Here is a 57671-nt window from a genome sequence, read left to right on the forward strand (position 1 = left end):
ATCTGCCACCGCCACCTCGCAAGATCATTCTGAAACGACTTCTTAACCATCGTCTCAGATTCGCTCAGTACGAAGTAGGCGTCAGACAAGCGATCCAACACGTAGGTAGGAGGCCAGTGATGGCAGGTAACGCAGCGCCGCCCGGGGAAGCGCCGCCCGGTCGGTTGGCAAACCGGTGGGTGCCGTGGTTGGTGATTGGCTTGTGGGTGGTGCTGGCGGTGGTCATGGTGCCGCTGAGCGGAAAGTTGAGTTCGGTCACCACGGACAGCGCCGCGGACACCCTGCCGGCCAGCGCCGAGTCCACAAAGGTCGCGGTGCTAGAGGACAGTCTCCCCGGCGGGGACGACAACACGTTCGTCTTCGTGTACCACCGCTACGGCGGCATGACCGACGCCGACCGCGCGACAGTCGAACGCCACTACAACACCCTTGCCAAGCGGTACCCGCCGAAGGTGGCGGCTCCGGCCGGTGAGGACGACGAGGGCCCACCGACGAGCCCCTCCACCGACGGCAAGGCGATGATGTTCACCCTCGATGTGAGCACGACCCACGGCGCACCGGAGGCCATCGTCGGCCCGTTGCGTGACGCCACCAAGGACCGCCCCGCCGGCCTGGAACTCGACGTGACCGGCCCCGCCGCGATCGACGGCGACATGGACGCCGTCTTCGAGGGCATCGACCTGCAGGTCTTCCTCATCACCGTCATCGTCGTCACGCTCCTGCTCATCTTCACCTACCGCAGCCCGGTGCTGTGGTTCATCCCGCTCGTGGCCGTGGGTGCGGCCGCGCTGACCGCTATGGCGACCGTCTACCTGCTCGTCAAGGGCTTCGGCATCGTGGTCAACGACCAGAACTCGGCGCTGCTGACGATCCTGGTGTTCGGCGTCGGCACGGACTACGCGCTGTTGCTCATCGCTCGATATCGGGAGACACTGCACCACCACGAGAACGTCCGGGTCGCGATGGTGCACGCGCTACGCAGCGCGGCACCGGCCATCGCCGCGTCCGCGGCCACCGTGGTCGCCGGCCTGCTCTGCCTGCTCGTCGCGGACCTGAACAGCACCAGCGGGTTGGGACCGATCGGTGCGGCCGGCATCCTGTGCGCGCTGGTGGCAATGCTGACGCTGTTCCCGGCGATGCTCGTGGTGCTCGGCAGGCGGATCTTCTGGCCGGCCATCCCGCGGTTGCGCACGGCCGTAAAGGAGAAGCCGGGGCTGTGGGGACGGCTCGGCGCCGCCATCAGCCGCCGCCGGTGGGTGGCGACGCTCGCCTCGCTCGGAGTCCTCGGCGTGCTCGCCATCGGGCTGGCGGGCAACACCGGCGCCCTACGTGAGCAGGACCAGTTCCTGGACGCGCCGGAGTCGGTCACCGGCTTCACCGTTCTCCGCCAGCACTTCCCGGAGCTCGGCGGGCAGCCGATGGCGATCTTCACGCGACCGGCCTACCAGGAGCGGGTGCTCGACGTCGTCAAGGACACTCCCGGAGTGGCCCTGGCCATCCCGGGGCAGACCAGCGGTGGCTGGGCCGACATCTCCGTGTTCCCGACGGACGCGCCGGACACCGCCGCGGAGTACGACACGATCAAGCGGGTGCGCACCGCCGTGCACGCGGTGAGCGGGGCGGAGGCGATCGTCGGCGGGCCGAGTGCGGAGAACCTCGACACCGAGGTGACCACCAGCCGCGACGAGAAGCTGGTGATCCCATTGGTGCTCGCCGTCGTCCTGATCGTCCTCGGGCTGCTGCTGCGCGCGATCGTGGCCCCGCTGGTCCTGATGGCGACCGTGATCGTCTCATTCGCCGCGGCCTTCGGCGGCAGCGTGTTCGTCTTCGACGCGATCCTCGGGTTCACGGGCATCGACTATTCAGTGCCGCTGCTGGCGTTCCTGTTCCTGGTGGCGCTCGGCGTCGACTACAACATCTTCCTGGCCAGCCGGGCCCGCGAGGAGACCGTGCGTCTCGGCACCAGAGAGGGCATGCTCAAAGCCCTCTCCGCCACCGGTGGCGTCATCACCTCGGCAGGCCTGGTCCTGGCGGCCACGTTCGCGGTCCTCACCACGCTTCCGCTGGTGATGCTGATCGAGGTCGGGTTCCTGGTGGCCTTCGGCGTGCTGCTCGACGCCCTGCTGGTGCGGTCGGTCCTGGTGCCCGCCCTCACCCTGCTGATCGGCCGGCGGATGTGGTGGCCGAGCCGGCTGTCCCGACCGGCGGAGCTGCCGGACGGTCAACGGCCGCTCGTGGACGATGAGGAGCCCGCGCTGCAACGGTGAGCGCGCCGGCTCGAACGAGATCCGGGACAGAGGCCCAGGCCCGTCCCGGATCTTTCCATGGATCACCCCTTCCGGGGCTGGGGTCAACGCACCGCCGTGTCCTCCCCGGCGGCGAGCCGCGCGATCGGGGCGGCCGGAAGGTCGACCTGAAGCAGCGCGCCACCGCGCGCGGAGCGGGCGATGGTGGCCCGGCCGCCGTGGGCGTCGACGACCCGCTGCACGATCGACAGCCCCAGACCGGATCCCGGCAACGCCCGGGCGCTGTCGGCACGGTAGAACCGGTCGAACACCCGCGGTACGTCGGCGGCGTCGATGCCCGGCCCGGCGTCGTCGACCTCGAGGACCGCCAACGCGCCCTCGGCATGGAGCCGGACCTGGACTGGCTGGTCCGTGGGGGACCATTTGCTGGCGTTGTCGATGAGGTTGAGCACCGCCCGTTGGAGCGCGGCGGGACGCCCGCTCACCCACACGGAGGTCACGTCGAGCGCGATCTCGATGTCGGGCCCCCGGGAACGCGCCCGGGCCGCGGCGGCCACCACCACGTCGGCGAGGTCGAGCAGTTCGGTGCACTCGTCGCTGACGTCACCGCGCGCCAGGTCGGTCAGCTCGGCGGCAAGGGTGCTCAACTCGGCCACCTGGGCGCCGAGGTCGTTGAGCAGCCGGGTCCGGCTCTCCGCCGGCAGTGCACTGTCCAGGGTGCCGCGCCGATCGAGCCGGATCAGCAGCTCGACGTTGAGGCGCAGGCTGGTGAGCGGGGTCTTGAGCTCGTGGGCGGCGTCCTCGGCGAGCAGCCGCTGGGCCTGCCGGGAGTCCCGGAGCGCGGCGAGCATGTGGTTGATCGACTGGATCAGCCGCCGGATCTCCCCACCGCCCTCATCCGGGATGTCGGCGTCGAGATCCCGGGTGTGCGCGACACGTACCGCGGCGGCCGTCAGCCGGTCGATCGGTGCCAGCCCGGTCCGCGCCACGGTCCGCCCGACAAGGGTGCCGCAGACCACGCAGAGCAGCCCGATCAGCAGCATGCCCAACCCGAACCGGTTGATCGGGCTGTCGTCGGCGACGCGGGCCACCTGGACCGCGCCGTCGCCCGCCCGGAGCGTGTAGATGAGGAAGCCGTCCTCGTCGCTGTCGTTCGACTCCATCAGGTCGGCCGACGCGCCCTGCGCCACGCGCCCGGCGCTCTCGCTGACGGGGGGCAGCGCGGGTTGACCGGCCGGCGTCCGGGTCGAGCCGTCGGGCAGGATGACCCGCACCAGCTGGCCGGATCCGGGATACGGCGGTAGCTGGACCTGCGCCAGACCGGCGCGCTCCGCGTTCGCCGCCAGGACGTGGGAGTCGGCGCGTAGCTGATTCTCGGCGGTGTTCTTCAGCTCCCAGTCCAGTAGCTCGCTGGCCACCTGGAAGGCCAGGAACACGCTGACCGCGATGGCCGTCGCCGCGATCACCGTCAGCCTGGTCCGCAGGGACCGCCGGCGCCACCATCGGGTCAACCGGCGCGGTTCCCGGCCGGTGGACGTGCTCACGGAGGAGTCTCCCGCAACGTGTACCCCAGGCCGCGCCGGGTGTAGATCAGTCGCGGCTCGCCCTCGGCCTCCATCTTGCGGCGCAGGTAGCTCACGTATACCTGGAGGTTGTTGGCGGTGGTGCTCATGTCGAAGCCCCAGATCGCCTCGAACAGCACGGCGCGGCTCAGGACCCGGGTCGCGTTGCGCATGAGGACCTGGAGCAGGGAGAACTCGGTCCGGGTCAGGTGCAGCGGCCGCCCGCCCCGCCACGCCTCGAACCTGTCAGGATCGAGCCGGAGGTCGGCGAACGTCAGGATCTGCGACTCGTCGCCGCCCGGCGCGCGGCGGCGCAGCAGGGCCCGGACCCGGGCCAGCAACTCCTCGGTGGCGAACGGCTTGGGCAGATAGTCGTCGGCGCCCGCGTCCAGCCCCGCGACCCGGTCGGAGACCTGATCCCGGGCGGTCAGCATCAGCACCGGCAGATCCCGACCCGCTGCCCGCAACCGCCGGCAGGTCTCCAACCCGCCGAGGCGGGGCATCATCACGTCGAGGATCAGCAGATCCGGCGGGTCGCCGCCGACTCCGTCGAGCACGGCGAGCCCGTTGGCGACGGTGCTGGTGTCGTAACCCTCGACCTGGAGCACCCGCTCCAGCGACTCACGGATGGCCGCCTCGTCATCCGCGATCATGATCCGCACGCAGGCCCGTCCCCTCCAGTCGACGCTTTGCCGCTCATTGTCCCCGGTCAACCTGAGGCCAGGGTTAGAACTGCAACGGCACTGGTGTGAGTCGTAGCGGATCACGGGGGGCGCTGCGCGAGGATCACCTGTTGGAGCCGTTGAACGGGTGGATGGGGCGACTGAGCGTGATCGAAAGAGCGGAGCCTTCTACCGCCTGTTCGTGTGCAATCGGGGCCGGGCCGGCTCAGCTTGTCGACACGACAACGCCGCAGAACGATGACATTCCTGGAGCGGAGGCCGTCAAAGGTCAGTTCTCACCAGCGGTGCGTCCCATGGCCTGGCTGATCAGGTCGTAAGCCCGATCCACCATGCTGGTGTAGGGGCCGATGAGGAGGTTGGCGGTGGCCGACTCCATACCGGGGTGGGGGTGGGTCGGGGCCAGCGCTTCGGCGGCTTTGACCGCCTTCGCCATCGCCTTCAGCCGGGAGTCGCTGTGGGCCGAACGGAGGTGCGGGAACTCCTCCTGCTCCTCGTGCTTGGCGTGGTCCTCCACCATGATCCGCAGCTCTTCCAGCTTGGGCAGGAAGTCGTCCGACTCTGTGCCCAGGTTTTCCAGCTCCACGAGGAGTTGCTTCGCGGCGAGCTCCTCGGCGAGGCAGGCATCCACCACGAGGTCGCCATTGGGGATCAACGCGCGCGCGTCCGGGTGCACGATCAGCTCCTCGGCGGTCTCGTGCACCGCGAGCAGGCGGCGTAACCGGTCGAACGCTTCGGCGCGATCAGCCGACCCAGCGGTTCTCACCTCGACGAACAGCCGGCGAACCTCCTCGTGCTGGTGCAGCAGCAACGCGATCACGTCGTCGTCGGGCGTGCTCTCAGGTCGAGTGCTCATCCCTACCTCCCCACGGTCACACCTACCTACGGAGTTCCCCTTGATCCAACCTACCGGAGAAGTTCCGATCTACGCGCGGCACCACACGGCGCAACCGCCAGTGCCCGGTCACTGGACCAATGTCGGCCCCACCCAGGCACGACCCGACGTTCCTCGCCGACCGCGCCGGCCAGGACGTGGATTCGACGCGGGCCACCATCGCGGGACGATCCCGACGATTCCCTCCACAGCCCTACCAGCGACAACGCGCCGAAGATCCGAAACTGCGGCGATAGCACTGACGGGTATTTGTCCACAACGACCAACAAGGCCGTCGCGCAGAAGATCAGGCTCCCGAAATGATCGATAACCCGATTCGCGCATTGATATCCAACTGTTGACACCGCGGGAGAACTGGCATAGGGTCATTTTCACGCTACGCGTTATTGGGGGGTCAATCATGCGCAGAGTCGCCATCACGTGTGCAGTCATCATCGTCGTTTCTTTCATTTTTCAACCACTCGCGTTAGCCGAGCCGCCGACACGGCCGGATCAAACGTCGTCCGCAACGATCACCAAGCGTGCGAGCACATGGAGCGCGGCGCGGATGGCAGCAGCGACATCTTTCGACAGCATCAAACCGGGCACCGGGTCCGGCCGCGGCACGGAACCGGAGGCGCCCGCGAACCCCGGAAAAATTGAGCCCCGGCTGCCAACCAAGGCGCCCCAAGGCATCGCTCCGCTGGCGAATGCCACGCCCACGACCGGCAAGCTGTTCCTGCACAATCCCAATACCGGAAGCGACGGCTACTGCACGGCGAGCGCGATCAACTCGGGCAATCTGAGCCAGGTCATCACAGCGGCTCACTGCGTGCACACGGGGCCGAACGGCTGCAACGGCAACCCCGGCTCCGCGGCGTGGATGACCGAGGCCGAGTTCGTGCCCCTGTACTGGAGCGGGGACCGCCCATACGGGACATTCCAGGTACGCACGCTCCGCACCTTCGATACCTGGATAGCGGACTGTGACTGGGACTACGACATCGCGATCGTCACCACCTACACCAACGAGAACAACCAACTACTGGTCGAGACGGTCGGTGGAAACGGACTCTCATACAATTACCCGGGATCGTTCGACTCCGTCACCTTCGGCTATCCGGGGAACCGTGACGGCGGCGAGATTCCGTGGACTTGCGAAGGCACGACGAACTACGGATTTCCAGACTACCGACCGACCTTGTACTGCGCCTGGACCGGCGGGTTCAGTGGCGGACCGTGGTTCCGGGAATACTCCAACGACACCCTGCTCGGATATGTCAACGGTGTAGGCAGCACGTGGCCAGGCCCCGATGACGGACCCGAATGGATCGACAGCCCTTACTTCGACGACAAGGTACAGTCGATTTACGATGATGCCGCAGGGGACTGACCGCAAGCGCACCGTCGTGATCGCCGTTGCGGCGGCGATCACGACGGTATTGCTCGTCGTGATCGCCGCCGTCGCGTTGTGGCCTGCGGCGCCTGCGCGCCAGCCAGGACCGAGCGAGCACGACACGTCCGGCACGTCCGTCGAACGACCGAGCACCTCACGATGGCCCGACGAGCGCGCGAGCAGCGCGCAGGGGTGGTGACGATCAGGCCTCAGGTCCTCCGTCAGCGGAGGTCCATGCCGAGGTCGAGGGCGGGGCTGGACCGCGGCAGCCGATAACTTGGCAAGGTCGTTCGGCGCGAACTGCACTCGCCACGTGCCGACAGTGCACCAATCGCAGCGCCTTCCGAGACACCCCCGCTGGTTCACGTAGGTCGACGGCGGTGGGGGAGGGCAGCTCGCCTGCCGCGGCGAGTGGGGGCGGCAGGTGGCGAGCTCGACGACGTCGGCGATCACGTCGCGGACGAGGGTGTGCGGTTGCCGCCGCGGTTCGGTCACCTGGTCATCGCGATGGACTCGCGCGACGAGCTCGGCACCGAGGCCATGCCGGGCGCAGCTCGACACGGCGTCGAGACAGTCTGTCTTGATAAAGACACGCTGTCTTGCAAAACTGGGCTATGGCAGCTTCGAGGCACGGGCCTCCGCACGCACCCGGACATCGGTCCATAGCGCTGATAGTCGTGGTCAAGGTGGTGATCGTCGTCGCGGTTCTCGCGCTCCCCTCCTGGTTCGCGATCTCGTTGGGCGCCGCACACGGCGTCGCGTTGGCACTCGTCGCCCTGGCCGCGGTGGTGTTGCTGGTCGCGAGAGTCGTCCGGCAGAGGGCCAGCCATCCGCGCCGCCATGGGGGAGAGACAACGACGCGGTCCAGTGAGGCCCGCATCGAGACCGCGAACGCGAGTCGCTACCTCGTCCAGCTCTGCACGCACGCCGCCAAGGTCGGTGACCACCTCCAGCACGGCCACCTGCGCGGCGCGCACGCGCGCCCGGAGGTGCGCGGCGTCGAGTACTCCGACACCCACGGGACACTCGACCTGAGCTGGGGACGATGCGTCCTCGACGTGGACCCGGACGGCCTCACCATCCGCGTCGACGCCGACACCGAGGATCACCTGCGCGGAATCCAGGACATCATCGCGGCGGACCTTCAACGGTTCGGTCACCGCGACAGCGTGGCGGTGACCTGGCAGCCGCCCCGCGTTCAGCACGACGAAGAGGCCTGACGATCGACAACAGCGGCGTGGCGAACAGTTCCCCGACTGTTGAAGAAATCCCCAGCGCCGATCCGGATGTTCTTTAGGTCTACGTTGCTTTCGCTGGCCTCCGTGCCGCACGAAGGCGGCCGCTCCGGCCGGGCCGTTCGCCGCAGTGACGTTGCGCGAACGACCCGGCCGGCACCCTCCCCCTGAGCTGTTCGAGGGCTTCGCTCATCCAGTCGGTGGAGTCCCGGACCCGACGGGAGCACCGGTCGGCGGCACCCGCAGGCGGCGTGCCTGCACCACCCGCTGCGCCGCCGAACGAACGACATCTCGAACTCATCCTGTCATTCCCCTCATTTGCGGAAGGTGGCGGAGATCCAGCGCGAGACTGGATCTTCAGTCTGACGGTTCGCTGTTGGAGATCCGTTGTAGGGGTGTTGAACTGCTGGTGAGGCTAGAATGACGAATGTGGTGTCGTTTCTGGGAAGGCTTTTGGTGTGACAGTCAAGTTCTGCCTGTTGGGGGAGCTCGAGGCCCGGATTGACGGCGTCGCGGTTGATCTCGGTCATGCCATGCAGCGATGTGTCCTGGCCGCGCTGGTGGTCGATGTCGGACGTGGGGTTTCGGTCGAACAGCTTTCCGGACGGGTGTGGGGAGACCGATTTCCCGACCGGGCCGCCCGAACGCTCGCCAGCTACGTGTCGCGTCTGCGGCAGGCCTTCGCCGATGCCGGTGGAGTCGGCATCGAGCGACGATCGGGCGGCTACGTCCTGACGGCCGAACCAGAATCAGTAGATCTGCACAACTTTCGTTCCCTGCTCGACCAGGCCCGCTCGGCCGACGACGACCGGCTGGCTCTGACGCTGTTCGACGAGGCACTCGGCCTCTGGCGGGGAGAGCCGTTCGCCGGTCTGGAAACGCCGTGGATCGCGACGTTCCGGGAGATTCTCGACAAGGAGCGGCTGACCACAGAGCTCGATCGCAACGACGTTCAGCTACGCCTCGGCCAGCACCACGCGATCCTCGCCCGGGTGTCCGGCCAAGCCGCGGCGCACCCGCTGGACGAACGATGCGCCGAACAAGTGATGCTGGCGCTGTACCGCTGCGGTCGCCAGGCCGACGCGCTGGACGCCTACCAGCGGATCCGGCGGCGCCTGGCCGACGAACTCGGCGTCGACCCGAGTCCTGCGCTGCGAGAGCGATACCAGCAGGTCCTGACCGCTCACCCGGCGCTCGGCGTCGAAGCCGCGGAGCCCGCTCAGGTGCCGGTGCCTCGGCAGCTGCCAGCTCCGCCACGGCTGTTCGTCGGCCGCCTCGCCGAGCTCGCCGAGCTCAGCAGGGCGGTGGACGCCGCCGACGGCCACGGCGGCACGGTGATGATCTTCGCGATCGGTGGCGCGGGCGGCATCGGCAAGACCACCCTCGCGCTGCAGTGGGCGCACCAGAACATCGAACGCTTTCCCGACGGGCAGCTCTACGTCGACCTGCGCGGTTTTGCCCCGTCCGGCCCACCGACACCGCCCGAGGCGGCGATACGCGGCTTCCTCCACGCCCTGGGCGTGCCTCTCCCGGCGGTACCGTCCGAACTGGACACGCAGGTCGGCTTGTACCGCAGCCTGGTGGCGGACAAGAGAATGCTCGTACTGCTGGACAACGCACGTGACACGGCCCAGGTGGAGGCCCTGCTGCCCGGCAGCGCGAGCTGTACGGTCGTGGTGACCAGTCGCAACCGCCTGGCCGGCCTGCATGTGCACGGCGCGCACCTGGTCGGCCTGGACGTGCTCGGTCCCGACGAGGCGCACGACCTGCTGGCGCGCCGGCTCCAGGACGACCGGGCGGCCGTCGAACAGGAGGCCGTCGCCGATCTACTGAACTGGTGCGGCGGAGTGCCGCTGGCCATCGGCGTCGTCGCGGCCCGGGCCACCATGCACGCCGACTTTCCTCTCCGTGTCCTCGCCGCCGAACTACGCGACACCTCGACCCGGTTGGACGCGCTCGACACGGGCGAACTGGCTACCAACCTTCGAGCCGTGTTCTCCTGGTCCTACCGCACGTTGTACCCCGAAACGGCCCGCGTGTTCCAGCTGCTCGGACTGGTGCCGGCGCCCGACATCGATCTGGTGGCCGCCGCCAACCTCACCGCGCTGCCTGTTCCGCGGACACGTCAGCTGCTGCGCGACCTGGAGGCTGCGCATCTCGTCGCACAACCTGTGCCGGGTCGCTACCGGATGCACGACCTCACCCGGCTGTACGCAGCGGAGTGCGCCAGATACGACTGCGCCGAACCCGACCGCCACACGGCACTGAGGCGGCTGGCCGACTTCTACCTCCGCACCGCGCACGCTGCGGAGAGACTGCTGAACCGGACCCAGCTGGCCCAGTTCGACCCGCCGGCGTCCGTCGACCACCCCCACGCCCTGGCGGACGCCACGGCCGCCCTGGCCTGGTTCGACGCCGAACACGGCTGCCTGTTGGCCACTCAACAGGCAGCCGCGGAACTCGGCTGGCATCGGGTTGTGTGGCAGCTGGCATCGACCCTGCACGTGTTCCACCGAAGACGGGGATACCACCACGACGAACTCGCCGTCTGGCGAACCGCGCTCACCGCGCACCGCGACGACCGCGTCACCGAAGTCCTCATCCACCGGCAGGTCGGCGACGCCTACATCTCCTTGGGCCAGCACGACGAAGCGCTCGACCACCTCCACAAAGCCCTCACCCTGGCCGAGCACACACAGGACCTCGCCGGCCAGGCCGACACCCACCAAGCTCTGTCGTGGGCCTGGGAGCGGCTCAGAGACGATCGCCGAGCGCTGGAGCACGCCACCCAGGCTCTGCGCCTCTACCAGACCCTCCCCCTCCGCAGACCGGCGAGAGAAGCCGAGGCGCTCAACAACGTGGGCTGGTCCGCCGCCCAGCTGGGCGACTACGACCTGGCCCGATCGCACTGCGAAGACGCGCTGGCACTCAACCGCCGCGACCACCACCGTGAGGGGGAGGCCGCGACCCTGGACAGCCTCGGCTACATCGCCCACCACACCGGCCACCACGCGCAGGCCGTCGACTACTACCGGCAGGCCCTGGCCCTGTTCCGCGACCTGGGCAACGCCTACGAGGAAGCCAACACCCTCGACAACCTCGGCCACCCCTACGCCGCCCTCGGCGAGTACGAGCAAGCCCACGAGGTCTGGCAGAACGCGTTGGACCTCTACCGGTCCCAACGCCGCACGACCGACGCCGCCCGGCTCCAACGCAACCTCGAGTTCGCCTGAGAGCAGCTCCTGCTACCGGAGCCGCGATGGCGCTGAGCGTTCGGTGACTTCGCCCCCTGCACCGGATGGGGCTCATCGCGTGCCACTACCGCGCCGCCGAGTGGGGCCACAAGGACGTCGAACTCGCGGCACACGACCTGCTGCAGTACCTCGACAACGCCCGGCGCTGACTCGGTGTGCGGACCCCGGCGCGGACGTAGCAGCCCGGACCACCGCTGACGGCCACCTCCGATGCGTCAACGTGGAGAAGCGTCGCGGTCCGCGGCCTCCGGCGACGGGATCACGACGAAGTCGCGGATGGACGCGGCCAGTTCGGCGGGCTGGTCCAGCGGGACCAGCGTGTAGCTGTCGGCAATCTCCACGAGCCGGCTCTCGGGCAGGAGCGCGGCGAGGCGCCGCCCGTGCTCCGGCGGCATGACCCTGTCCTCCTCGGCCCAGACCACGAGCGTCGGACGGTCGAAGGCGCGGAGTCCGTCCTCGATGTCGACCAGCAGTGTGCGGTTGGCCGCGATACCGCGCAGCACCCGCACCGTGTCCGGGCGGATCCCGGGCCGGGTCTGGAGCGGGTGCAGCCACCGGGCGGTCACGGCGTCACCGCGTTTGGTGAGCCAGCCGAAGGTGAACGGCATCCGGCGGAGCACCTTGAGCCGCAGCTGCCACATCATCGCGCCGAACACCGAGGGCGGGAGCTTTCCGGTGAATACCACCGTCTTTCCGCTCAGGCCGGGTGGGAAGTTGTCGAACGCGTCGCAGGACACCAGGACCGCCTTGCCGATCCGCGGGTTCCGGTCGGCCATGAGCAGCTGCACGACGACGCCGCCGGTGTCGTTGCCGACGACGGTGACATCGTGCAGGTCGAGTCGCTCCATGAGGTCCGCGACGATGGCGGTGATGCCGCGCATCGTGAGGTCGGCACCAGGCCCCAGCGGCCGGACGTGCGCCCCCAGCGGGAGCAACGGTGCCACACACCGGTAGCCCGCGCCCAGCTCATCGATCACGCCGGACCAGAGTGTCGGGTCCATCAGGAGCCCGTGCAGCAGCAGGACCACCGGGCCGTCACCGCCGGTGTCCACGTAGTCGATGGTGCCTGCCCCGAGGTCCACCTTCTTCATCTCCATGCGGTCACCGACCTCCGGTCCGCGAGTTCGGGTTCGCCGCGGTCACCGGTTCGAACAGCTCCGCGCGCGACGTGTCCCGTGCCGGGGTCGCGACCTTGTCGGCCTTCTGGCGCATCGCCGCAGCCAGCGGGTCGCGCCCCTTCCACAGCCCCTGGGTCTCGTAGGGCCGCAGCCGGAGGAACACCGTCTCGTGGTGGAACACCTTGTCGTCGTTCTTCTTCATCGCGTCGCGGTGGCCACCGGGATACGTCCCGACGGTGTACTGCCGCATCTCGCGTGCGGTGCGCCACAGGCTGAAGGTGCTGATCAGGTTGGGCGGGTGCATCAGCGACGAGCCTTCGAGGAATGCCGGGTGCCGCAACGCCTCCCGCTCCGCGGCACCTGCCGCCGCGGCGAACGCCCTCGTCTTGCCGAGCCGCATCCTGGCCATGGTGAGCACCCCGACCGGCTCGTCCCCGGTCGGCTTCTCCGACCGGGGGAGGTCGGCCAGCCCCGGCCACGCGCCGACCGTGCGGACCGGCTCGAACCGCGCCCGCCAACCGGGCTCGTAGAGCTTGGCGAGCGGGTGGAAGAGGAACTTGTCCAACGACTCGTCGTCGTCCCACACGGCGATCAGGGCGATACCGTCGATCCTGGTCGACGGCAGCAGCCCGGTGCGCAGCGGGTTCATCAGCCAGGTCTCCGACCAGCGGAGTCCCTGGATCGCCTCCGGGCCGGGTTTCGCCCGCAACCCGGCCAGCGCCCTGGGGGGACTGACATTCACGATGTGGGCGGACACGATCATGGTACTGCTCCTACGGGTCTCATGCGATGACAGCGGTCGTCGAGCTCTTGGTGGACATCTGCCCGGCGATCTCGGCGGCGACCCGGCGGCCGGAGTAGATCGCCCCGCCCATCGCCCCGTACTCGACGGGGACGGTCTCCGCCCCCGCCCAGTGGATGCGGCCGATCGGTTCCTTGAGCGCCGGGCCATACTCGGTGTAGAAGCCGGGCGGGCAGTACCCGTGGTAGCAGCCCTGGGTGAACGGTTCCGCCATCCAGTTCTGCTCGATGATCTCCTGCGGTTTCTCCGCCCGGGCACCGAAGTAGCGCCCGAGCTGGCGCCGCAACAGCTCACGGCGCCGGGACGGCTCCATCGCGGCGATGTGGTGGGCGGCGGGACCGGTGACGAACACCGTCAGCACACCGGGGGAACCGTCGGCTGGGCTGCCGTCCAGTACCGCCCGGAACGGGCTGCGGAAGCTGATCGCCATGCCGCTCATGCCGTCCCTGCGCCAGAACGGTTCGTCGTAGAGCACCAGGTACTTGATCGCCGCGCCCATCGTCATCCGCTGGGTGAGCCGGGTACGGGTCTCCGGCAGTGACGGAGCGAAGTCGATGCGGCCGACCAGCGGAGTCGGCACGGCGACCACGACCCGCCTGCCCGTCGCCTCGAACCCGGGGCCGGTGACCCGGACCCGGTCGTCGCCCTGCTCGATGCGGCGGACGTGGGCGTTCACGTACGTGTCGGCCGTGACGTTCTCCGCGATCCGCAGCACCAGGTTCTGCGCACCGCCGGCGAACCGGTTCTCCAGCGCGCCGCCGGTGATCGTGGTCATCGCGCGGAAACCGTTGGTGCAGTTCGAGTAGTTCAGCACGTGCAGCACCGACATCTCACTCGGCGCCGCGCCCATGCCGGCCTCGAGCAGCAGCCGCATGAGCAGGCGGCCCTCCCTGGTCCGAATGTTGCGCCGGGTCCAGGACCACATCGTCTCGCTGTCCCACCGCGCGGCGTGCGGCGCGGTCCACGGTGCCTCCTCGGGAACCGCACGCCGCATGCGCTCGATCCGCAGTGCCGCCTGCCCGAAGTCCGCGAGCGCGATCGGGCTGATCCTGGGGATCGAGCCCTTCCACCGGGTGAGCCTGCGTTCGGTCTCGATGAGCTTGTAGCCCTCGTCGTACACCTTCTCCGAGGCGATGCCCAACGCGGCCGCCGTCCTGGCGTTGACCGAGTCCGGCAGGTGGAACTCACACCCGAGCTCGACGATCTTGCCCGCGCCGATGGGGTGGCTGAGCGCACGCCCGCCGAGGCGGTCGCGGGCCTCGAGCAAGGCCACGCTCCTGCCCGACCTCGCCAGCTCGCTCGCCGCCGTGGCGCCGGCGAACCCCGCGCCGACCACGACGACGTCCGCCTCGATCTTCGGGTGCTCCCGAACGTCCCGCATGTCGCTCCTCCTCCCGGTACTCAGGCACCCTCACGCAGGATGACTTCCTGGCGGGCCGGGCCCGAGTTCCCGAGGCGGTGGTTTTTGATCATCTCGGTGATCAGGTACCGCCGGGGCTTGACGGTCGCGGTGTGCAGCAACTGGTCCGGGCCGACCTCGAACGGCTTGCCGAGACCGACGAGACCGGCCGAGGCCGTGTCCCAGCTCTGCTGGTCGAGCTTCTTGCCGTCGCGCATGCAGACCACCGGGGTGGGCACACCCTGTTCGTCCGGGACCACTACGACCTCCTCCGCGTCGGGGAGCCGGCTCATGAGGATGTCCTCGAGCTGCAGGCAGCTCTCCACGCCCTCGATGCGGTCGGCGACCCGGTCGAGGACCTCGAGCTGGCCGGCCTTGCCCCTGCGGCCCCAGTCCCCGGTGTCGAACCACTTCCCGTGCCGCCGTCCCCAGTACTTGTCCGGGGTGCCGACGAAGGAAAGGGCCCTGGCCGGGGTCTTGACCTGGATCATGCCCGGTTCCTTCTGGTCGGCCCGGCGCTCGCCGGTGTCCGGGTCGGCGATCCTGGCCCGCACACCGGGGATGGTCCAGCCGACGCTGCGGGTGTCGCGGTCACCGGCCCGCCGCACCGAGCCCAGCGTGTAGAACCGGACGGTCACCGGCTGGGTCTCGGTCATGCCGTAGCACTGGTACCAGGCCGGGTACGCCCGCCGTGAGGACTCCAGCAGCCGCCGGATGGTGCGCGGGTGGATGGCGTCGAAGGTGTTCAGGAACAGCCGCAGGCTCGCGAACGGCGTCGAGGGGTGGTCGATGAGCTTCTCCCAGCCGACGTACGCGTTCGGGTGACTCTCCACAATGGTCGGGCGGTACCTGCTGAACATGTCGAGGATCGTCGCGTCGTCGTGGTTCCCGATGCCGAGCAGGGGAGTGCCCCTGGAGAAGGACGCGTGCTGCGTGACCGCCCCCCGGACGTGCACGTGGGAGATCACGCTCGCGAACAGGTCGTCCGGTGAGTGCAGGAACGGGACGACGGACTCGATGAGGGACGAGAACGACACACCGGTCGCCGACGCCTCCGCGAGCTTGGACACGCCGGTCGTGCTCGACGTGTGGGTGATGATCATCGGCTCGTCGTCACGGCCGGGGTTCGGTGGCGGCACCGGACCGCCCCACAGGTCCGCCACCGGGATGCCGCCATCGATGGCGGCGATGGCCGTGCAGTTCAGGGCCTTGAGCCTGGCGGCGTCGAGCCCGACGCGGGCCGCGACCGCCTCGTCGGTGATGATGAACCGGGCACCGATCCGCTCGAGCAGGATGTTGATGATGTCCGGGTCCAGCCGGGCGGACAGCAGCGCGGGAACGGCGCCGATCCTGGCCGCGGCCCACGCGAGGGACTGGATGTCGTAGTTCGGCGTCTTGAGGATGACCACCCGGTCCCGTTTGGCCACTCCGGCCTGCTTGAGCACCGCGGAGAACTGCTCGATCAGGGTGGCGCACTCGACGTAGTCCAGCTCGACCCGCTGCTGCGGATCCCAGGTGAAGGGCTGGTCGAGGTAGATGGGGACCCGGCCGTGCCGTTCGGCGGCGAGCTCGGCCATCACCCCGAGGTTGACCGGTTTGACCACCGACACCCGCTTCCTGGCGAACTGGGCGCCGAGCTGCCGGACGAAGGAGGTGCGCCGCTCGGAGAGCGGGTGGGCGGACCTGTGCGTGGCGTCAACTGTGGACATCGTGGCTCACCTGTTCTTCCGGCGTCGGGATGTGGCGGCGGCGCCGCTGTTCGCACCGGCCGCCGCGAACGTGCGGCGCTCGGCTTCGAGGAGTCGTTCGTACTCCCTGGGGTCCACGAGCAGGTGCCCGGACGAGTCGTGGAACCGTTTGTCCTGACGGCGCCTCGAGTCGCGGATCGCCGACCACATGTGTCCGCGTGACGGGAGGGTGACCGCTCCGGTGAGCAGGTCGCCGATCCATTCCGACTGGTGCTCGGCGACCGGCATGAGCGAGGTCATCGAGTGGACCAGCCCGACGAAGTACAGGCCGTCGATCTCCGGTGGCACCACCATCTGGTACAGCGGCGGCGCGTCGTCCCCGTCGCCGACGATCTCGTCGTCGAGGAACGGGTAGGCGATCCGGTAGCCGGTGCAGTGGATGATCACGTCCGCCTCGACCGCCTGCCCGTCGGCGAAGCGGACCGTGCGGCCCCGGACCGACTCGACCACCGGTTTCGGCGAGATCCGGCCGTGCACGATGGCGGGGAGGAACTCGCTCGTGGAGATCAGCGGTCCCTGTCCCGGCTTGTACGGCGGCGTCGGCAGGCCGTAGGCCGACATGTCGCCGTGCACCAGCTTGATCATCAACGTCAGCAGCGGCCGGCGTTGTTCGACCGAGAGCTTCTTCATGAACGGCGACAGCTTGTCGATCGGCCGTCCCTCGAGGATCTTCGGCACGACGTAGTGACCGGTCCGCGCCGACAGGTGCGTCGCCTTGGCGACCCGCGACACCTCGGTGGCGATGTCGGCGGACGTGGCGCCGAGCCCCAGAACCACGACGGTCTTCCCGGCGAACTCCTCCGGACCGTCGTAGTCGAAGGAGTGCAGCTCCCGGCCGGTGAAGGTGCCGTCGTAGGAGGCGTAGGCGGGAACGCCGTGCCGTCCGCCGGATGCCACCAGCACCGCGCGGTACCAGTCACCGGTGCCGTCGGCCAGGGTCACCCGCCATCTTCCGTCGGCTGCCCGCTCCACCTGGGTGACCTCGGTGCCGAACCGGATGTGCTCCCGCAGGCCGTAGTGGTCGACGTAGTCGTCGAAGTACCGCGCCACCTGCGTGTGGTGCGGGTACTCCGGCATGTCGTCCGGCATGGGGAAGCTCGGGTACTGCATCACCGTCTTGGAGGTGTTCGCGGCGAGCGAGGTATAGGCGCAGCTGCCGCTGCCCGGCGAGTAGCGCCACAGCCCGCCGACCTCCTCGCCGCGCTCGAAGCAGTCGAACGGGATGTCCCGTTGCGCCAGCGCACGGCACATGGCGATGCCGGCTGGTCCTGCGCCGATCACACAGACCCGGCCGTCGGAGTCCCCGTCCGGATCGCCGTCCGGGATGCCGGGGCGTACCTCGCTCGCGATGTCAGTCGTCATCGGAACCGGAGCTCCTTCCGCGGTCCGCGCGCAGGCCCGCGATGCCGAGCAGGGTGGCGAGGAGTGCGGCGCCGGTGTCGACGGTCGCCGACTTGGTCGGCTTCCCTTCGCGGTAGGCGAGCAGTCCGGCGGCGACGTCCAGCGTGTCGCAGGCGATACCCGCCTGGAACCACAGCCGCCGGGCCGTTCCCCGGCTCAGCAGCAGACCGCCGACGAAGGCCAGGTTGCGTGCGGCGAACAGGCGCACCAGGTACCTGCCCTCACCGTCGTCGGGGATACCGAACACCTTCGCGCCGAGGGCGGGCGCGAGGATGGCGCCGCCACCCACGGTGCGCAGCGTGCTCAGCAGCAGGGCGGGAATGTTGTTGCTCATGATGCGAGAACCTCGATGTCGCGCTGATGGGTTGGGGTGGGTTCTGCCGCGAAGCCGGACTGGCGGACGATGACGCCTGCCGCGCGCAGCGTCGCCACGTCCGCACGAGGGTCCGCGGACTGCTCGGGGAACGAGAGACCCGGCGGCAGGTGGTGCCCGGCCAGCCCGAGTACGCGCTCGGCCGCGCAGACGGCGCCGACCGCGCTCAGGTGTGCCTGCCCGGCAGGGTCGAGGACGTCGACGCGCACCGTGCGCCCCGGACCCTCGGCGGTGACCGTGATGCCCGCGAAGTCGCCAGTGCCCGGCCGTTCCAGCAGTGCCGACCGGACGCGGTGCAGCACGGGCCGTGTGAGCGCGCGCAGGACCCCCGTTCGTTTCAGCCCGATCAGGGCGTACAGCGACGCGGGGTCCAGCAGCGCCAGCCGGGTCTCCACCGTCGGCACGCCGAGGGTGCGCGGCAGCGTGATCTGCTCCAGGGTGCCCACCAGCGCGGCCGGACGCTCGTTGCCGTCGGCGCACAGGACCCGTCGCACACCGGTCAGCGGGTGCGCGGCCTGCCGCCTGCCGCGGCGCATCGGGTAGTACGGCCAGGCGAGGCGCTGGCCGAAGCCCTTGGAGTCCGGTCCGACCTCGTCGTCCGACGATGCCAGCGCCGTGATGTCGAGCCGGGACACCTCGCCGTGCTCGCGCACGGCGGCGGCGGCCATCAGCGCGGCCACTCCCGCCATCCAGCTGCCGGAGAGCAGCACGGGTGCCGATGCCGACGCGCAGGTCACGGCGACCGCGGCGTCGAGCACGCTGGCGTGTCCGCCGCGGTTGATATCGGCGATGGGCAGACCCCGTGCCGCCGCGTCGGCGAGGAGGTGGTCGGCCGGATCGCTCGCCGCGGCCAGCACCGCGGTGGGGCGCACGGGAAGGGACGCGAGGGGATGCTCGGCACCGGTGTCGACGGCGGCCGTCGACGCGCCGATCGCCGCCGCGAGGGCGGCTCCCCGCTCCGGCGTGCGACCGCCGAGCACGATGCCGAGGTTCGGGTGGCGCTGCCGGAGCATCCTGGCCACCTGCGTTCCGACCAGCCCGTAGCCGCCGACGATGAGCAGCGTCGGTGTCTTCCTCGTTTTACTGGACATGACCCGTCAACTCCTCTGCCCGGCGCCCGGCCGGTCGCTCGCCCCGCTCGCGTGCGAGCAGCTCGCGCGCCGCCCTGCGCCCGGAGTCGATGGCACCGCCCATGGAGCCCAGCTGGTGGACGCCGGTCTCGGTGCCGGCCCAGTGGATCCGGCCGATCGGCGCACGCAGTGCCGGGCCGTGGGCGGTGAGGGTGCCCGGCGTGGCGTACCCGTGGTAGCAGCCGCGGGTGAACTCCTCGTCCAGCCAGTTCTGCTCGACGAAGTCGACCACCTTCGCCGCCCGGGGTCCGAGACCCTTGGCGAGACCGTCGAGTACGGCGCTGCGGCGCTCGGCAGGCGACAGCAGGGTCAGGGTCCGTGCGGCCCGCCCGGTGACGAAGGCGGACAGCACGCCGGGGCTGCCGTCGGCAGGGGAGGTGTCGAACGCGACCCGGAAGGGGCCGTCGGTGCTGGTCACCTGGCCGCTGCGGCCGTCGGCGCGCCAGAACGGCTCGTCGTAGATCGCGAGGCACTTGATCGCCGAGCCCGCGGGCATCCGCTGCGTCAGCTGGTCGCGGAAGCCGGCCAGCGCCGGCGTGTAGGCGATCCGCCCGGCCAGGGTCACGGGGACGGCGACCACGACGAACCGCGCCCGTGCGGTGAAGCCGGGACCGCTGACGACGACCGAGTCCGAGCGCTGCTCGATCCCGCGCACCACCGCACCGGTTCTGAGCTCGTCCGGCAACCGCGCCGCGAGCTTGTCCGCGACACTGTGCGCGCCGCCGTCGAACCGGTAGCGCTGGATGCCCTTGGTGACCTCCAGCAGGTAGCGGAACCCGCCGGACGCGTTCGCGTAGGTCAGCACGTGCAGCATGGACAGGTCGGCCGGCCCGGCGCAGTAGGCGGCCTCGACCGCCATGGTGAGGAACGCCCGTGCCGGTGCCGTGGCCACGTTGCGCCTGCACCAGGACCAGAACGTCTGGCTGTCCAGCTTCTCGGCGTCGGGAGCCGTCCAGGGCCGGTCCGGCGGGACACGTCGAGCGAGGCGTTCGATCTTCAGCACTGCCCGGCCGAAGTCGGGGAGGGCCACCGGACCGAGCCGCAGCGGGATCAGACCGCCGTAGGTGAACCGCTTCCCGTTGACGAACGCCACCCGCTCGCCGTCGTCGTACGTCGAGAACCGCTCGACGCCGACCGACCGCGCGGTCTCCGCGATGAGGGTGCTCTTGTCGCCGAAGTACTCACCGCCGAGGTCGACGGCCTTGCCGTCGCCGAGTGCGTACCCCTTGAGCCGCCCGCCGACCCGCTCCCTGGCCTCCAGCAACCGCACCGTCCACCCGGCCTGCTTCAGCTCGCGGGTCGCGGTGAGCCCGGCGAGACCGGCGCCGATCACGATGGCGTCCGCCTCCATGCGCGGCTCGTCACTCACGTGACGCGCCTCCACGGCCTGCTCAGCGGCTGCCATTCTGCACCGCCCCGGCTTCGGAAACGCTGCCGTTGACGGTCCCGACGGTCTCCACGGTGCTGCTGGTGTCACCGTCGGACTCTCTGGCATCGCCGGCGGGACCGGCGGGCGCGACGAGGTCCTCCGGCCTGCGCCGGTCCAGCGGCGCGGGTGTGACCTCCGGAGACTTGAGCGAGGGCCTGCGGTTGATCCACCGGCGGCGAGGCTCCCCGGCGAGCAGCGTGATGGCCTCCCGGACGAGCGGCAGCCGCTTGCTCTTCCCGGTCAGCAACCGCTTCCCGGTCGCCAGGCCGAGGTCGCGCAGGGGCAGGACGTCGTAGTAGTCCGTCCGGTGGCTGAACAGGTCGAGGAACCGGTCGAGTTCTCCTCGTGCCTGAAGTCGTTGCACGGCCTCGGGAACCATCGACGGGAAGGCACCCGCCTTGCCGACGTCGGCAGCGAGCCAGTAGTAGCTCTTGAACCTGTCGTCCCGCCAGGCACCCCACCGGCGAAGCTCCTCGTCCAGTTCGTCACCGGAGCCGTCGAGGCCCGTGATGATCGCCGGGGCGAGCGCCTCGACCTGGAGGAAGGCATCGCCGATGCCTCGGCCGATGGCGGGGTCCTTGAAGTGCCCCGAGTCGCCGACCAGCACCCAACCGGGACCGGAGGGCTGGCGGAAGTAGCCGTCGAACTTCCGGATCCCGGAGATCTCCGTTGCGATCCGCGCGTCGGCGAGGGCCTCGGCCGTCGTGTCGCAGCTGCGCATGTGGGCGAGCAGCCCGAGATCGGTGTGGTGGCGGAAGTAGTCCTTCTCGTGTTGCTCGGGGGAGACCCCGACCAGGTAGAGCCCGTTGTCGGCCGGACCGGCCCACACCATCCGGTCGCCCCAGCGGTGGAAGACGAACATGTCGTCCGCCGCCGGGTCGGCGCCCTCGAAGAAGGTGAAGTAGTACGACCGCTCGCTGGGGTTCACGTTGTACTTGCGCGCACCGACCATGTAGCCGACGGTCGAGGACCGGCCGTCCGCGCCGACGACGAGCGGCGCGTGGAGCGTGGTGTCGGTGTTGCCCTTGCGGACGCGGACGCCGGACGCCCTGCCGCGGTCCCACAGCACCTCGACCACCTTGGTGCCCATGCGGACCTCGGCACCGGCCTCGGCGGCCGCGTCGGCGAGGATCGAGTCGAGCAGGTGCCTGCGGAGGAACGCCGCTCCGCCGACGTCGTCGAACCGCAGCGGCCACCTGGTGGTGATCCGCAGCTCGTTGAGTCGCAGGTCCACCTGCCGCATGAACCGCACACCGGTCCTCGCCACCGGGTCGAGCACCCCGAGCCGCTTCAGGAACAGGAGTCCGTCCGCCTCCATCAGGTGCGAGGACAGGGTGGTCTTCGGGAAGGTCGCCTGCTCCACCACGACGACCTTGAGTCCCGCCCTGGACAGCAGCGTCGCGAGCGAGGCCCCGGCGCACCGGCCGCCGACGACAATCACGTCGTAGTCGGTGCTCGCACGCGTCCTCCCGGCCTTTCCGGTTGCCCGGTAACGTGTCGACATCGCCACTCCGCCCTAGGCCTGGACCGGGGTCGAGAAGTCTTCCGTCTCGACGTCCTGGAGCAGTCCGGCGTTGAACCGGCCGTAGGCGCCGAGGTCGAGCAGACCGTGGCCGCTGTAGTTGAAGACGATCGTCGCGTCACGACCGGTGCGCTTGCAGTCGTTGGCGATGTCGATGACCGCCCGGATGGCGTGTGCGCTCTCCGGCGCCGGCAGGTAGCCGTGGAGCTGCGCGAACGTCTTCGCCGCGGCGAAGACCTCCGTCTGCGGGAAGGCGCGGGCGTCGAGCAGGCCCTCGTGCCGGAGCAGACCCACCAGCGGGGCGCAGCCGTGGTAGCGCAGGCCGCCCGCGTGGATCGGCGGCGGCACGAAGTCGTGGCCGAGCGTGTAGGTGTAGGCGGCGGGCGCCTTGCCCTGGGCGTCGGCGAAGTCCAGCCGGTACTCGCCGTGGGTCAGCGTGGCGCACGCTTCCGGTTCGGCCGCGAGGATCGTGATGTCGGCGCCGTTGAGCTTGTCCTCGAGGAACGGGTTCGCGAAGCCGCCGAGGTTGGAGCCGCAGCCGACGGAGGCGACCAGGTAGTCGGGCGTCCGTCCGATGATGGCGAGTTGCTCGCGCAGCTCGAGACCGATCACCGTGTGGTGGAGCAGGCAGTGGTTGGAGAACGCGCCGACCGCGAGCCGGCTGCCCGGGTCGGCGTACACGCTCTCGATGGCCTCGCTGACGGCCGTCGCCTCGCTGCCGGGGTGGTCGGGGTCGGCGGCGAGCAGCCTCTGGCCGAAGTCGGTCGTGGTGCTCGGGCTGGGCCGGACCTCCGCGCCGTAGGTCTCGATCAGGTGGCGGCGGTAGGGCTTCTGGTGGTAGCTGGCCCGAATCATGTAGACGAGCAGGTCAAGGCCCATGAGCTTGCAGGCGAGGGCGAGGGCGCTGCCCCACTGGCCGGCGCCGGTGTCGGTCACCAGGCGGGTGTGACCGTCCCGCTTCGCGTAGTACGCCTGCGCGAGGGCCGAGTTGAGCTTGTGGCTCCCGCTGGGCGAGGTGCCCTCGTACTTGAAGTAGATCTGCGCGGGCGTGTCGAGCTCTCGCTCCAGCGCCAGCGCGCGGATCAAGGGGGTCGGGCGCCAGAGTTGGTACGCGTCCCGAACCGGCTCGGGAATGGAGATCCAGCGCTCGGTGGATCTTTCCTGTGCTGCCATCGCCGGAGTGAGTAATCGGTCCATGAACTCACGGGTGACCGGCTTTCCGGTGGAAGAGTCCACATATTCTTCGGGAAGCCTCGGCAGATCCGGGATGACGTTGTACCAACGGGTCGGAATCCGATCGACCGGGAGGTCGATGCGCTCCGAGATTCCTATGTTCTTCATTATTCCTCCAGAACCCGGTCGACGAGGCTGCCATCGTATGGCCGAGGTCGGGAACCGGGTCGGGATCGGGTTTTTTGGTGATCGAGGTTCGAGGCGTTCTCGAGGAGGTTCTGCTTGCCGTGACGACGGCACTACCGGCCGTCGTCGACCTCAGCGTGTGACGAGCTCGTCGAGCGGTTGTGGGTCGCCGTTCCCCCACGAGATCCCCTGCACGTGGCTGGTGCGGAGGCCGACGAAGTTCATCTCCCCGTAGACGCCGCCGGTCTTCCCGGTGCCGCCGTGGGTGGACAGGTAGGAGGTGAAACCGATGTGCGAGTCGTTGATCTTCAGCATGCCGCCCTTCCGCAGCGAGGCGGCCACCTCGTCGGCGATCTCGCGGGAGCCCGTCCACAACGAGTTACGCAGGCCGTACTCGTTGTCGTCGAGGAACTCGACGACCGCGTCCAGCAGGTCGGCATCGTCGGCCGGATCGCCCTCGCCGGGCACCACGACCGGCAGCAGCGGGAAGAAGGTCTCCTCGCGGACGGCCGACAGGCGTCGCGAGTCGGCGAGCCCATCGACACGGATCACCGTCGGCTGGAGGAACACGCCGTCGGCGGCCTCCTCGCCATGCACGTCGACCCGCCGGCCGCCACACAGCACGGCCGCGCCCGCCGCGCGCGCCTGGGACAGGAAGTCGAAGTACTTGTCCGTCTTCAACACCGGCGACAGCAGGGTCGTCTCGTCCTCGGGGAACCCCGGTCGCAGCGCCTCGACCAGCGGGATCAGGGTTGCCAGGAACTCGTCGGCCACCGCGGGGTGCACCACGGCGTACTTCGGGACCATGCAGATCTGGCTCGATCCGTAGAAGCTCTCGATCAACGCGCGCGCCGCGGCGTCGAGGTCGGCGTCGCGCCACACCACGAACCCGTCGTTGCCCGCCAGCTCGAGGATCGGCTTCTTGCCCCGCCGCACGCACTCCTCGCCGAGCCGCAGGCCGGCGACGCTGTCACCGAAGAAGAACACGTCGTCGACATCGGGATCGTCCAACCAGCCCTCGAGCACCTCGTTGGCGCCGGCGGAGATGACGTTGACGGTGCCCGCTGGGGCGCCGTACTGCTCGAGCACCGGCACGACGATCTCGCGGTAGAACCAGGCCACGCTCAACGGCGACGACCTCGGCGCCTTGACGACGAGCGTGTTCCCGGCGAGCAGCGCGAGGATGCCCAGTCCTCCGTTGGACCCGGCGGCGTTCTGCGGCGGGTTGATGCAGACGACGCCGTCCGGCTTACGGACCAGTTCGACCGTGCGGCCCTGGAAGTCGTAGGTCTGGTGCAGTTGGGTGCCGTACCACTCGATCGTCGCCGGGTCGCAGCCGCGCAGCACCCCGCTGATCTCCCAGCGGGCGAGCCGGCGGGGGTGACCTTCCGCGACCAGCAGCTCCTCGAACTCCTCGACGCGCGAGAGCACCGCGTTGTGGATGTCGTTCAGCATCTTGGCCCGCACGGCGAGCGGGGTGCGCCCGAACTCGCGGCTGGCGGCGCGGGCCGCCCGCACCGCGTCCCTGCCGTGCTCGGCATTGCAGCGGGCGACCCTTCCGACGACGTCATCGGGAATTTCGCCCTCGTGCTTGCCGAGTTCGAGCTGCCGTTTCATCCGGAAGGTTCCTCGACCGTCGCGGAGATACGCCGACGCTTTCACGACGTACGTCCAACCCACCCCCTCGACGTCCTTGCCGTTGATATAGGCCGAGTAACTGAGCACGACAAGCCTCCGATGGGACGAAAAGAAGGGTTTGGTGAGAAGAATTCCCGGTAGCGTACGCTAACATGGACCATGAGTCCAGACACCGATCTACCCGGGGAGCATCATGCCGGAACACGTGCTCGAGCCGTACTCAAGAATTGCTCGCGCTGAATTTACTGGTGGTCAGAAAATTGGTTGTCTGCTCAGTCACGGCTTCACGTCGAGCCCGGCCAGCATGCGGCCGATGGGGGAGGCGCTCGCCGAGCGGGGGTACGCGGTCGAGGTGCCCAGGCTTCCCGGCCACGGCACCACGTGGCAGGAGCTGAACCGGACCACCTGGGCCGACTGGTACGGCGAGGTCAACCGCGCGTTCGACAAGCTCGAGCGCACCTGCGACCACGTGTTCGTCGGCGGTCACTCCTTCGGCGGCGGGATGTCCCTGCAACTGGCCGCGGAACGTCCGGACCGGGTGGCCGGCGTGATCCTGGTGAACCCGTCGGTCATGAACGCGCGCAAGGACGCGATCGCGGTCGCGGTGCTGAAGTACGTCGCCTCGTCGGTTCCCGGCATGGTCAACGACATCAAGAAGCCGGGCGCGGAGGACTGGCTCTACCCCCGGATCCCGTTGCGCGCCACGGCTTCGCTGATGGCCGGGCGGTCGCGGGTGCGGTCCTACCTGCCGAGGGTCACGGCTCCGGTCATCTTCTTCCGGTCCGTCGAGGACCACCTGGTGGACCCGCAGTCGGCCCGCGCCATCCTCACCCTGGTGTCCTCCGAGGAGATCATCGAGCGGCGGCTGGAGAACAGCTACCACTTCGCGACGCTGGACAACGACGCCAAGCAGATCTTCGAGGAGAGCATCGCCTTCGTGGACCGGATCGTGGCCGATCGCGCAACAGCAGGCTCGTGACGCGCTCGCTCCGGCCTCGTCCGGTCCGTCGTTCAGTCGACGGTGAACGAGCCGGAGCCGCGCAGCTTCACGACCACATCGGTCCCGAGCAGCTGCGTCGGCGTGTGGTAGCCGCCGTCGGTGACGGCCGTGTCGAGGAGAGCCGCCACCGCGGCCAGTGCGCCGTCGACGGTGATGCTGTAGATGTTCGCGGTGGTGATGCGCGCGGTCCTGCGTTCGCCGGTGGCCGTGGTGGCCTCGCCCCACACGCGTACCGGGGTGGCCTCGCGCGCGTCGGCTCCCGGCCCGCGCACCGTCCTGGCGACCAGCCACTTGAGCCCCCGCTGGACAGCGGGCCTGGACAGCAGCGGACGGAGAATCCCACCGAGTCGGACGGCCAGCAGCTGTGCCGGCTGGATCCGCACGTACACCTCGATGTTCGGAATCGCGGTGGTGTGGAAGGCGCTGGACACGTCCGCGCCGGGGAAGGTCATGGCGAGCCGCTCCCCGGCGCCGAAGTCGATGCGTCGGGTGCGCCAGGCCTGGGGCACGGGGACGACCCGCCCGTCGACCCGCACGCGACCGCCGCTGGACAGACCCTCGACAATCGTCGTGGACGTGCCGGGTGACAGGCGGAACGGAACGTCGAAGCCGAGGCGCAGGTGCGTGGCGTCGGGAAGGGCCGCGTGCAGGCGCGCCGCGACGCAGTCGGTGGGGATGACGTCGAAACCGACTCCTGGGCACAGGACGACGTTCGTGTTCCGCGCTTCGGCGTGCCGGCTCCGTGCCAGTTCGAACACGTCGATCTCACCGGTGATGTCGAGGTAGTGCGTGCGTGTCCGCAGGCAGGCCTCGATCATCGGCGCGGCGGTGGCGGAGAACGGTCCGGCGCAGTGCAGTACGAAGTCGACACCGGCGAGTTGACGAGCGATCTCGTCCGGGTCGGTGAGGGGAAAGGCGCGGTGTCGCAGCCCGAGTTCGCCGGCGAGGAGCGCGATCTTCTCTTCGTTGCGCCCGGCCAGGATCGGGGTCATACCGCGGTCCGCCGCGGCGCGGGCGATGAGCTCACCGGTGTAGCCGTTGGCGCCGTACAGCAGCCAGGCGGTCGTCGTCATGGCGGCACCTTAGGGGAGGTCAACCGGCCCGCGAGGGGCATTCGAGCCGTCTCCTAGCGATTTCGGAGTGAGCGTCTGTCCGGTCGCTTACGATCACCCTGGAGCCCCTGGTCGCCCCCGCCGCGAGCGCCACGTGTGCCCCGCCCACGACCAGTTCTTTCCTCGTTCAACGTAAAGGTGAGTGTCATGACGTATGTCCGGAGATCCTCCAGAGCTGTCGGAATCCTGTTAGGCGCGGTGCTGACCGCGGGCTCCATAGTGGCCGGAACACCGGCGTCGGCCGAACATCTGGCGGGGGAGGCCAGCGCGCTACCCACCGCGGTCGTCTCGCTCGGCGACAACGGGATCTCCGGGGAGGGTGCGGGTGGTTACGAGCCGGGTACCAACGGTGAGAACGGCAACTGGTGCCACCGTTCGGTCCACGCGATGGTGCACAAGACCACGCTTGCGGCGAAGACGGTCAACCTGGCGTGTTCCGGTGCGAAGTCGGCGCACGTGGGCTTCGGCGGGCCCGTGCACAACACGGAGGGTTCACAGGCCGAGCGCCTGACCACCGTCGCGCGCCAGTACCGGGTTACGACGGTGATCGTCCGCGTCGGGTCGAACGACGACCCGCAGTTCTCCGGCACCGTCGCGGCCTGCATCGGCGCCTACCTCTACCCGGAACGACCCGACTGCTCCTCCTTCCTGCGCACCGAATGGCCCACGCGTCTCGCCGCGATGGCGCCGAAGGTCAAGGCCGCCCTCGTCGACGTGCGGACCGCGATGAGCAACGCCGGGTACGGCAGCTCCTCCTACAAGCTGGTGCTGACCTCCTACGCGTCGCCGATCACCGAGCGCATGGACGCGGCCTCGCAGCAGGCGGGCTGCCCGTTCCGCCTGACCGACGCGCGCTGGGCCAGGACCGAGGCGGTGCCGCAGCTCAACGCGGCGCTGCGCAGCGTCGCGTCCCAGGTGGGCGCCCGGTTCCTGGACCTCTCGAGGGCGACTGAGAACCGCGAGGCGTGCAGCCGCGGGTCGAACCCGGCCGCCGAGTGGCAGACCCGGATCACCGTCGACCCGTGGCGGATGGTGAACGGCCAGCTCACCCCGGAGGAGAAGGTCCGCGCCGGGGAGTCGTTCCACCTCAACGCCACCGCGCACGCACAGGTCGGCAGGTGCATGACGGAGTTCGTCCAGTCGAACGCCTCGTACGCCACCTGCCTGGAGCGCTCGGACGGCAACCTGCACGCCGTCCTCTCGTAGCCGTCAGGCGGCCTGGTCATCGCCGAGTGGGGCACGCTCCCGTTGGCGGACATGGCTCCAGACATCCTGGTGGTCGCCGTAGCCGCAGCCATCCTGCGCCCGAAATTCAGCTTCCGCCACACCACGCAGGATTCGAAAGTGGAAGTGACCCTTGAGGCAGGTGGCGGCCACGGGCCGCGTGCAGTTCTGGAGACCGTCCTTCAGTTCCTGCGACAGGGTTCCTAGAACCGACAGGCAACGCATCGCCGCCGAGGTCCAAGTCGGATCAGCCGCGGTCGGGCGCCGTATGGGTACTTGTTGGTGGATGGTGGGCCGCATCCGAACCCGCGCAAGGCGGTCGAGGGCTACCGGATGCGGCCCCTCGGGCTTGACGAGCCGGCGGCGGAGGTGGTCCGGCGGATCTTCGCCGAGTACCTGTCCGGGCGCGGTGACCGAGCGATCGCCAACGGGCTGAACCGGGACGGTATCCCCTGTCCGTCGGCGCGGCGGCCGGAGCAGAACACGCACCGGTTGGCGGATGGCTGGCAGGGGAGCACGATACCCACGACCAACTCGGCTTGTCCGCGGAGACGGTCCAGGCCGCCACGTTCCGGTTGCGCGCCAGCCCACTGCACGACCTGGTCCATCGCCACCGACCGCGTTGCACGCCGACGCCGACCGGCTGGCGCTGGACCTTGCGGTAGGAGGCGTTGACGATCGCCCACGGCACGGTGTTGTCCTTCTCGCCGGAGACCAGCAGCAGCGGGCCACGTTCCGGGTTGTCGGTGTTGACCCTGACCTCGGTCCACGGGTTGAGGTTGGCCGCGGCGGCTTGGAACAGCGGCTCGCCGGGCGCGGGGACGGCGAACTCCTCGTACAGCCGCCTCGCCTCGTCCTCGCTGACGCCGTTGGCGAAGGAATAGCGGAACTGCTCGTAGGTCAGCGGAACGGCGCGGTGGTAGTTGGCCGGGTTGCCCAGCACGGGCCGCGCCGCCCGCAGGGAGGAGATCGGCAGCGGCAGCACGCCGCGGAAGGGCGCAGGGTCGATGGCCACCGACGCGGCCGACAACCCGCGTCCGGCAATGATCTGCGTGATCAGGCCGCCGAAGGAGTGGCCGACCACCGCGGGCTTGCGGTGCAGGCGGCCGATGAGATCGCAGAAGTGGTCGGCGACCTGGCCGACGCTCTTGCCGGCGAAGACCTCCGGGTGGGCGTTCGCCTCGGCCACGGTCTCCGGGTCATCGGGCCAGCCCGGCGCCACCGGCGCGTACCCTGCCGCCTCGAAGACCGCGGCCCAGCGGTCCCAGCTGCTGGGCAGCAGCCACAGGCCGTGGATGAACACCACGGGCGGTCTGCCACTGGCGTTGACCTCGTCGATGCGAGCGCGGTCGTGCGCTTCGGACATGGCGGCTCCCCCTTTCAGCGGAACTTCAGGACGGTGGACAGGAACGCGATCGCCTGGCGGATGGCGGCTTCGGCGGCGTGGGTTTCGAGGTCGAACAGGTAGGGCGGACTGGCGGTAGCGTCGGCGAACGCCCGCGCTCCGGGTTCCAGCACTGGCTTGGTCATCTGCGTTGCTCCTTCGTGCTGTGGAACACCGCAGACGGTGTCGGCGCCGAACGGGTGACGGGTGAACCAGCAGCGCACGCTTCTGAACCCACAGCGCACCGGACGTTGCAGGACCTGCCCGTACCCGCGTCTCTTCCTTCCCGGAGGGGCAGACCGGTGCCAGGAGCCCTTGGCATCGCGGGTCCACTCGTGTTGGCTCGGAACACACTCTGGATACCGAGTGGAGGAACGGTGGCCATGCGCTCCGGCGAGGACGGCGACGTCGAGCCGTACGAGCCTTTCGCCGGTGATCTCGTCCTTCGGCTGGCTACCGAGGGGTGGTTGGTGATGTCGGCCGAGCAGGCGCAGGGTGCCGTCGACGACCTGGAGTGGACGTTGGCGGAGATCCGTTCCCGGTTGCGCAAGGCCGAGCTGTCCCGCAGGCTCCGCGAGATGTCCGGCGAGAACGTGTCGCCCGACGTGGACTGCCTGGTGATCCGGTCGGCCTTCGCCGGGCAGATCGCGGCTGAGCGGTGGGAGCGGGCGCTCGTCGAGTTACCCAAGTACATCCAGGCCTTCCGCATCGCGGGGAGCCTGTGATGGTCGACCCCCGCGTCGCGGATCTCACCCGTGAGCTCGAAGCAGCGCGGGTGGAGCGGCGTGGTTGCCTGGCGCGGGGGGACAGCGAGACCGCCTTGCTGCTAGCCGCCTGGATCGACGCTCTGCTCGACGAGTGGAACCGACGGGCCGAAGACCGCTGACCTGCCAACAGAAAGACCGTCCGACCCAGGATCTGGGCCGGACGGTCGACGTGGACGGTCAGTTGTCTGAGGGCAGTTCGACCAGTTCGCCGCTGACGTTGAGCACCTGAAAGCAGTTCGGTGCCTGATCACCGCTAATCGGCGTGCCCGGCCGGGCGCAGTCGACGGTCGCGCTGACGGTGGCCCCCGCCGGGACGTCGATCGGTGTCACCCAGTGGTAATCCTGGTTGCGGAACGTTTCCAGCGCGATCGTGGTGACCGTCCGATCGCCGAAATCGATGGTCAGCACGCCTTCGTCGCCCTGGTGGTTGGCCAGCACGATGTCGGTGATCCGGAACACCGCGCCCGCCGGCACGGTGTACGCCTCGACGCCCTGCTCGCCGCTGTCCGTGCGCACCTCGATGGTGCTGGAGCTCTGCTGGGCCTGACCGGATGATCCCGGACCGGACCCCTGATCAGGGCCCTGGCCGGAGGCACCGCCCTGTTGCTCCTGCTGCTCGCCGCCCTCGGCACCGCCTCCTTCCGGCGCGGTCGACGACGGTCCCCCGGCGCCGGCCTGCGCGATCTCCTCGGCCCGGTCGTCGGCGGCCTCACGCGCGGCGCTCTCCACCACCGGGCGCACCAGCAGCAGCCACATCAACACCAGCGCGAACAGAGCGGCGAGCAGCGCCAGCAGCCACCGGGGGAACACCGGGAGCTGGACCAGTTCACCCTCGAGCTCGTGCCGCGTGGCGTCCTGCACCGCGACCGCGGACGCGTCCAGACGCAGCGGCCACGGCACCGCCTTGCCGAACCACAGCACCGTGGCCACGCGCACCCGCAGGTCCAGCTCCACGCGGTCACCGGGCACGACCGTCACCGGGTGCTCGGCGAGCCGGTAAGAGAGCTGGTCGTCGGTCTCCGGCGCGGTCAGCGTCACCGCCACCGGTGTGTTGCCGTCGTTGTGCAGGTCCACGTGGTAGCGGGCGCCGCGCCAGGCGCGACGGCGCTGCGGCACGAGCTCGGCGCGCTGCTCGGCAAACGGCTCGACGAGCACGGTGGTCTCCGACACCGCCACGGAGTCGGGCCGTTCCGTCGGGAGTACGCGCACGCCCAGCGGCACCTCACCGGCCCGCACCGACGGCGAACGCGGTGGTCGCAGTACCACGTCCACCTGCTCGGAGGTGCCGGGGTAGAGCGACAGCCGTTCCGGTTCCACCTCGGTCCACGGGGCGCACTCGCCCACCACTTCGAACCGGTACGCCTCCACGATATCGCTGTCGTTGCGCACGGTCATCGTCGTCCTGGTCTCCTGGCCGGGTGTGACGACCACGGTGGGGAGACCGAATTCCGTCGTTGCGGTCACGCCGGACAACGTTGGCACCCGGATGAGAGCGCAGGCAGGGACAAAGGGGCATCGTATGGGCAATTCACGTGCACTCCGGCGCCACGACGGATGCCCGCGCGGCGCTCGCGAAACATCATTGCCACAACAAGGTTCATCCCGACAGGAGGGCGAGATGACGACGAGAGTTCCGGTGCAGGTCTACGCCGAGGACCCGGTGTTGCGGGCCGGTGTAGTGCACCAGTTGCGGCCGCGACCCGAGGTGGAAGTGCTGTCGGCGCAGGAGGAATCGCGCGCCGCCGTGTCGCTGGTGGTGGTCGACGAGGTCGACGACGCGGCCACCCGCCTGCTGCGCAGACTACAGCGCACGTCGACGACCAGGACCGGGGTCGTCGTCAGCCGACTCGACCGGGAGGCGTTGCAGCTCGCGGTCGAGTCGGACGTGACCGCGGTGATCCGCCGGTTGGAGGCCACTCAGGACCGGCTGGTGGACGCGGTTCTGTCGCTGGCAAGGGGTGAGGCCGTGCTGCCGGGTGACCTGGTGGCCACCCTGCTGGCCCACGTCGGGAAGCTGCAGCACAGCACCCTCGACCCCAACGGCCTCACGCTCTCCACCCTCACCCTGCGCGAGGTGGACATGCTGCGGCTGCTCTCAGAGGGCTTCGGCACCGCCGAGATCGCCTCGAAGATGTCCTATTCGGAGCGAACGGTGAAGAACATCCTGCACGGCGTGACAACCCGGTTGAACCTGCGCAACCGGACCCACGCGGTCGGTTATGTCATGCGGCACGGCCTGATCTGACGCCACTTGCCCGAAACGGTGCCCGCGCGGGCCTCGGCGGGACGGGCGGGTGTGGTGACGATATCGGGGGACGATTCGCGAGGGGGAGGAGTGAGCGTGTTCAGCAGGGCGAGAACCCGGGTGGTCGCCGTGCTCGCCGGGGGCACGGTGTTGTGCGGTGTGATCCTGGTGGGGCGGGGTGCGATGTCGTCTTCCGCTGTGGCACAACCAGATCAGGACACCGTCGGCCGGATCGCCTTCGCCGGCACCGGGCACCGCAGTACCGGTGTGGTGCCCGAGCCGGTACCTGACCAGCTCCCGACGAGCGATCAGCTGATCGCCGCCGGCCCCGCGCACTTCGACGACCAGGTGTCGACGCGGGCGAACCAGGTGGTCTTCACCAGCCTGCGGGACAGTCCTCGGCCACAGGTCTACCTGCGTGCCGAGGACTCCTCGGTACGCAGGCTCACGACCGACCGTGCCGCAGGTCATCCGCGGCTGTCGCCGGACCTGCGGTCGGTCGTGTTCGACTCCGTCGAGGACGGGCAGCACGACCTGTGGCTGGTCGGCGCCGACGGGTCCGGGCTGCGCCGGCTCACCGACACCCCCGAGGACGAGACGTGGCCGACGTTCTCCCCGGACGGCGAGCAGGTCGCGTTCGCCAGGGCCGGCCAGATCCACCGCCAGTCGGTGACCGGCGGCGACTCCGTTCAGGTGACCGACGAAACCGCCGGCGCGGCGGGAGAACCGGACTGGAATCCGCGTGACGGCCGCCTCGCCTACACCCTGGACCAGGACGGTGACGCACCCACGCAGATCCGCGTCCTCGACGGCACCGGCGTCGGCGCCCCGCTGCTGGGCGGGGACCAGGCCGGGTGGGGCGGCCGGTGGCCGGTGTGGTTGCCCGACGGGACCGGCCTGCTGTTCCTCAGTCGGGACCAGGTGTGCGGCTGCGCGGCCGACCCGAACGTCGAGAAGGTCTATCGCGCCGACACCGCCGCGGGGCTGCCCGTGATCACGCCGCCCGACCTGCTGCTCGCCGAGGACCGTCAGGTCTCGTCCCCGGCCTGGCTGACCGGGCCGGACCGGCTGCTGGTGTCCCGCACCACCGCCCTCACCCACAACACCGCGACCTTGCAGGACATCCGGCCCGACGGAGTGGACCCCCGCGATCTCGGGGTGCCGCTGCTGCGTGAGGACCCCGAGAGCGTCGACGACCCGAACCTGCTGTTCCGCCCCCGGGCCGGCTACGACCCGTGGTTCCAGCGCCAGAGCTACTCCCAGGACGGCCGCCGGATCGTGGTGAGCCGGTTCGAGGACGTCGACGGTGTGCGCGCACAGCGGATCTGGCTCGTGGACGCCGACGGCGGCAACCCTCGCCGGCTGCCGGTGGCGGACCGGGCGACGACGGACTGGGAGTTCGACCCGGCATGGTCGCCGGACGGCAGGTTCGTCGCCTTCGCCCGCCGCTCACCCGGTGGCGTGCGGCCGGACGGCGGCCCGAGCCGGATCGTGATCGTCGCGGCGGCGACCGGCGAGATCGTCGGGCGGCTGCTGCCGCCGGAGGAGCTCGCCGACCAGGAGGACACCCAACCCGCGTGGTCGCCCGACGGCGCCACCCTCTCGTTCACCCGGGGGACCGTCACCGACGGCCCCACCGGCGAGATCCGCGACAACCACGTGTGGACGGCCCGAGCCGGCATCCTCGACCAGCAACGCGACGTGTCCAGCGCGGTGTGCGGGTTCGACTGCGAGGTCACCGACGACAGCTCCGCCTTCGGCGCGGACAGCGGCGTGTTGGTGTTCAACCGGGAGAACGACGGCCTGCTGCGGGTCTCGCTGGCCGACGACGGCTGCCGCGTCCTGCTGCCCGCCACACCGACCACCTGCGCCGCCCCCGTGACGGCGGTCGGTGGCCCGTTCCAGCCGCGTGATGCTTCGTTCGCGCCGGACGACAGCCGCTTGGTGGTGTCCACCCGGCGCACGGCGGCCGCCGCGTCGCCGGAGGAGCTGGCCGTGCTGGATCCCGCCACCGGCGAACTGGACCGGATCACCACCGGACTGCCCGGTCGCCAGAAGGAGCCGACCTGGCAGCCGTCGGCGGACCTGGCCGTCACGGCGCCACCCAGGTCGTCGACTGTGGACGTCGGGGACTCCGCGCCGGTCACCGTCGAGGTCGTCAACCGCGGCCCCGGCAGCACGAACGGGTCGCTGACCGTCGCGGTGCCGGGCCAGGTCCGCCTCGGCTCGCTGCGCCCCGAACGCGGGAGCTGCGACGTGCTGGAGCTGCGCTGCGAGCTGGGGGTGCTGAGGACCGGGGAGACCGTCGACATCCTCGTGAACCTCGTGGGCCTGACGCCTGGCGGTCCCCGGGTGACCTGGTCGGTGGCCGGTGACGTGCTGGACCTGCGGCCCTCGGACAACGCGACGGAGACCGAGATCCCCGTGCGCGAGCCACCGGCCCCGCCACCACCACCTCCGCCACCGTCCCCGCCGGTACCCGCCCCACCGGCGCCCGCGCCCCTGGCCGGACCGGGACTCGCCGTCGTCGTTCAGCCGAACCCGTCCTATGTGGGTGGTCGGGCGACCGTGCGCTACACGGTGCGCAACGCGGGCGGCGCACTCGCCGGGGGGCTGCGGCTGGACTTCGCACTCCCCAGGGGGATGCCGGTCTCCGCCGTGCCACCGGGCTGCTCGACCACCGGCTGCGTGCTGCCCGACCTGTCGCCCGGCGCGAGCCAGGTGATCGTCGTGGTGCTGGCACCGAACGTGCCCCTGCGGACCACCGTTGCCGGCACCCTGCGGACCACCGGCACCGACACCGACCGGGCCGACAACGTGGCCACCACGCCCATGGTCGTGCTCCTGCCCCGGATCGTCGCGGTGCCGGCGATCGGCGAGCCCGGCTTCGTCCCCTCGGTCCGGGGCGTGGACTTCCCGCCCGGCACGCCCGTCCGGCTGACCTGGGACCCGGGCATCACCGCGGGCGCGGCGCCGACGATCCCCCGAGCCGACGGCACGTTCGCCGCCCAGCTGCTGATCCTCGCCAAGGACCAGACCGGTCCACGCACGATCACCGCGGCCGGCGCCGGCTTCACCCCGGCCACCACACCGTTCCTGGTCGTGCCCGGCTCGATCGGGCCGCCGGACATGGTCCGACGCAGATGAGCGGAGGTACCCGGTGATACACGAGGTGGACGAGGGCATCCGCCGGCTGCTCGCCGACGGAGACGTGCCCGGCGAGCAGGGCGAGCTGGCGTTCGACGCGCCGACCAGGGAGTGGACGGCACGGCGCAACGCCCCGACCGTCAACGTGTTCCTCTACGACATCCGCGAGGACGTGAGCCGGCGGCAGACCGGTGCGTTCGAGGTGCACGAGGAGGACGGGACGCTGCGTGGCTGGCGTGGCGTCTCCCGCTGGTACCAACTGTCCTATTTGGTCACCGCGTGGACGAACAGGCCGCAGGACGAGCACCGGCTGCTCTCCGTGGCGTTGGGCTGCCTGACCCGAACCGAGCGGCTGGAGCAGCGGTGGCTCACCGGCTCGCTGGCCGAGCTGGGACTGTCGATCGGCCTGCGGGCGGCCGGGCCGCTGTCGGAGGTCGGCGCCGCGTCCGACGTCTGGTCCGCGCTCGGCGGCGAGCTCAAGCCCGCCATCAACCTCGCCGTCATCGCGCCGCTACCGGGGGAGTGGACGCCCGCCGGCCCGCCGGTCACCGAGGGCGTGGTGTTGCGCACGACCACCGATGATCCACGGCGGCTGCGCTACGAAGGTCCGTCCGCGGCCGAGGGCGACGGTTTCGCCACGGAGCGCCCCCGGCCGCGCCGGCGCCAGCGGGGTGCGCCGATCCGATGACGGTCGCCGAGCACGACCTGGTGCACCTGTGGCAGCGGCTCGGCGCCGTCGAGCAGCGGGTCCGCGCGGCGGTGGCCGCCCGGCGCGCCACGGACCCCGCACCCGACGACCCCTACCGCGGCCTCTACCTCACCCCGGAGGCGGTGGAGCTGGTGCTGTCCGCTCCGCGGCAGCGCCTCGCCTTCGAGCCAGGCGAGGAGCCGGACGGCTCCCGGCTGCACGAGCTCGCGCGGCGGTTCGACCTGGCCCCGCTGGACGTGGAGTTCCTCCTCATCGCGCTGGCGCCGGACCTCGACGCCCGGTTCGAGCGGCTCTACGGCTACCTCAACGACGACGTCACCCGCCGCCGCGCGACGGTCGGGCTCGCGCTGGAGCTGTGCGGGCAACCGGCGGCCGGCGAGGGCCGTTTCCGCTTCGCCCCCACCTCGCCGCTGGTGGCCGGCGGCCTGCTGGACGTGCGGGAGCCGGACCGGCCCGCCCTGTCCCGGGTGCTGTGCGTGCCGGACCGGGTCCTCGCCCACCTGCTGGGCGAGGACACCCCCGACCCGGCCGTGACCGAGCTGGCCGAGGTCGTGCCGCTCGCGGCGACCACGGCCGAGGACCTGCCCCACCGCCTCGGCGCCGCACTGCGGGCCGGCGTCAACCCGATCCACCTGAGGGACACCGACGGCGACGGCGGCCGGACCGCGGTGGCCGCGCTGGCGGCCGCGGGTCGAGGTGCCGTCGTGCTCGACGTCGTCGCCCTGGCCGACCTCGACCACCCGCCGGTGGCGGCGCTCGTGCGCGAGGCCCGGCTGCGGGGTGCGGGCATCGTGCTCGGCCCGCTGGAGCCGCTGCTGCCCGACCGGGTCCGGCTGCTCCGCCAGGTCCTCGCCCGCGTCGGTGACGTCCCCCTGCTCATGCACGGCGCACGGCACTGGGAGCCGCGGTGGGCGACGGCGACGTCGGTGCCCGTGCCACCGATGGACCCCGCGCGGCGCGCGAGCCGCTGGGCCCACGCGCTGACCGACGCGACCGGGGTGGCGCCCGCGCCGGACCTGGTGGCGGACCTGGCGGGGTTCCGGCTCGGGGTGGCGGAGGTGGACCGCGCGGTCTCGGTGGCCACGCGGCTGGCCCTGCTGGAGGACCGGCCCGTCGGGCTGAGCCACGTCCGTGCCGGGGTGCGGGCGCAGAACGGCGCGGGGCTGGACCGGCTGGCCCGGCGGATCATCCCCTCGGTCGGCTGGGACGACCTGGTCCTGCCAGGACCGACGCGGCGGCAGCTCGCCGAGCTGGTCGTGCGTGCCCGGCACCGCGAGCGCGTGCTCGGCGAGTGGCGGATGCGCCCCGGCGGCGGGCGGGGCCGTGGCGTGGTGGCGTTGTTCGCCGGCCAGTCGGGCACCGGCAAGACGATGTCCGCCGAGGTGGTCGCGGCCGAGCTGGGCATGGAGCTGTACGTGGTGGACCTGTCCACGGTGGTCGACAAGTACGTCGGGGAGACCGAGAAGAACCTGGAGCGGATCTTCACCGAGGCCGCCGGGGTGCACGGCGTGCTGCTGTTCGACGAGGCCGACGCGGTGTTCGGCAAGCGCTCCGAGGTCAAGGACGCCCACGACAGGTACGCCAACGTCGAGTCGGCATACCTGTTGCAGCGCATGGAGTCGTTCGACGGCATCGCCGTGCTCACCACCAACCTGCGGGCCAACGTGGACGAGGCGTTCACCCGGCGGCTCGACGTGGTCGCGGACTTCCCGATGCCCGACGTCGCGGAGCGGCGCGCGCTGTGGGACAGCTGCCTCGGCACGGCAATGCCCCGCGCGGACGACCTCGACCTGGAGTTCTGCGCGCAGCGCTTCGAACTGGCCGGCGGGTCGATCCGCGCGTGCGCGGTGACCGCGGCCTACCTGGCGGCGGCGGCGGACCGCCCGGTGGCGATGGCCGACATCGTGTCCTCGGTGCGCCAGGAGTACCGCAAGCTCGGCCGGTTGGTGCTGGCCGGCGAGTTCGCTCCGTGGACCGAGCGGAGCTGAGAACCGACGAACGGAGACCCATGCACGCACACGAGAAGCCCGAGCGGGAGAGCGCCGCACGGCCCCCGCGGCCCCGGCCCGACCAGACCACCGGGCACCCGGGTCAAGACCGCCCGACGCCGGACGCGCTGCTCGAGCTGCAACGCGCGGCCGGCAACAGCGCCGTGGCCGCGACGCTCTCCGGCCACCCGGGGGAGGCCGGCCCGGTCCAACGGTCGACGGTGCACGACGTGCTCGGCTCCTCCGGGCGACCGCTCGACGCCTCGACCAGGACCGACATGGAGGCCAGGCTCGGCGCGGACTTCTCCGACGTCCGCGTGCACACCGACGCCGTGGCCCGCCGCTCCGCGGAGGAGATCGGCGCGCGGGCCTACACCTCGGGGCAGCACGTGGTTCTCGGACGGGGCGGCGGCGACCCGCACACGCTCGCCCACGAGCTGACGCACGTCATCCAGCAGCGCGCGGGCGCGGTCAGCGGCACCCAACGGGACGACGGCCTGAGCGTGTCCGACCCGACCGACTCGTTCGAACGCGCGGCCGAAGCCAACGCACGTGAGGTGATGTCGGGCAGGACACCCGCCGTCCAGGCCGTGGGCGGCGACCACGGCGGGCCGACCACCGCGGCCGTGCAGCGGATGCCGCTCGCCCAGTTCCAGCAGCAGGTGAGCACGGATCCGCAGGTGGCCAACGACCCCGACTTCATCACCTACTTCGAGATCCGCCGGGGACGCGAGGATCCCGGCGCCGTCGTCGCGGACGTCCAACCCGGCTCGCAGAACCGGTTGCGGCAGCTCGTCGAGACCGCCGACGTCGACGCGGCACTCGTGACCCAGTACATTCAGGACTACCTCGCTGGTGGCCAGGGGACCCCGGCCCAGCCGGCCACGCTCGCCGACCCGAACGTCGCCGGGCTGGAGGTCGAGCTGGCCGAGGTGGTGCTGACCGTCGCCAGCGGCGCGACCCTGAATAACGGCGATCTGCTGGCCGAGACCGCCGCGACGACCCCGGCCGGCCCTCCACTGTTGCGGCTGGAGGTCGAGGGCCTTGGCCGTGCCAACGCGGCGGCGGGCGGTGCCGCCGCAGGCGCCCGCAGGACGGCCAGCGTCGAACTGGTCTACGGGCCGCTTCCGCCGGGCGACTATGCGAACACCGATCTCATCGCGGCCAGGACCACGCTGCGAAAAGTCCTTTCCGCCCGGACGGAGAGAACCAAGACGCTCCACGATCTGATTAACACGTACAAGAATCAGATGACCGGTCGCAGAGCACGGTACAAGCTGAACCCCACGAACGCGGCCAAACAGCTGACCAAGAACGTGACGAAACTGTCCAACCCCTCCGCGCAGACCAACGTCTCCACGCCCTACGAGAAGGTGGGCACGCAGGCGCCCAGCGCCGGCCAGGACTTCCGCGGGTTCTTCGAGAACGACGGCGACACGAGGATCTTCGACACGGCACGGACCAGGGCCGCCGCCCTCGCGGGTGACATCGACGCCAACTGGACGCAGCAGCACGGCAACGCGGGCAACCTCAGGGTGGGTGCCGGCATGCGGTCGCTCCTGACCCACGTGCTCTTCCAGGAGGCGAAATACCTGCGACACACCACCGACCAGCGCGACAACGAGCCACCGGAGTACAAGCAGCACTTCCACGTGCTGCTGAAGGCCAGCCCCCAGGACGCGGTGATGTCCATGATCGACGACCACGAGGCGCAGCTCCTCCTCGCCTGGCTGGTCGACTGGGGAGGCGTGCCCCTGGCCGACGCCGCGACGGCCGCGTTCCGGGCGACCAACACTTCCAACCAGACGGCAACCGCCGACGCCACCACCATTCGCAACTACCTGGTCGACGTGCTGGTGGCCCGGTTGCTCGCCGGCCGACAGCTGCTGGCGGTGGACGACCGCGAGTCGCAAGTCTTCGGTAACAACCGGGAAGTCGCCACGGTGCGGCACTTCCACCCGCGACCCAGCAACCGGATACCCATCACCGTGCACAACAACCGGTACTACCTGGTCGTGGAGCAACGGTCGTCGCGACACGCGCTCAACAGGGACATCGACACCAGGGCGGGACAACACGCGACCCAGATCGGCAACCTCCAACGGTAGCGGGGTGCCCGTCCGGGCAGCATCGTTGCCCGCGACCGAGGACCGCCGGTCCTGTCGCCGTGCGGCCCTCCCGGGCGAGGATTTCCCTTGTCACAGCGAGAACTTCGAAGGAGAGACCATGCCGCAGTACCTCTCCCCAGGCGTGTACGTGGAGGAGGTCCAGTCCGGGGCACGACCGATCGAGGGGGTCGGCACCGCGGTCGCCGCCTTCGTCGGCTTCGCCGAGCAGGGGCCCTTCCACCAGCCGACCCTGGTGGCCAACTGGAACCAGTACGTGCAGAACTTCGGCGGCTTCACCGACGGTGCCTACCTGCCGCACGCCGTGTACGGGTACTTCACCAACGGCGGAGGCGCGGCGTACGTGGTGCGGGTCGGCGGGGAGTCCCGCGAGGTCACCCCGGTGGCGGGGGAGCCGGTCAGGCTCGGAGGGCTCAAGGTCGCCGCACTGCCGGGTGCCGGCCCCGACGTCTCGGTGGAGGTCACCGACATCGAGGGCGAGAACCCGCCGGAGGACCGCTTCCGCCTGCTCGTCCGCCAGGGCGACAAGGTCGTGGAGAACTACGAGGTCTCGACCAGGAAGAACGTCAAGAACTACGTCGTCACCCAGGTGTCCGAGCGGTCCAAGCTGATCGAGATCACCGAGCAGTCCAGCGGCGCGTTGGCCAAGCCGGACAAGCAGTCGGCCGCCCTGCCCGCGCCCGGACCAGGCACCTCTCCGGCCACAGTAGACGCCCAGGAGTATCTCGGCGACCCGGAGGCGCGGACCGGGTTCGGTGGTCTGGAGAGCATCGACGAGATCACCATGGTGGCCGCGCCCGATCTCATGGGTGCCTTCCAGCGCGGCATGCTCGACCTCGAGGGCGTCAAGACGGTGCAGCTGGCCATGATCTCGCACTGCGAGCAGATGGGCGACCGGGTCGCGGTGCTGGACACCCCGCCGGGCCTGTCCGCGCAGCGGGTGCGGGCCTGGCGGATGGACGAGGCGGGCTACGACTCGCGGTACGCCTCGCTGTACTTCCCGTGGCTCAAGGTGTTCGACCCGTTGAGCGGCCGCAACACCATGGTGCCGCCATCCGGTCACATAGCGGGCGTGTGGGCGCGCAACGACGTCGAGCGCGGTGTCCACAAGGCACCGGCCAACGAGGTCATCCGCGGTGCCGTCGACCTGGACTACGTGTTGAGCAAGAACGAGCAGGACCTGCTCAACCCCATCGGGGTCAACTGTGTACGCGCGTTCCCCGGCCGGGGCATCCGGATCTGGGGCGCTCGCACCCTGTCGTCGGATCCGGCCTGGCGCTACCTCAACGTGCGCAGGCTGTTCAACTTCCTGGAGGAGTCGATCCTCGTCGGCACGCAGTGGGTGGTCTTCGAGCCCAACGACGACCGCCTGTGGTCCAGCATCCGGCGCAACATCGCCGCGTTCCTCACCGAGCAGTGGCGGCAGGGAGCGTTGTTCGGCCGGACGCCCAACGAGGCGTTCTACGTCAAGTGCGACGAGCAGAACAACCCCCAGGAGTCCATCGACCTCGGTCAGGTGGTGTGCGAGATCGGCGTCGCGCCGGTCAAGCCGGCGGAGTTCGTGGTCTTCCGGCTGGCGCAGTTCTCCGACAGCACCAGCCAGGTCAGTGAGTAGACAGCGGGAAAGGTGATTCAGTCATGGCAGAAGGCGACGCACTCGCAACACATGTCTTCGGCGTCCAACTCGGCGGGTTCGAGGTCGAGTCCCTCCAGGAGGTCAGCGGGCTGACCGTCGAGGAGGACGTCGTCGAGGTCTTCCAGGTGACCGCCACCGGACGGCCGTTGATCCGCAAGCAGCCCGGTGCGCAGAAGGGCGGCGAGGTCACCATCACCCGGGGCCTCGACCAGAGCAGCGAGTTCACCAAGTGGCTCACCGAGACCCTGGAGAACGGGGCCGTGAACTCGGCCCGCCAGAACATCACCATCGAGATCAAGGACACCGAGGGCAACTCGGTGCGCCGCATGCAGCTGATGAACGCCTGGGCCAGCAAGTGGGAGGGCCCGTCCCTCAAGGCCGGCGAGTCCAGCGCCGCGACCGAGAAGGTGACGCTGACGTTCGAGGAGATCAAGGTCGAATGAGGGCAGCGTGCGGGGCCGCCCGGGCATCTTCTGGTGAGGAGGAGGCGACATGAGGCGACGGACCATCGGGCTCGACGCACTCGATGAGCTCGTGGAGGAGCCACAGCGAAGCACGACGACGACCGCACCGCGCACCGAGTTCGACTTCGAGTTGCCCCGCGGCTACGTGGACTCGGACGGAGTGCTGCACCGCCATGGACGGATGCGGCTGGCCACCGCCCGGGACGAGCTGCGCCCGCAGATCGACGTGCGGGTCAAGGAGAACCCGGGATACCTCAGCGTGGTGTTGCTCAGCCAGGTCATCACCGAACTGGGCACGGTCGGCGACGTGCACGTCGGCGTGGTGGAGCAGATGTACGCCACCGACATCGCCTTCCTGCAGGACTTCTACCGGCGCATCAACAGCGAGGGGCACACGAGGGCCGGCGTGTCCTGCCCGTCGTGCGGCACCGCCTTCGAGGTGGACCTCGCGGGTGGCCGCCTGGGGGAATCGTGACGTACGCGGCCGAACGGCTGCTCGAGGAGGTCGCGTACGTGGCCTATCACTTCCACTGGCCGCGCGCGGAGATCCTGGACCTGGAACACCACGAGCGCCAACGCTGGGTCCGCGAGATCGCGCGCATCAACACGAGGATGAACGAGGGGCGGTGAGCGGTGTCCTTCCTGGACAGATGGCGCAAACGCGGTCGCGTCCCGGCCGCCGCTACGGCCCCCCGCGCCCCCTGGGACGGCGGCTGGCGCGCCGTGTCGCCGCTCACCGGGGTGATCCAACGGGACCTCGCCGTCGGCGACGGCAACCGGTTCCGTTCGGAACTGGCGTCCTGGCACGATCACCGGTTCGGCACCTCGCTCGGGCATCTGGTCAGCCCCGAAGCACCGGCCGGCGTGATGCACGGTCTGGTCGAGCGGCGGTATCCGGAGCCCGGCGCGGGTGGGGCGCCGGTCGTGTGGCGGCACACCCGCGACACCTCCGACGTCGGTGTCGACACCTCCTCCTCGGCGGTTCACCCGACGTCGGGATCGCCGCGCGCGGCCCGACTTCCGGGTGGCGGATCGGTGGTGGAGCGTTCGTCGGGACCGGAAGCGGTGCAGCGCTCGGCCTCGGGACCGGCGTCGGCAGCGAGGCCGGCGATCACTCAGGTTCCGGAGTGGTCCTCGACGTCGACGAACGGTCCGGCCTCGGAGTCGACGACTGTGCCGGTGCGGCACCCAGTTTCGGGTCCGGCACACGGCTCGGGAACGCCGCGGGTTCGGGAGTCGGACCGGGGTTCGGCGGCCACCTCGGCTGGCGGGTCGGCGCGTGATCCCGTGCCGCCGGTGGCGGCGGCGCCCAAACCGGTGCCGGGGGAGCGCTCGGTCCCGGAGTCCGCGGTGACCTCACCGGCGGTGGTGGCGGAGCGCTCCTCGGGATCGGAGCCGGTGCAACGGTCGGCGCCGGTGTTGGGTACGACGCCGGGCGCCGCGCCCGGACCAGCAGCGGACGGTCCTACGCGGGGTCCCTCGACGCCACCGTTGGTGCAACGGTCGGTCCAGCCGCCGTCGCCGGGCCGGGGCGAAGTCTCCGGGTCCGCTGCCCGTGCGGAGCGGGAGCCGGTGGCCCGCGGGGCCGAGCCGGGCCTGGTGCCGGAGCCATCCGGGTCGGCGCCGGTCCGACCCGAGGCGCCGACGCGGGGCGCGGCGGTAGTGCCAGTGGGAAGGCTCGAGTCGGTGCCGGAACGGACCTCGGCGGTAGTGCCTGTGCTCCGATCCCAGTCGGCGCCGGCGCAGACCGCGGGGGCGGTGCCCGTCCGAGGATCCGAGTCGGTGCCGGAACGAAGCTCGGCCGCGGTGCCCGTGCTCCGATCCCAGTCGGTGCCGGTACAGACCTCGTCGGCCGTACCCGTGCGAGGATCCGAGTCGGAGCCGGCATCGACCTCGGTTGGCGTGCCCGTGGGTGGGTCCGGGTCGCTGCCGGAACGGGCCTCGGCTGTAGTGCCCGTGCTCCGATCCCAGTCGGAGTCGGCACGGGCCTCGGCGTCGGGTTCGGGACCGGTGCCTGAGGCCGGAGCGACATCGCGGGTCGACTCGGTGTCGCGTGCCACGCCGTTGCTCGGCACGACACCGGCGATGAACACCGCACCGCCGCCCGGTCCGGAGCCGGCGGCGATGCGGGGTTCGCAACCGCCGGCACCGGTGTGGCGGCGGCCGTTCTCGTCGCCGGCCACCGCGGAGCGGTCGGTGCAACGGTCGGTCCCGGCCGCCACACCTCCTTCGGGACCGTCGCCGCGCCCCGAGGCGACGCACGTGGTCGAACCGGAGTCGGCGGCCGTGGGACCGTCGCGCCCCGAGGCGGTCGCGTCGACCGCGGCGGTGCCGGTGCGTCCGCTCGGGAGGTTGCTGACCCTCGCTCGCGTCGCTGTTCCCACGGTTCGCCGGCTGCCCCGGGTCGCGGAGAACCGCGTAAGCCAGGCGCCGCCGTCCGAGCCCGGCGCCCCTCGGTCGGCGCCCGTGCTCGGTGCGCCGCTGACCGGGATGCCGGCTACCGCCCTCGCGCCGCTTCGGGAGCCCGCTCCGGCCATACCGCCCGCTCCGTCCGACGTCCCGCGGCGTCGGCCGGCCGGTGGGCTCGGTGCCCCGCTCACGGCGATGCCGGCCACGGCCACACCGGCCGGCGGGCCGCGGCCGGCCCCGGCGCCCGCCGGACAACGCGAAGCCGGCCCTCCCGTGCAACGGAGGTCCGTCACCGCACCCGTCCTCGCGCCGGCTCTCCCCGTGGGGGTCGTGCGACTCCCGGACGTCGCCCCGGTGGTCTCCGGGCCCATGGCGCCGCTCCTCGGCGGTCGCCCGTCGCCGACATCCCTGACTACCGGCGAGTCCCCCACCGGGCCCGCCAGGACCAGGCCCGTCGTGCGGCCGCGCTGGGGTGGCCGACGGCACGCGCAGCGTGTGGTGCGTCCCGCCTCGCCGCGGTCGCTCGATGTCGGAGCCGGCGTCGAGTCCGGCGGGCCGGGCACTCGCGGCCCCGACCTGGTCGGGCCGCCGCCGAGCGCATCGCACGCGGCCGCTCGGGCACGCGGCAGCCCCGGAACAACCGCACCGGCGGCCGTGCAGCGGCGGGCATCGCAGCCGCAGCCACCGGCGCAACCGCAGCCACAGCCACAGGCACCGGTACAGCAACAGGCACCGGTGCCGGCAACCGCGCAGCGCCCCGACCGCCTGGACCGGAGCGACCTCGATGACCTCGCCCGCCGACTGGCCGAACCCGTCGGACGACTGTTGCGAACCGAACTGCGGCACGGCCGGGAACGCGCCGGCCGACTGCACGACCGGCGCCGCTGAACGAACCAGGGAGCAAGCCCGTGACCGACGACGTCTTCGCCAGCAGTGTCTTCTTCCGGCTGTCCGTGGCGGGCAGTGATCTCGGTGCGTTCCACACCTGCGACGGGCTCGGAGCGCAGATGGAGGTCGAGCAGTTCGCCGAAGGCGGCAACAACGGGTTCACCTGGCAGTTGCCCTCCCGGATCACCTGGTCCAACATCACCATGACGCGGCCGGTCACCAGTGACTCCGCCAAGGCTCTCGCCTGGTTCACCGAGGTGATCGAGCGCGCGGAGCGCAAGGACGGCGAGATCGTCGCGCTCGCGCCAGACCTCACGCCGATCGTTCGGTGGCAGGTGCTCGGCATCATCCCGATCCGCTGGCAGGGGCCGAGTTTCGACCCGAGCCAGTCGCAGGTCGCCGTGGAGACGCTCGAGTTCGCACACGAGGGACTACAAGCGTCATGACAGGAAGGACGTCGCAGTGGCACGGAAAGTCGGGACGAGTCTCGTCAAGGCACGACTGGCGATCATGGAACCCCCCGCCGCGGTCGGCGCCAAGCCGGGCGGGAAACTGGCCACGGTCGCGTTCCAGTTCAACCCCGGCACGCTCGCCCTCGCCAAGAGCACCGAGTGGCGGCGCAAGCCGTCCCGGATGGCGGATCAGGCCTCGCTTCCCGAGTTCGTCGGCAGCGGTCCGCGCACCTTGTCCGTGGAGGTGTTCCTCGACGCCACCGCCACGCACGACAACTCGGTCGAGGAAGGGGTGGAGAAACTGATGACCGCCTGTGTGCCGACGCAGAAGAGCATCCAACGCAAGAAGCCCGCCAGCCCCTGGGTCCGGTTCGAATGGGGCACCGCGCGTTCGGTCTCCTTCGACGGAGTGGTGTCCAACCTGTCCGTCGCCTACGCACTGTTCGATGTGGACGGCAAGCCGCTGCGGGCAACGTGTTCGGTGTCGATCGAGGAGGCCGGCGTCGGCAAACCCGGCCAGAATCCGACCTCCGGGTCCCGGGAGGCACGCAGGACCCACCGCGTCGTCGTGGGGGACAGCCTGCCCCAGCTCGCCTGGCGCGAGTACGGCGACGCGACGGCCTGGCGGGTGATCGCCGAAGCAAACGACATCGACGACCCCATGGTGCTCATGCCTGGCGCGGAGCTGCTGGTGCCCGCCATCCAGAGTTCGGAGCCGGTCCGATGAGCAGCGTGCGGTCCTTCGCCGCCAGCGCCGTCGTCGAGGCGGGTGGACTCGGGCAGGCGCCGTGGGTGGAGAAGCTGCGCAGCTGCCTGGTCGACGAGAACGTCAACCTGCCCGACACGGCCGTGCTCGTCTACGAGGACGGCGATCGCGACCTGCTCGCCAAGTCCAAGGTCACGATCGGCACCCCGGTCACGGTGTCCGTGAGCGCGGCCCGCACGCAGGCGCCGGAGCGACTGTTCCACGGCGAGGTCACCGCCGTGGAGATGGACGTCGACGGCACCGGCGCCTTCACCGTCATTCGGGCGATGAGCAAGGCCCATCGGCTGTTCCGCGGCCGCAGGGTGAAGGCGTTCCCCAAGATGACCGCCGCGGGGATCGTGCGTCAGGTCGCCAGGAACGCCGGCCTCACCACCGGCCGAGTCCAGGTGTCCTCGATCACCTACCAGCACCTCAGCCAGCCCGGTGTGTCCGACTGGGACTTCCTGCAGATGCTCGCCCGCGAGCACGGTGCCGTGGTCAGCGTCGACGACCGGGGGCGGTTGGAGTTCACCAAGCTCGCGTCGGCGGCCGGCGCTCCCGCGCCGACGGCGTCGGCGCGCACCAACCCGCACGTGCTCGAGTTCGGCGTCAACCTGCGGGTGCTGCGCGCCGCGTTGAGCAGTGCCGAGCTGTCCGGCGGCGTCGAGGTGCGGAGCTGGGACGTCGCGAGGAAGCAGAAGGTGGTCGGGCTCGGCAACAATGCCCCGAGCAAGACGGTCCAACCGGGACTGCCCGCTGCCACGGCGGTCAAGGCGTTCCGCGCCAAGACCAGGACACTCGTGACGGGCACGCCGTATGCCGCGCAGGCGGAGGCGGCTGCGGCGGCGGCCGCTCTGGACGCGTCGGTCATCGCCGGCTTCGGCGAGTTGGAGGCGGTCGTCGACGGCAACCCGAAGATCCGCGCGGGGGTGCCCATCACGCTGGCGAACGTGGGCTCGGCCTTCAGCGGCCGCTACACCGCGACCGCGGTCTCGCACCTGCTGGAGCCCGACGGCGGCTACCGCACCACGGTCGTGGTCAGCACCTCGGCCGACCGGTCGCTCGCCGGTCTCACGGCTCCGGTCCCCGACCCGCGCATGCCCGGCCTCGCGACCGGGATCGTCACCGACATCAAGGAGGTCGGCGGCGAGCACGGCTGGGTCCGGCTGAGGTTCCCGTGGTTGGACGACGACTACGTGACCGACTGGGTCCGCACCGTCCAACTCGGTGGGACCGGCGTGTTCGGCCCCGACGTCAACGACGAGGTGCTGGTCGGCTTCGAGCAGGGCAGCCTGGACCGGCCCTACGTCCTCGGCCGGCTCTACAACGGAGTCGACGCGCCCGGCCCGCACAACCTGCCGCTGGTCGATCGCACGAGCGGCCGGGTCAACCGGCGGACGCTGGTGTCCAGCAGGGGGAACCGACTCGAGCTGTTGGACGGGACCCGGCAGGCCGGCGTGCGCCTGGCCACCGGCGACCAGCAGCTCGAGGTGCTGCTGGACGAGCGGGCGAACAGCCTGCAGCTCAACCTGCGTGGACTGGGCGGTCGCCTGGTGACCAGCTCGATCACGCTCGACCGCACCGGCATCACCCTCGACGCCAGGACCGGCGTGGTGCGGATCAAGGGCCGAATGGTCCACCTCAACTGATGGACGAAGGAGAGCACACATGCCCCCCGCTGCCCGCCTGGGTGACAAGACGTCCCACGGGGGCGCCATCGGACCGCCGCCGCCCCTGCTCGCGGTCAGGGTGGCGACCGTGTTGATCGAGGGTGCGCCAGCCGCCGTCGTCGGCAGCGTCCACGCGTGCGTCAAGCCGCCGGACCCGTTGCTGGGCCCGAGCAACGTGGTCCTGCCCCGACCCGGCCCGCCCTCCGGGGTGTTCGTCGGCGGGGTGCCGGCCGCGACCATCGGCGACCGCACCGTGTGCCAGGCCACCATCGTGCTCGGCGCCCGGAGCGTGTTCGTCGGAGGTGTGCTGTGAACAGGCAGAAACCCGGGGAGGTGGACCAATGAGTAGACCGGGGGTTGACTTTGTCGGCCGCGGCTGGGGCTTTCCGCTGCGGGTCGGGCCCACCGGTGGCATCGGGATGGTCGAGCGGGAGCAGGAGATCCAGGAAGCGATCCGGCTCGTGTTGGGCACCGCCCCCGGCGAGCGCCCGATGCGGCCGGAGTTCGGCTGCGGCATCCACGAGCTCGTCTTCGCCTCGGCCGACCACGCCACCGCCGGTGACATCGCCCGCGAGGTGCGTACCGCGCTGGACCGGTGGGAGCCGCGCATCGAGACCACCGACGTGGTCGTGGCGTTCGACGCGGTGGAGGTGGCGTGTGTCTACATCGACGTGCACTACACGATCCGGTCGACGAACGACCAGCGCAACCTCGTCTTCCCCTTCTACACCATCCCTTCCGAGGAAGCAGAGGCGAGCTGATGGCCCTGCCCTCGCCCAACCTGGACGACCGGCGCTTCCAGCAGCTGGTGGACGAGGCGAAGCGCTACGTCCAGCAGAGTTGCCCCGAGTGGACCGACCACAACGTGTCCGACCCCGGCGTGACGCTCATCGAGACCTTCGCCCACATGGTGGACCAGCTGGTCTACCGGCTGAACCGGGTGCCGGAGAAGAACTACCTCGCCTTCCTGGACCTGTTGGGGGTGCGGCTGTTTCCGCCGACCGCGGCCCAGACCGACGTCACTTTCTGGCTTTCCGCACCACAGCGGGAAACCGTGCTGGTACCCGCTGGCGCCGAGGTCGCCACCGAGGCCGCCGAGACGGCCGAGCCGGTGGTGTTCGCGACGACCGACGTGTTGCCGATCGTGCCGTCCAGCCTCACCTGGCTGGTCACCAGGACCGCGGGCGGTGAGCACGCCGACCGCACCGCTGACCTCTCCGAGGGCAAGGACGTGCCCTGCTTCCAGGCCGCGCCCGTGCCCGGCGACGCCACGCTGTTCGGCCTGTCCGCGGCGGTGCCGCGGTGCGCGGTCGTGCTGCGTCTGGACAGCAGCGTGGAGGGCGTCGGCGTCGACCCTCGCCAGCCGCCGCTGGTCTGGGAGGCCTGGGACGGCCAGGAGTGGGTCGCCTGTGAGACCGACAGGGACACCACCGGCGGGTTGAACCGTTCCGGCGAGGTGGTGCTGCACGTGCCGGGAGGGCACACCGCCTCCGCTGTCGCCGGACACCGGGCGGGCTGGCTGCGCTGCCGGGTCGTCGAGCCGGCGCCAGGACAGCCGTTCTACTCCGAGTCGCCGACCGTGCGGGAGGCCGAGGTGTTCACGGTGGGTGGCACCACGAGCGTCGAGCACGCCGAGGTCGAGACCGACGTGCCGATCGGCGAGTCCGCCGGCGTGCCCGGCCAGCGGTTCGCGCTGCCGACCGCGCCGGTGCTGATCGACGGCGAGCCCGTGGTCGTGCGAGTGGCCACGGTGGACAGCTGGGAGGACTGGACCGTCGTGCCGGACTTCGGCGCCTCCGGACCGGGTGACCGGCACGTCGTGCTCGACGCCGCGGACGGGGTGCTGATGTTCCCGCCCGCGGTGCGTGAACCGGACGGGACGCTGCGCCGCTACGGGGCCGTGCCGGCGAAAGGTGCCGCGATCCGGATGCCGCGCTACCGCACGGGCGGTGGCCGGGCCGGCAACGTGGCCCGGCACGCGATCTCGGTGCTGCGCAGCTCGGTGCCGTACGTGGCGGAGGTGGTCAACCGCGAGGCCGCGACCGGCGGTGTGGACGCCGAGACGGTGGATGAGGCGAAGACGCGGGTGCCCAACCAACTTCGCGTCCAGGAACGGGCGGTGACCGCTGCCGACCACGAGATGATCGCCCGGCAGGCCGTACCGTCCCTGGCGCGGGTGCGGTGCCTGCCCACGAGCGGCGGGGCACGGGTACTGGTCGTGCCGGACGCGGTGGCCGACGACCATCCCGAGGGCGGCGACCGGCTGCGCTTCGAGCAGCTGGTGCCCTCCGACGAGGTCCTCTCCGCCGTGGCGCGGCACCTGGACGAACGGCGTCTGCTCGGCGCCCGGCTCGTCGTGGAACCTCCGCGTTACCAGGGGATCACCGTGGTCGCGCGGCTCGTCGCGCCGGAGACGCGCGCCGCCGAGGTGCGTGCCGAGGCGCTGGCCGCGCTGTACCGGTACCTCAACCCGCTGCGCGGCGGCATCCACGGCACCGGGTGGGAGTTCGGCCGCCCCGTGCAGTTCGGTGAGGTGTTCGCGGTGCTGCAACGGGTGGCGGATGTGTCGCTGGTGAGCGAGGTCAGGATGTTTCCCGCCAACCCCCTCACCGGGGAGCGTGGCGCACCGGTGGAGCGGCTGGAGGTCGCGCCGAACGCGCTGGTGTTCTCCCATCAGCACCAGGTCGCGGTGAGCGCGCCGTGAGGGCCGCGCTCCCCGAGTTGCCGAGCCGGCACCCGCTCGGCACGATGCTGCCCGCGATGTACGCCGACGACGACCTCGCCCTGCGGTTCACCACCGGCTTGGACGCGGTTCTGTCCGCCCTGCTGTCTACTATGGACAACTTGCCGGCGTACCTCGACCCGGCGCTGGCACCGGAGGATTTCCTGGGCTGGCTGTCGTCCTGGGTGGCGGCGGAGCTGGATCCGGCGTGGCCGCTGCCGTTGCGGCGGGCGGTGGTGCGGCGGGCCATGGCGCTGCATCGCGGGCGAGGCACGGCCCGGGGTCTGGTGGAGCGACTGGAGCTGTCGCTGGGGGTGCGCGCGGAAGTGGTCGACGGGGCCGGCGCCCGGTGGTCGGCGACGCCCGACACCGAGTTGCCGGACGTTCCCGTCGACCAGGTCGTGGTGCGGGTGTGGGGGCGGGTCGACCGGCAGCGGGTCGAGGCGGTGGTGGCATCGGTCTGCCCGGTGCACATCAGGTGCGTCGTCCGGATCGAGGAGGACGCATGAGCGTCAGTACGCGGACCTGCCCGCAGTGCGGGGCCGCGGTCGGCGCCGCGGACGACTTCTGCGGCAACTGCGGCAACTACCTCGGCTGGGCGGCCGGCCCGCCGCGGTCGGCAGGGACGGGGGGCGGCGCGGTTGGTCCGCCTGCCGCCGAGGATTCGGCTGCGGCGCCGCCGAGTTCGGCGACGGCGGCCGAGGTGTCGGCCGCGTCGTCGGACGGCCCTCCGGACGGGACCGCGGCCGCGCGGTCGGTGGTCGAGCGGTTCGAGCAGTTCGGACCGGTGTTGCCCGGGCGTCCGGAGGCCCGCAGGCCACTGCCGACCGCGGCCGAGGAGGCGACGGTGGCCGGGCCGCCGTGTCCGGCGTGCGGCACGACGAACCCGCCCGGCCGGCGGTTCTGCCGTCGCTGCGCCACCCCGCTCCACCCCGAGCAGCGCGGGGCCCATGCCGGCCGACGTCGCGGGTGGCGATGGCGGGGCGACCGTTCGCGATGGCTGCGGCGACTCGCGGCGTTGCTGGTCGCGACCGCGCTCGTGGTCGCCGCGATCCTGTTCTTCCCGCAGGCGGTGATCCTGTGGGACGACCTGCGCGACCGGTTGGCGACACCGACGCCGGTGGTGCCGGTGAGCACCGAGGCGAGCGCGACCGTGGCCGGTCACCCGGCCACCAACGCCGCGGACGGGCTGAGCAACCGCTACTGGGGCGCACCCGACGTGGGCGCGTCCGTCGACTTCGGCTTCGCCGAGCCATTCCGGCTGCTGTCGGTGGTGGTGCACACCGGTGCGTCGGCGGAGGAGGAGGGCTTCGCCGCACAGGCACGCCCCGCCGCGGTCGACATGGTCATCACCAGGGACGACGGCACGACACGGACGTTGGCGGTGACCCTCGCCGACGAGCCGGGGCCACAGACCACCGAGACCGGCGTCAGCGGCGTCGTGCGGATCCGCCTCGTCGTTCGGGAGGCCCGGGGCACCGCGCCGGGGCGCCACATCGCGCTGGGCGAGGTGGAGTTCTTCCGGCGGTGAAACACCACGGACCTCCACACGAGCCCACACATATTCGCTATGAAGAATCTCTGAAGTGGGCGCGGGCACACTCGGTGTGGTGGGGATTCAGTCCTGGGGAGGGGCAGTGGTGGAGCAGCGAGTTCGGGTGGCGGTGCAGGCCGGCGACAACCTCAGCACGGCGGGTCTCACGAGCTATCTCGCGAACCGGCCCGAGATCGTGCTCGTGGCGGCGGGGGAGCGGGCCACGGCGGACGTCGTGGTGGCGGCGGCCGGCACGCTCACCGAGGAGGTGGTGTCCTGCCTGCGTATCGCGGTGGCGGAGATGCCAGCCCCCGTGGTGCTGGTACTCGACGAGCTCGGCGAGACGAACGCCCTCGCCGTCGCGGAGTGCCGGATCGTGTCGATCCTGCCCCGGGCGACGGTGACCGGGGAGCAGGTGCTGCGTGGCGTGCTGGCCGCGGCGGCGGGCGGTGGGGTGCTGCCGCCGAACCTGGTGGCACAGCTGCTCGAGCACGTGCGGCGGCTACGACAGGAGCTGGCGGCGCCGGCCACCGAGAGCAGCAGGCTGACCGCCCGCGAGATCGACGTGCTGCGGCTGATGGCCGACGGGCTGGACACCGCGGAGATCGCCAGCACGCTGTCCTACTCGGAACGCGCCATCAAGAACGTCTTCTACGGGCTCACCGCGCGGCTCAACCTGCGCAACCGCCCGCACGCCGTCGCCTACGCCCTGCGGCGGGGCATGATCTAGGGCACGTCTGACGGATCTTCGCCCGCGCGGTCCGCGCCCGGGCGGCCCCTGGCGGCGTTGTCGCACCGGCCGAGTACGACCCGGTACGAGGCCGATGCTCCGCCTTGCCAGCGACCACCCGGATCACGAACCGCATCGACCAAGATCCGCCAGACGCGCCCTAGCTGGCCACGAACCGCTGCTTCGCGCGCCGGACGTCCCAGTGGGCGCCCAGCTCGTGGTGGCCGGCGAGGGCCCTCGCGAGCGCGTCCTCGGCCTCAGCGGCCCGCCCGACCCGGCGCAGCAGCACGGCGTGGTCCTCGAGGGTCTGCGTCAGCTCGTAGGTCCTGCCGACCGCTGCGTAGTGGTCGATCACCTGGCGCAGCCCGTCGGGGTCGTCGTCCAGCAGGCAGCGGCTGAGGCGCGCCGCGGCGGCCGCCCTCGCCGGGGTGGTCTCCCGGGCGGCCTCGAACTCGCACGCGGCCACTGCCGCCCGCGCGGTGACCATGTCGCCGTTGGCGAGTGACATCCGGACGAGGTCCGGCAACCACTGGTGACGCAAGGTCATCAGCGCGTGCTTCGTGTCCAGGAGGGTGCCGAGCACCGCGATGGCGTTGGACAGGTTTCCCTCGCGCCACTCCGCGAGCGCCCGCGCCGCCTGCAGGAAGTCGCAGTTCTCCCGGTCCGCCGCGGTCGCCATCGGCAGGTTCAGGCCCGCGTCGAGGTAGGTGTCGAGCCTGGCCGAGTCGTCGCGGTGCACCGCGATGAGCGCCCCCACCCCGTACATGAGCAGCTGCGGGCCGCCGCCCTCCCGCAGTCCGAACCCGGTGAACTCGGGATCGCCCAGCACGCCGTCGATCCTGCCCGTCGCGTCGTCCCACTGCCCGAGCCAGAAGTCGTGGACGGCGCCTGCGACCTGCAGACCGGCGATCGGATGGCTGTTCCCCGCGATCTCCAGCGCGAGCTCCAGGTCGGCCGTGGCCTCGTCGAGACGGTCGAGGCACTGCAACGTGAACATCCGGTTGTCCAGCAGCACCAGGCGCAGGTCGGTCAGGCTGAGGTCGGTGCCGACGACCGTCATCGCCTGGTCCAGGTAGCCCACCGCGGTGGCGTAGTCGCGGCGGACCGCGTCGACCTGCCAGAGGATCTCCAACGCCTGGGCCACGGCGAACCGGTCCGCCGCGCGCTCACCGAGCTCGATGGCCCGCCGAGCGGTGTCCGCGGCCACCTCCAGCTCGCCGACTCCCGACCGCTGCACCAGCGCGAGCAGCGAGGTCAGTCGGGCCCGCCACACGTCGGGTACGGCCGGGTCGCGCAGCGCGTCCTCGCACGCCGCCAGCGCCTCCTCGGCGCGGGAGGCTCGGTAGGGCACGTACGCCAGGATCCACCGGATCTTCGCGATCAGGTGCGGGTCGGTCAGCAGCGGCAGCGTCCGGCGCGCGTGCTCCTCGGCCACGGTGTCCCTGCCGATCCGGAACAACACGTGGGCGAGCTGCGCCTCCAGGCTCACCCGTTCGGCCTCGTCGGCCAGTCCGAGCACGCGTTCCAACAGCTCGACCGCGACGAGCGGCGCGCGGTAGATCAGCACCGGCACGGCCGTGCCGATCCAGCCGGCAGTCCACGGCTCGCACTGTCCGTCGGCGGCGAGCAGCTGCGCGGCGACGTGGTCAACCGGCGCCCCGGCGTCGGCGAGCGCCTTCGCCGCCTGCTGGTGCAGCGCGTTCCGGATGGCCACCGCCATGCCCTCGTACAGCGCCTGCCGCAGCACCGGGTGGCGGAAGACGAGCCGGTTACCCCCGTCCCGAAGCACGCTGGCCGCGATCGCCTCGTCGAACGGCCGCACGAGCTCCGTCGCCGGCCTACCGAGCACGATCGCCAGGTCACCGACCGAGAACTCGCCGCCGAGCAGCGCCGCCGACCGCAGCACCTCGAAGGTGGTGTCCGACAGGTAGCGGAGCCGACCGGTGACCGCCGACACCAGCGACTTCGGTGCCCGCGCCAGTGACTCGGGCGGGACCTCCGCCGTGTCCTGGCCGACAGCCACGGCCCGGTCGCGCAGCAAAGCGTCCGCGATCTCCCTGACGTACAGGGGGTTTCCGCCGGCGCGGGCGGTGACCCTGCGCAGGCGAGGACCCGGCGGCGCGCCGACCAGGTCGCTGACCAGGCTCGCCACGTCCGGTTCGGTCAGGGGTGCGAGGTGGAGCGCGACGCCGTCGCCGACGGAGACGTCCCGGCGCAGTCGGTCGACCTCGGCACGCCGCGGCACCGGCCGGGTCGCGCCGACCAGCAGCAGGGGACGGCGGGCCGCCTCGCCGACGAGCCGGTGCCACACCATCATGCTGGCCTCGTCCGCCCAGTGCAGGTCGTCCAGCACCAGGACCAGGGGACCTTCCGCGCACAGCGACCTCACCAGCGCGATCAACTGGTCGATGGCGCCGACGACCGGGTCCCCGGCCGCGACGATCGGCTGGCCCGGAAGGTCTTCGTGCAGTGCCGTCGCGATCGCCGCCCTGCGCGAGTCGAGTGAGTCGACCTCCACCGCGAGGGCGTCGAGCACGAGGCGCAACGGGAACCGCTGCCCGAGCTCGTCGGCGACCGCGTGTGCGATCTGGCATCCGGCCTGCTCGGCGCGTGCCAGTGCGGCGGCGAGCAACGCCGACTTGCCGATGCCCATCTCGCCCTCGACCCACAGACATCGCCCTCGGCCGGCTGCGACGTCCGCCACCAGGGCGTGAACCACGTCCAGCTCCGCCTCGCGTCCGACGAGCGCCGGCGCAACCCGGGTGCCGCCGGTGCCGACGGCCGGTCGGACCGGCGCCCGCAGTGCCGGGTCGTCGGCGAGGATCTGGTCGTGCAACCGCCGCAGCGACGCGCTCGGCTCGATTCCCAGCTCCTCGACCAGCGCCTCGCGCGCCTCGCGGTAGGTCGCCAGCGCTTCCGCGGTGCGCCCGCACCGATGCAGGGCCACCATCAGCAGCTCGCGCGGTCGTTCCCGCAGCGGGTGATCACGCACCAGTGCGGCCAGCTCGGCGACCAGGTCGGCATGCCGCCCCGCGGCGAGGCCGGCCTCGGCCCGCAGCTCCACCGTGGCGGTCCGCAGCTCCTCGAGCCGGGCCCGCTCGGCCTCGGCGAACGGGCCGGTGACCCCGGACAGCGCCTCGCCCTGCCACAACGCGAGCGCGTCGGCCAGTGTGCGCAGCGTGCCGTGCAGGTCACCGTCGGAGAACTGCCGTTGCGCGTGCTCTCGTAACCGCGCGAACTCGACCACGTCCGCCCGGTCGGGCTCGACCCGCAGGCGGTAGCCGCCGCCCACCGACGTGAGCACCTGTGGCGCGACACCCCGCGCCCGGTCCGGTTCGAGTGACTTGCGGAGCGCCGAGATATAGGTGTGCAGGTTGCCGGCTGCCGTCGCCGGGGCGTCGGCACCCCAGACCCCGTCGATCAGCTCGGCACGGGACACCACCGCGTTCTGCCGGGTCGCCAGCATCGCGAACACGGCACGGGGCCGGGACGAGCCGAGCGCCACCTCCTTTCCGCCGGACCATGCGCGTACCGCGCCGAGCAACTCCACTCG

48 protein-coding genes and 1 pseudogene (1 of these 49 running past the window's edge) are annotated in these 57671 nt (G+C 70.8%); 29 read left to right on the plus strand and 20 right to left on the minus strand.

The window, feature by feature from the left end; genetic code table 11:
- Window positions 1–191: 191 nt before the first annotated feature.
- Window positions 192–2267, plus strand: coding sequence for an MMPL family transporter (locus tag BU204_RS10165; RefSeq protein WP_198942822.1), 2076 nt, complete (start codon window positions 192–194; stop codon window positions 2265–2267).
- A gap of 83 nt (window positions 2268–2350) precedes the next feature.
- On the opposite strand, the gene BU204_RS10170 is transcribed toward BU204_RS10165, so the two are convergent.
- From BU204_RS10170 to BU204_RS10180, 3 genes are all read right to left on the minus strand, one after another.
- A complete protein-coding gene (locus tag BU204_RS10170) occupies window positions 2351–3790 on the minus strand; it encodes a HAMP domain-containing sensor histidine kinase (RefSeq protein ID WP_075125368.1) in 1440 nt (479 codons plus the stop codon).
- Window positions 3787–4470, minus strand: a complete 684-nt coding sequence (locus tag BU204_RS10175) for a response regulator transcription factor (RefSeq protein ID WP_075125369.1) — start codon at window positions 4468–4470, stop codon at window positions 3787–3789. Before BU204_RS10175 ends, BU204_RS10170 begins: the two co-directional genes overlap by 4 nt.
- Window positions 4471–4759: 289 nt before the next feature.
- Window positions 4760–5344 (minus strand): hemerythrin domain-containing protein, encoded by a 585-nt coding sequence (locus BU204_RS10180; RefSeq protein WP_075125370.1) that lies wholly within the window; start codon window positions 5342–5344, stop codon window positions 4760–4762.
- A gap of 439 nt (window positions 5345–5783) precedes the next feature.
- Between BU204_RS10180 and BU204_RS38990 the strand changes: the two genes are divergently transcribed.
- From BU204_RS38990 to BU204_RS10205, 4 genes are all read left to right on the plus strand, one after another.
- Window positions 5784–6755 (plus strand): trypsin-like serine peptidase, encoded by a 972-nt coding sequence (locus BU204_RS38990; protein ID WP_143229418.1) that lies wholly within the window; start codon window positions 5784–5786, stop codon window positions 6753–6755.
- On the plus strand, window positions 6736–6957 hold the full coding sequence (locus BU204_RS10190; protein ID WP_075125372.1) for a hypothetical protein: 222 nt from the start codon (window positions 6736–6738) through the stop codon (window positions 6955–6957). The genes BU204_RS38990 and BU204_RS10190 overlap by 20 nt, the downstream gene beginning before the upstream one ends.
- Window positions 6958–7435: 478 nt before the next feature.
- Complete coding sequence (locus BU204_RS38175; protein WP_158073429.1) at window positions 7436–7978, plus strand: DUF2218 domain-containing protein; 543 nt, start codon at window positions 7436–7438, stop codon at window positions 7976–7978.
- Window positions 7979–8451: 473 nt separating this feature from the next.
- Window positions 8452–11226 carry an AfsR/SARP family transcriptional regulator gene (locus BU204_RS10205; protein WP_075125374.1) on the plus strand — a complete coding sequence of 925 codons (2775 nt, stop codon included), beginning with the start codon at window positions 8452–8454 and terminating at the stop codon, window positions 11224–11226.
- Between the two features lie 236 nt (window positions 11227–11462).
- Here BU204_RS10205 and BU204_RS10210 read toward each other — a convergent pair whose 3' ends face one another.
- The 11 genes from BU204_RS10210 to BU204_RS10260 form a co-directional block, all read right to left on the minus strand.
- The gene (locus tag BU204_RS10210) at window positions 11463–12344 is read right to left on the minus strand and encodes an alpha/beta fold hydrolase (protein WP_233159953.1); all 882 of its coding nucleotides are present in this window, start codon (window positions 12342–12344) and stop codon (window positions 11463–11465) included.
- Window positions 12345–12348: 4 nt separating this feature from the next.
- Entirely contained in the window at window positions 12349–13128 is a 780-nt protein-coding gene (locus BU204_RS10215; protein WP_075125375.1) for a hypothetical protein, read from the minus strand.
- A 19-nt stretch (window positions 13129–13147) separates the two neighbouring features.
- Window positions 13148–14548: a flavin monoamine oxidase family protein gene (locus BU204_RS10220; RefSeq protein WP_075125376.1), complete on the minus strand. Its 1401-nt coding sequence runs from the start codon at window positions 14546–14548 to the stop codon at window positions 13148–13150.
- Between the two features lie 20 nt (window positions 14549–14568).
- On the minus strand, window positions 14569–16275 hold the full coding sequence (locus BU204_RS10225; RefSeq protein ID WP_075125377.1) for an AMP-binding protein: 1707 nt from the start codon (window positions 16273–16275) through the stop codon (window positions 14569–14571).
- Between the two features lie 6 nt (window positions 16276–16281).
- Window positions 16282–17676, minus strand: coding sequence for a flavin-containing monooxygenase (locus BU204_RS10230; protein WP_075125378.1), 1395 nt, complete (start codon window positions 17674–17676; stop codon window positions 16282–16284).
- On the minus strand, window positions 17666–18049 hold the full coding sequence (locus BU204_RS10235; RefSeq protein WP_075125379.1) for a hypothetical protein: 384 nt from the start codon (window positions 18047–18049) through the stop codon (window positions 17666–17668). Before BU204_RS10235 ends, BU204_RS10230 begins: the two co-directional genes overlap by 11 nt.
- Window positions 18046–19179 (minus strand): hypothetical protein, encoded by a 1134-nt coding sequence (locus BU204_RS10240; RefSeq protein WP_075125380.1) that lies wholly within the window; start codon window positions 19177–19179, stop codon window positions 18046–18048. Before BU204_RS10240 ends, BU204_RS10235 begins: the two co-directional genes overlap by 4 nt.
- On the minus strand, window positions 19169–20587 hold the full coding sequence (locus BU204_RS10245; protein ID WP_158073430.1) for a flavin monoamine oxidase family protein: 1419 nt from the start codon (window positions 20585–20587) through the stop codon (window positions 19169–19171). Before BU204_RS10245 ends, BU204_RS10240 begins: the two co-directional genes overlap by 11 nt.
- Window positions 20588–20609: 22 nt before the next feature.
- On the minus strand, window positions 20610–22151 hold the full coding sequence (locus BU204_RS10250; RefSeq protein WP_075125382.1) for an NAD(P)/FAD-dependent oxidoreductase: 1542 nt from the start codon (window positions 22149–22151) through the stop codon (window positions 20610–20612).
- A gap of 12 nt (window positions 22152–22163) precedes the next feature.
- Window positions 22164–23510 (minus strand): TrpB-like pyridoxal phosphate-dependent enzyme, encoded by a 1347-nt coding sequence (locus tag BU204_RS10255; RefSeq protein ID WP_075125383.1) that lies wholly within the window; start codon window positions 23508–23510, stop codon window positions 22164–22166.
- Between the two features lie 150 nt (window positions 23511–23660).
- A complete protein-coding gene (locus tag BU204_RS10260) occupies window positions 23661–25145 on the minus strand; it encodes an aldehyde dehydrogenase family protein (RefSeq protein WP_233159955.1) in 1485 nt (494 codons plus the stop codon).
- Window positions 25146–25359: 214 nt separating this feature from the next.
- On the opposite strand from BU204_RS10260, the gene BU204_RS10265 reads away from it, so the two are divergent.
- A complete protein-coding gene (locus tag BU204_RS10265; RefSeq protein WP_075125385.1) occupies window positions 25360–26145 on the plus strand; it encodes an alpha/beta hydrolase in 786 nt (261 codons plus the stop codon).
- A gap of 32 nt (window positions 26146–26177) precedes the next feature.
- Here BU204_RS10265 and BU204_RS10270 read toward each other — a convergent pair whose 3' ends face one another.
- A complete protein-coding gene (locus BU204_RS10270; RefSeq protein WP_075125386.1) occupies window positions 26178–27239 on the minus strand; it encodes a saccharopine dehydrogenase family protein in 1062 nt (353 codons plus the stop codon).
- Window positions 27240–27425: 186 nt separating this feature from the next.
- Here BU204_RS10270 and BU204_RS10275 point away from each other — a divergent pair, with 186 nt between their 5' ends.
- Both BU204_RS10275 and BU204_RS41170 read left to right on the plus strand, forming a co-directional pair.
- Window positions 27426–28484, plus strand: coding sequence for a GDSL-type esterase/lipase family protein (locus BU204_RS10275; protein ID WP_075125387.1), 1059 nt, complete (start codon window positions 27426–27428; stop codon window positions 28482–28484).
- A gap of 351 nt (window positions 28485–28835) precedes the next feature.
- The gene (locus BU204_RS41170; RefSeq protein ID WP_083661186.1) at window positions 28836–29177 is read left to right on the plus strand and encodes a recombinase family protein; all 342 of its coding nucleotides are present in this window, start codon (window positions 28836–28838) and stop codon (window positions 29175–29177) included.
- 10 nt (window positions 29178–29187) lie between these two features.
- On the opposite strand, the pseudogene BU204_RS41175 reads toward BU204_RS41170, so the two are convergent.
- Window positions 29188–29868: pseudogene (locus tag BU204_RS41175) on the minus strand (alpha/beta hydrolase); the annotation flags it as partial.
- A 14-nt stretch (window positions 29869–29882) separates the two neighbouring features.
- A complete protein-coding gene (locus tag BU204_RS39975; protein ID WP_158073431.1) occupies window positions 29883–30032 on the minus strand; it encodes a hypothetical protein in 150 nt (49 codons plus the stop codon).
- Window positions 30033–30269: 237 nt separating this feature from the next.
- Between BU204_RS39975 and BU204_RS10290 the strand changes: the two genes are divergently transcribed.
- Both BU204_RS10290 and BU204_RS39980 read left to right on the plus strand, forming a co-directional pair.
- Entirely contained in the window at window positions 30270–30611 is a 342-nt protein-coding gene (locus tag BU204_RS10290; protein ID WP_075125388.1) for a hypothetical protein, read from the plus strand.
- Complete coding sequence (locus BU204_RS39980; protein ID WP_158073432.1) at window positions 30611–30772, plus strand: hypothetical protein; 162 nt, start codon at window positions 30611–30613, stop codon at window positions 30770–30772. Before BU204_RS10290 ends, BU204_RS39980 begins: the two co-directional genes overlap by 1 nt.
- Before the next feature lie 58 nt (window positions 30773–30830).
- Here the strand turns inward: BU204_RS39980 and BU204_RS10295 are convergent, their stop codons facing one another.
- The gene (locus BU204_RS10295) at window positions 30831–32117 is read right to left on the minus strand and encodes a COG1470 family protein (RefSeq protein WP_075125389.1); all 1287 of its coding nucleotides are present in this window, start codon (window positions 32115–32117) and stop codon (window positions 30831–30833) included.
- 154 nt (window positions 32118–32271) lie between these two features.
- Here BU204_RS10295 and BU204_RS10300 point away from each other — a divergent pair, with 154 nt between their 5' ends.
- From BU204_RS10300 to BU204_RS40675, 9 genes are all read left to right on the plus strand, one after another.
- On the plus strand, window positions 32272–32898 hold the full coding sequence (locus tag BU204_RS10300) for a helix-turn-helix transcriptional regulator (protein ID WP_075125390.1): 627 nt from the start codon (window positions 32272–32274) through the stop codon (window positions 32896–32898).
- Window positions 32899–32994: 96 nt separating this feature from the next.
- Entirely contained in the window at window positions 32995–36045 is a 3051-nt protein-coding gene (locus BU204_RS10305) for a DUF11 domain-containing protein (protein ID WP_075125477.1), read from the plus strand.
- A 13-nt stretch (window positions 36046–36058) separates the two neighbouring features.
- Window positions 36059–36733 carry a DUF4255 domain-containing protein gene (locus BU204_RS10310; RefSeq protein ID WP_075125391.1) on the plus strand — a complete coding sequence of 225 codons (675 nt, stop codon included), beginning with the start codon at window positions 36059–36061 and terminating at the stop codon, window positions 36731–36733.
- On the plus strand, window positions 36730–38742 hold the full coding sequence (locus BU204_RS10315) for an ATP-binding protein (protein WP_075125392.1): 2013 nt from the start codon (window positions 36730–36732) through the stop codon (window positions 38740–38742). Before BU204_RS10310 ends, BU204_RS10315 begins: the two co-directional genes overlap by 4 nt.
- 20 nt (window positions 38743–38762) lie before the next feature.
- Entirely contained in the window at window positions 38763–40850 is a 2088-nt protein-coding gene (locus BU204_RS39000; protein ID WP_075125393.1) for an eCIS core domain-containing protein, read from the plus strand.
- A gap of 118 nt (window positions 40851–40968) precedes the next feature.
- The gene (locus BU204_RS10325) at window positions 40969–42483 is read left to right on the plus strand and encodes a phage tail sheath family protein (RefSeq protein WP_075125394.1); all 1515 of its coding nucleotides are present in this window, start codon (window positions 40969–40971) and stop codon (window positions 42481–42483) included.
- Between the two features lie 23 nt (window positions 42484–42506).
- On the plus strand, window positions 42507–42947 hold the full coding sequence (locus BU204_RS10330) for a phage tail protein (protein ID WP_075125395.1): 441 nt from the start codon (window positions 42507–42509) through the stop codon (window positions 42945–42947).
- 49 nt (window positions 42948–42996) lie between these two features.
- Window positions 42997–43443: a hypothetical protein gene (locus tag BU204_RS10335; RefSeq protein ID WP_075125396.1), complete on the plus strand. Its 447-nt coding sequence runs from the start codon at window positions 42997–42999 to the stop codon at window positions 43441–43443.
- The gene (locus tag BU204_RS40675) at window positions 43440–43598 is read left to right on the plus strand and encodes a DUF6760 family protein (protein WP_198942823.1); all 159 of its coding nucleotides are present in this window, start codon (window positions 43440–43442) and stop codon (window positions 43596–43598) included. Before BU204_RS10335 ends, BU204_RS40675 begins: the two co-directional genes overlap by 4 nt.
- A gap of 485 nt (window positions 43599–44083) precedes the next feature.
- On the opposite strand, the gene BU204_RS10340 is transcribed toward BU204_RS40675, so the two are convergent.
- Window positions 44084–45505: a hypothetical protein gene (locus BU204_RS10340; RefSeq protein ID WP_075125397.1), complete on the minus strand. Its 1422-nt coding sequence runs from the start codon at window positions 45503–45505 to the stop codon at window positions 44084–44086.
- A gap of 607 nt (window positions 45506–46112) precedes the next feature.
- On the opposite strand from BU204_RS10340, the gene BU204_RS39985 reads away from it, so the two are divergent.
- The 10 genes from BU204_RS39985 (at window position 46113) to BU204_RS10385 (ending at window position 54118) form a co-directional block, all read left to right on the plus strand.
- Window positions 46113–46265 (plus strand): hypothetical protein, encoded by a 153-nt coding sequence (locus BU204_RS39985; protein WP_158073433.1) that lies wholly within the window; start codon window positions 46113–46115, stop codon window positions 46263–46265.
- A 20-nt stretch (window positions 46266–46285) separates the two neighbouring features.
- Entirely contained in the window at window positions 46286–46711 is a 426-nt protein-coding gene (locus BU204_RS10345; RefSeq protein WP_075125398.1) for a phage tail protein, read from the plus strand.
- 16 nt (window positions 46712–46727) lie between these two features.
- Window positions 46728–47444 (plus strand): CIS tube protein, encoded by a 717-nt coding sequence (locus BU204_RS10350; protein ID WP_075125399.1) that lies wholly within the window; start codon window positions 46728–46730, stop codon window positions 47442–47444.
- The gene (locus BU204_RS10355; RefSeq protein ID WP_075125400.1) at window positions 47441–49111 is read left to right on the plus strand and encodes a VgrG-related protein; all 1671 of its coding nucleotides are present in this window, start codon (window positions 47441–47443) and stop codon (window positions 49109–49111) included. Before BU204_RS10350 ends, BU204_RS10355 begins: the two co-directional genes overlap by 4 nt.
- A gap of 19 nt (window positions 49112–49130) precedes the next feature.
- Window positions 49131–49445, plus strand: coding sequence for a PAAR domain-containing protein (locus tag BU204_RS10360; protein WP_075125401.1), 315 nt, complete (start codon window positions 49131–49133; stop codon window positions 49443–49445).
- A 28-nt stretch (window positions 49446–49473) separates the two neighbouring features.
- Complete coding sequence (locus BU204_RS10365; protein ID WP_075125402.1) at window positions 49474–49893, plus strand: GPW/gp25 family protein; 420 nt, start codon at window positions 49474–49476, stop codon at window positions 49891–49893.
- Window positions 49893–51836 carry a putative baseplate assembly protein gene (locus BU204_RS10370; protein WP_075125403.1) on the plus strand — a complete coding sequence of 648 codons (1944 nt, stop codon included), beginning with the start codon at window positions 49893–49895 and terminating at the stop codon, window positions 51834–51836. Before BU204_RS10365 ends, BU204_RS10370 begins: the two co-directional genes overlap by 1 nt.
- Window positions 51833–52363, plus strand: coding sequence for a phage tail protein (locus BU204_RS10375; RefSeq protein WP_233159957.1), 531 nt, complete (start codon window positions 51833–51835; stop codon window positions 52361–52363). Before BU204_RS10370 ends, BU204_RS10375 begins: the two co-directional genes overlap by 4 nt.
- Window positions 52360–53385: a zinc ribbon domain-containing protein gene (locus BU204_RS10380; protein WP_075125404.1), complete on the plus strand. Its 1026-nt coding sequence runs from the start codon at window positions 52360–52362 to the stop codon at window positions 53383–53385. The genes BU204_RS10375 and BU204_RS10380 overlap by 4 nt, the downstream gene beginning before the upstream one ends.
- A gap of 106 nt (window positions 53386–53491) precedes the next feature.
- Window positions 53492–54118: a helix-turn-helix transcriptional regulator gene (locus BU204_RS10385; protein ID WP_075125405.1), complete on the plus strand. Its 627-nt coding sequence runs from the start codon at window positions 53492–53494 to the stop codon at window positions 54116–54118.
- A gap of 160 nt (window positions 54119–54278) precedes the next feature.
- On the opposite strand, the gene BU204_RS10390 is transcribed toward BU204_RS10385, so the two are convergent.
- Window positions 54279–57671, minus strand: partial view of a BTAD domain-containing putative transcriptional regulator gene (locus BU204_RS10390; RefSeq protein ID WP_075125406.1) — the 3' portion only. Its footprint extends 15 nt past the window's final position; 3393 of the gene's 3408 nt are visible here — the last part of the coding sequence; the start codon falls outside the window, past its right edge — the gene reads right to left on this strand; its stop codon occupies window positions 54279–54281.

The organism is Actinophytocola xanthii (assembly GCF_001921205.1).
Lineage (GTDB): Bacteria > Actinomycetota > Actinomycetes > Mycobacteriales > Pseudonocardiaceae > Actinophytocola > Actinophytocola xanthii.

Coding starts and splice junctions, on each gene's coding strand:
- BU204_RS10255 (WP_075125383.1), bottom strand. CDS start 23,510: ATGAAGAACATAGGAATCTCGGAGCGCATCGACCTCCCGGTCGATCGG.
- BU204_RS10370 (WP_075125403.1), top strand. CDS start 49,893: ATGGCCCTGCCCTCGCCCAACCTGGACGACCGGCGCTTCCAGCAGCTG.
- BU204_RS10360 (WP_075125401.1), top strand. CDS start 49,131: ATGCCCCCCGCTGCCCGCCTGGGTGACAAGACGTCCCACGGGGGCGCC.
- BU204_RS10315 (WP_075125392.1), top strand. CDS start 36,730: ATGACGGTCGCCGAGCACGACCTGGTGCACCTGTGGCAGCGGCTCGGC.
- BU204_RS10260 (WP_233159955.1), bottom strand. CDS start 25,145: ATGAAACGGCAGCTCGAACTCGGCAAGCACGAGGGCGAAATTCCCGAT.
- BU204_RS10290 (WP_075125388.1), top strand. CDS start 30,270: ATGCGCTCCGGCGAGGACGGCGACGTCGAGCCGTACGAGCCTTTCGCC.
- BU204_RS10225 (WP_075125377.1), bottom strand. CDS start 16,275: ATGTCCACAGTTGACGCCACGCACAGGTCCGCCCACCCGCTCTCCGAG.
- BU204_RS10210 (WP_233159953.1), bottom strand. CDS start 12,344: ATGGAGATGAAGAAGGTGGACCTCGGGGCAGGCACCATCGACTACGTG.
- BU204_RS10365 (WP_075125402.1), top strand. CDS start 49,474: ATGAGTAGACCGGGGGTTGACTTTGTCGGCCGCGGCTGGGGCTTTCCG.
- BU204_RS10235 (WP_075125379.1), bottom strand. CDS start 18,049: ATGAGCAACAACATTCCCGCCCTGCTGCTGAGCACGCTGCGCACCGTG.
- BU204_RS10335 (WP_075125396.1), top strand. CDS start 42,997: ATGAGGCGACGGACCATCGGGCTCGACGCACTCGATGAGCTCGTGGAG.
- BU204_RS10215 (WP_075125375.1), bottom strand. CDS start 13,128: ATGATCGTGTCCGCCCACATCGTGAATGTCAGTCCCCCCAGGGCGCTG.
- BU204_RS10190 (WP_075125372.1), top strand. CDS start 6,736: ATGATGCCGCAGGGGACTGACCGCAAGCGCACCGTCGTGATCGCCGTT.
- BU204_RS10230 (WP_075125378.1), bottom strand. CDS start 17,676: ATGACGACTGACATCGCGAGCGAGGTACGCCCCGGCATCCCGGACGGC.
- BU204_RS10180 (WP_075125370.1), bottom strand. CDS start 5,344: ATGAGCACTCGACCTGAGAGCACGCCCGACGACGACGTGATCGCGTTG.
- BU204_RS10220 (WP_075125376.1), bottom strand. CDS start 14,548: ATGCGGGACGTTCGGGAGCACCCGAAGATCGAGGCGGACGTCGTCGTG.
- BU204_RS10330 (WP_075125395.1), top strand. CDS start 42,507: ATGGCAGAAGGCGACGCACTCGCAACACATGTCTTCGGCGTCCAACTC.
- BU204_RS10250 (WP_075125382.1), bottom strand. CDS start 22,151: ATGTCGACACGTTACCGGGCAACCGGAAAGGCCGGGAGGACGCGTGCG.
- BU204_RS39980 (WP_158073432.1), top strand. CDS start 30,611: ATGGTCGACCCCCGCGTCGCGGATCTCACCCGTGAGCTCGAAGCAGCG.
- BU204_RS10270 (WP_075125386.1), bottom strand. CDS start 27,239: ATGACGACGACCGCCTGGCTGCTGTACGGCGCCAACGGCTACACCGGT.
- BU204_RS10275 (WP_075125387.1), top strand. CDS start 27,426: ATGACGTATGTCCGGAGATCCTCCAGAGCTGTCGGAATCCTGTTAGGC.
- BU204_RS38990 (WP_143229418.1), top strand. CDS start 5,784: ATGCGCAGAGTCGCCATCACGTGTGCAGTCATCATCGTCGTTTCTTTC.
- BU204_RS10380 (WP_075125404.1), top strand. CDS start 52,360: ATGAGCGTCAGTACGCGGACCTGCCCGCAGTGCGGGGCCGCGGTCGGC.
- BU204_RS39000 (WP_075125393.1), top strand. CDS start 38,763: ATGCACGCACACGAGAAGCCCGAGCGGGAGAGCGCCGCACGGCCCCCG.
- BU204_RS10300 (WP_075125390.1), top strand. CDS start 32,272: ATGACGACGAGAGTTCCGGTGCAGGTCTACGCCGAGGACCCGGTGTTG.
- BU204_RS10240 (WP_075125380.1), bottom strand. CDS start 19,179: ATGTCCAGTAAAACGAGGAAGACACCGACGCTGCTCATCGTCGGCGGC.
- BU204_RS10265 (WP_075125385.1), top strand. CDS start 25,360: ATGCCGGAACACGTGCTCGAGCCGTACTCAAGAATTGCTCGCGCTGAA.
- BU204_RS10355 (WP_075125400.1), top strand. CDS start 47,441: ATGAGCAGCGTGCGGTCCTTCGCCGCCAGCGCCGTCGTCGAGGCGGGT.
- BU204_RS10340 (WP_075125397.1), bottom strand. CDS start 45,505: ATGGCCGGAGCGGGCTCCCGAAGCGGCGCGAGGGCGGTAGCCGGCATC.
- BU204_RS41170 (WP_083661186.1), top strand. CDS start 28,836: ATGCGGCCCCTCGGGCTTGACGAGCCGGCGGCGGAGGTGGTCCGGCGG.
- BU204_RS10325 (WP_075125394.1), top strand. CDS start 40,969: ATGCCGCAGTACCTCTCCCCAGGCGTGTACGTGGAGGAGGTCCAGTCC.
- BU204_RS39975 (WP_158073431.1), bottom strand. CDS start 30,032: ATGACCAAGCCAGTGCTGGAACCCGGAGCGCGGGCGTTCGCCGACGCT.